Below are 57,671 nucleotides of genomic sequence, written 5' to 3' on the forward strand. Positions count from 1 at the left end.
GTTCACAACATCATCGGCTGATGTCGTTAAGAAGGTCGCTATTTTAACAGCTTATTTTGTGTTGTCAATAACTTTTTTCTTTAATTTTTTATGACCGCTCAACTTCTATCTATATTAATTTAAGTCGTTGTTTTTACTACAGTTTGTGGCTGTAGTCGCTGCCAGTGAGTGCGTATTATACGCTTTTCTTTCCCCCTGTCAATACCACTGCGAAAAGTTTTTTCATTTATTTTGCAGTTGTTGATAACTCCCTTTATTTTGTGGGTATTTAGTGCCATTTGATATATAATTGAATATATTGTTTAAGCAATTTTTCGTTAGGCGATGTTCGGTGGTTTTGCGGTTGTCGTCTTTCATTTTTTTTATATTCATGTCAGAAAATATGTGAGGGCAAACAATGTCTGTACAACCTCCTTCCCCTGCTGGTAATGATTTTAGACTCCCTGTCCACCAAGTAGATGCCACTAAAAAACGCGTACACCCCCGTTTTGTGACGGGTTTTTATCAAAACATCCGCGTTGTAAGTATGTATTTTTTATTGTTGTTGTTTTTGGTGTTGCCATGGATTCGCTATGGCGGACACCAAGCAATATGGTTTGATTTCTCGGGTTCTAAGATTGTGCTATTTGGGCTAACTTTTTTACCCCAAGACGTTTTTATTTTTGCGTTTTTCTTTATGGTTGCTGCCTTTTTATTGTTTATGGTGACCGTTTATGCCGGTCGTGTGTGGTGTGGCTATGCCTGCCCACAGACGATTTGGACGCATATGTACCAATACACTGAGAAGCTTGTCATCGGCGATCGTAATAAACAGTTTAAATTAGATAAAGCGCCTTGGAATGGCGAAAAAATCATGAAACGCGGCTTGGTGTATCTGATTTGGTTTATCATGGCGTTGGTGACTGCATTGACGTTTAGTAGTTATGCCGTTGGGACTGATTATCTTTATCATAGTTGGCAATGGTTTGGCGGTATTCCTGTACCAGATTGGACGCCATTAACTTGGGTTTCGGTACTTATTTTTACCTTTGCGACATTTGCCAATGCAGGCTATATGCGTGAGCACTTTTGTACCCATATTTGTCCCTATGGCCGCTTCCAAAGTGTGATGTTCGATAAAGATACGTTAATTGTAACCTATGACTATAAACGTGGTGAGCCACGTGGCGCGCGTAAAAGAGGCGGTGAAGATGAGAATTTAGGTGACTGTATCAACTGTCTGATGTGTGTGCAAGTGTGTCCGACGGGTATCGATATTCGTGATGGTTTGCAAGTTGAATGTATTCAGTGCGCGGCCTGTGTCGATGCGTGTAATGACATCATGGATAAAGTCAATAAACCACGCGGTTTGATTCGGTATAGTACCGAACGCCAATTGGTAGAGAATGAGCCAAGTAAAATTTTGCGTCCACGGTTTTTTGCTTATTTGGCGGTGATTACGTTGTTGATTGGTACGGGGGTTTATTTTTTAACCAGCCGTGTACCACTGCAGATTGATATTCGCCGTGACCGTAATCAGTTGTCGTCAATCAATGCGCAAGGTTTGGTAGAAAATAACTACATTATCAAAATCACCAATAAAACTCAGCAAGACCATGATTATGCGGTGACATTGACACCACAACCTGGCTTAAAACTTGATAGCCGCTTTAAAACCATTCCATTAGAAGCAGGCGAAAGTTATGACTTCCCTGTCAGTGTACTGGGCGATCCAAAAGTGATTACCCAAAGCAATATCCCCATCCAAATGCAAGTGGTGAGCGTGGATGATGGCGGTAAATACAAAGCGGTAAAAGATAACGTGTTTACCACGGATAAATAAGTTTGATTACCTAAAAAAGCTGATTTTGATAATCGGCTTTTTTTGTGCCAAATTATTGGCGCACGTTATTGGGGCATGGGTTTTTCTGCTATACTAGCTTTTTGATTGTTATCTGCTGAGTGGTCTATGGCAACACCAACAAATTCTCCTGCTTCATCAACTTCTAATCAGTCGATATCCAAACTTTGGTATAAAAATTATATGGTTTGGATTTTTGTTATTGGTTTGCCGCTATTTGTGGTAGTCGCCTGTATCTGGTTCGTGTTTTACTCGGTGAGAATCCAAGACTCCACCGTGCGTGATGACTGGTACATGGATGGTAAGACCTTATATGCGGATGTGTCCAAAGACAAACTGGCGCATGATTTGGGGCTAACCGGTCAAATGCTGATTAGTCATCAGGCAGTCAATTTTAAACTTGAGGCGCCCGCTAGTGACAAGTTTAAAGCACCTGAGCAATTGGCAGTGGAGATTTCCCATGCCACCCAAAAGCAAAAAGACCGTGACATTATTGTCAAACGGTTAAGTGATGGCAGTTATGCGGGCAATGTGCAGCTAGATCCGTCTAAAGGCAAATACTATATTGTGGTGCATGACCCAGCCAATAGCTGGCGGCTGCGTGCGATTGAGGAATTGCCGATGGCGAAGTCGATTGCCTTTAAGCCACTAACTGCGTTTGATAAAAAATCTTAGTTTCAGTCAACTAATTAGAGGTACTGGGTTACAGGTACTAGGTTACAGCTACTTGGCTTCCTTGTACCTTTCATAAATATCCTCATCAGTAAAATGCTAAAAAATCTTGCTGGATATTTAGAAGCCCCTGCTTGTTAGTTAAAAAAATGGTAACTGAGGGTAAATTTTTAACAACTCTCCCAAATCCCCACTTGTCCTTCGTGCAATTTTGGCACACCGCCAAGCACGCGCCACGGCATGGTCGTGCCATGAAAATCACTACCGATAGACACCTTTAACTCATGCTCTTTAATCACTCTATCGACCATATGGCGGGTTGAAGTCGGCTCATTGCTGGCGGGCAATTCCACCGCATCGCCACCGCTACTGGCAAAATCTGCAATCAGTTTACGCACTTTGTTGGCGGTTAAATTATAACGGGTCGCATGAGCCAAAGAGGCTTTGCCACCACACTCATGAATCAAATTGATGCAATCTTTAAGCGATAAGCCATCGAGTGCCACATAGCAAGGTTTATGGTCAGCCAAATAGCCGGTAAAGGCTTTTTGCACATCACTCACCAAGCCTTGATCCGCCATCACTTTGGCGATGTGAGTACGACCGACCGCTTGCGGATTACCTTTGGCTTGCACTAACACCGCCTGCCAAATCTCATCCATCGGGCGTTTAAAGGTACTTGCCACACGCTCGCACATCGCATAGCCGCGCGTTTCTCGATTGGCTTGGATGGCAGCGAGTTTGTCATGCATTGTTTCGATATTACTAAAACCGTACCCCAGCACATGAATCACTTTTTCATTTTGGGCAGGTTTTTTGGAGTAGCCGCCCATGACACGATGACGACAGCTGATTTCAACACCGTGAATCAGCGTCATACCAAGACTTTCAGCGGTTTGGCGCGCCTCAAGAATACCAAGTACCGTATCATGGTCGCTTAAGGATAATACTTTCACCCCTTTTTCATGCGCTTTTTGCACCACTTCGCTTGGGCTAAAAGTGCCGTCTGAGCGGGTACTGTGGCAGTGCATATCAATCGGAAGTTGGGTATAAATAGGACTGCTAGACAAGATATCGAGGTTTAAAGAATTCACAAATACGCCTTAATTACAAAAGCTAGTTGCCAACAATAGGACAAAAAGGGGTTAAGACAAAGAGGGGTTAACTCTGCGCTAGCTCGCTCACAAGGGCACGTGATTAATGAAGCAAGGAAAATCGCAAAGTTACTTTTCGATTTTAGCATATCCGTGTAAACTAGCGGCTAAGATTTTTGTTAGAGATGACTATGAGCGGTTTATTGGATTTGCTACCTTTACTGGCATTTTTTTACTTTTCCAAACAGCAAGGGGTATTGGCAGGTGCGGCGGCGTTATTGATTACGACACTGGTGGTATATGTTGTGCATTTTGCCCGGCAAAAAGGCAAGCTCAATAAACAGCAGTGGGTGACGCTGATTTTAACCGTGGGATTTTGTGGGTTAAGCTTAATTTTCCATGACGAAGCGTTTTTAAAATGGAAATCAACCGTCATCAATAGCGTATTTGCAGTTGCCCTCATTATCAGTGTCGCGATAGGTAAACCGCTATTAGAACTGGCAATGAAAAATGTGTTTCGATTGACCCAATCGGGCTGGAATAAACTCACCCTCGCTTGGGCAGGGTATTTCTTACTGATGGCAGGTTTGCAATATTATTTTGCGTTTTTTACCAACAACGATACCTGGATTAATTTTAAAAGCTGGGGATGGATACCGGTGATGCTGGTATTTTTAATCGGGCAATTTGTGTTCTTAAAAAACCATCTAAACCCAGATATGCAGCAACAAACCAATGATAAAGGAAAAAACTAAAGGAGAATATGGATGGCACTTTATATTATTATCGGTCATGACGTCCCTGATAGCCTTGAGCTACGCAAACAGTTTCGCCCGGCTCATCTTGAGCGTCTTACGCGGTTAGATGAACAGCACCGTCTAATCATCGCAGGCCCTACGCCCATTGCGCATGGAGAGCCTGAAATGAGTGGCAGTGTATTGGTCGTGGATTTTGACAGCGATGAAGCCGTGCAAGCTTGGGCAAGTGAAGAGCCTTACTTATTAAATGGTGTGTATAGTCATGTGGATATCAAACCTTTTATCCAAGTTTTTCCTAAATCAGTGAGTTAATGTTGGGTTTAACAGTTGTTTGCAGTACATAATTGGCAAAGTCTGGGTGGTGATAGGTGGTAAGCATGAAAAAATTGGTGGGCAGGTTGGCAAACGGCGCAGTGTTATTGACGGTATTACAGGTAACGAGCCTGACCCATGCAGCACCGCAAGTTGTCGTCACTGACCCAAAAACAGGACAACCACTCGCCAAACAGCCAGAGATTGCCTCGAGCGTTGCCAGTAGCACCTCACCGATGCAAAACCCCAAACAACCTACCCTTGCCCAGCTCAACCAGCCCACTGACAGCCAGTTGTCCAACGCCAACCAACAACTCTTGGCAAAAAATGCTGAATTACAAAACCAAGTCGATAGTTTAAATACGCAGGTCAAAGTGCTTGTCAATGAGCGCAGTGGACAGATTTTTATCTACGGTGCGGTCACTGCATTACTCAGTGGGATACTTGGTATCGCACTGGGCTGGCTGGTCGCAGGGCGTAAAGGTCGTTGGTAGTCGACTTTACAAGCCTACTATTATAAGCCTAACATTGACTTGCCATGATGCCAAATAACCAAGCCGACCTCCCAAAAAAGCCCACCGTCGCCATCATTGGCGCGGGTCCTGCTGGCCTGATGGCGGCAGATTATCTGCGCCAGTTTGATGTTACAATCCACGTATTTGAACAAAAACCTTCCCCTGCCCGCAAACTGTTGATGGCCGGTAAATCTGGACTCAATATCTCGCACGCTGAGCCCGTTGATACCTTTGTCACACGCTATCAGCCCAACGACTGGCTAACGCCGCATATTGAAGATTTTAATGCGGCGCATATCCGTGATTTTATGACCCGCTTGGGGATTGAATCTTTTGTTGGCTCGACAGGTCGCATCTTTCCTACCATGATGAAAGCCTCGCCACTGCTGCGGGCGTGGTTGCAAGCGCTGCAGCAGGATGGTGTAACGTTTTTTTATCGGCATAGCTGTGACAACATTGAGGGCAAGCAAGCGACTTTTTCGGTAGTGCATGAAAGCGGTAACCTGACTGTTAGCCAAAGCTTTGATGCGATTGTGTTGGCAACGGGCGCGATGTCATGGTCGCGGCTCGGTAGTGATGGCAAATGGCAGGCATGGCTCAGCGATACAGAATTGACGCCGTTCTATGCCAGCAATGTCGGTATCTGTCGCCCACTGTCACAGCCTTGGTCAGCGCATTTGCACCGCGATTTTGGCAAAGCGTTAAAACGCGTGAAAGCTCAGGTGACGTTGCCCGATGGCAAAATTGAGCAGGGTTTTGGTGATATTATTCTCACCCATTATGGTATGGAAAGCGGGCTGATATATCGGCTCAATCGTGCCATGCGCGAGCAATTAAATCATACGGGCAAGGTATCACTACAACTTGATTTGCTGCCTGATGTGTCTGACGAAAAATTATTGAGTAGTTTAAAAAACCCCAAAAAACAATCGCTAGCTAACCTTTGGCGAAAGGCGGGACTTGATCCGGTCAAAATCGCCTTACTCAGAGAAATCGTCGCAAAAACGCACTGGCATGATGCCGATAAAATGACAAAGGCAATCAAGCAGTTAACGGTAGAATTCGATAGTTTTCGACCGATTGAAGAAGCAATTAGCTGTGGCGGCGGGGTAAAACGTACAGCATTAACCGAGGATTTTGCGCTAAAATCCAATCCTTATGTGTTTTGCTGTGGCGAAATGCTTGATTGGGATGCGCCAACGGGTGGCTATCTGCTGACGGCTTGTTTTGCCACAGGTCGAGCCGCCGGACAAGGCGTGGCGCAGTTTTTAGCGTTATCCAAAAAATTGACGCAATGCACTTGACGCAATGCATTGGACGCAATGCACTTGACATAAGGCACTTGACATAAGGCACTTATCGGCTGTGCAGATAGCGACTGTAAAAGTAGGCAAGCAGCAGCACGAGCGCACAAATCGGTAAGCAGACAGGCAAAAACAGCGGATTTTGCATACCGCCGAACACTACCATCAATGAGCCCAATGCCGCCAAAATTGGCGATATCACACCCAATAACATACTTTTGATATGACCTTGTTGCCATAATCGAAACACCGCAAAGTAAAATACCAAATACAGCAAGTAACTTACCACAATCGCGATTTCTGAGATATCCATATCGCCAAGCAGCTGACTTTTCATCACCACATAATGCACAGCCGCCCAAAACATAGATAAGGCAAAACCTAGCAGCGCTGAAGCAACCGATAGCTGATAGTTGGGCGAGACGTGACGCAATTGCGCGCTAAACGGAATCAATGATTTGAGCGCTAAAGAATGGGGCAGACGAATCAGCCCTAATACCAAGCCATTCACCGTACCCATCACCGAAATCACCACAAATACCAAAAAGGCCTTGGCAGCGGTTTCGCCAAATAATTGGGTTGCCACCACATACACGCTTTCATCACCCAATGCCATCACTTGCTCGGCGCCTAGATACGAGGTGAGTCCAACAAAGTACAGCAAATAGCCCAATAAAATCAACATAGGCGCGACGACTAAGGCAATGGGTAAATTACGTTTGGCATGTTTGATTTCCCCTGAAATACTGGTAGAGACCACCCAGCCATCAAACGAAAACGCAATCGGACCGATGGCGCCGAGCCATGCCAAAGACTGGGTCGCTTGACGCGCGGATTCACTTGGATGGGTTAAGGCGCTCACAGGGTCGCCATAGACAAACGCCATCACCCCTAGCACAAATAACGGAATTAATTTAACGATGGTAGCAAAGACTTGAAAACGCCCTGCAAACACCGCTGCCATCACATTAAACAGATAACAAATGACAAACCACGTAAGCCCAATGCCCATTTGTAATTCAAGCGATGCCTCTTTTACTCCAAATAACAGGGCGGTGTAAATACCCACTACCCACGTCACCACCACGCCAAGCGTCGGGTAATACAAAAATAATTGAAACCAGCCAATCATCGTAGAAAAATGTGGACTGACAAATTCATCGGCATAGCCAATCAAGCCGCCGTGCGCATCGGTACGTTTTGCCAGCTCAGCAATCGATAGCGAACCAAAAATAATCGCCACCGCCGCCAATACAAAAACCCCCACGCCCAATGCCACATTGCCATTGGTATATTTTAAAACATTGTCTGCCTTAAAAAATATCCCTGAGCCAATCACAATCCCCACAATCATTGCCAATGCGGTGATTAGGTTATAACGCCCGTTACTTGATTGATTCATGTTGTTACCACACCCAAAAAAAGCTGCATGCCATTTTGCAACGATAAAAAATCAGTTATGCTATACCCCCTAATCGCTGTTTTCAAGCCTTGTATTAGTAATATTTTACTTAGCACTAACTTTTAGTTATTTATTATGGGTCACTGATGTCACAATCTAGCCAACGTCCTGTCACAAACTCAAGCAAAAGCAGCACCCCAGCATCAACCATTCAAACCGCCAAACTGCACTGGCAGCTAGATGATAACGGCGTCACTGTCCCCCTCTCTAGCGACTTTGGCGATGTTTATTTTTCCAAAACGGACGGCTTGGCAGAATCTCGCCATGTTTTTATTGATGGCAACGACTTAGCCTCTCGCTTTGCTAATTTGGGGAAATTTGAACGATTTGTCATCGGTGAAATTGGTTTTGGCACAGGGCTTAATATCTTGGCTATTTGGCAACTGTGGCAACAAATCAGACCTGACAATCACAGCCATTTACATATCATTACCACCGAAAAATTTCCCCTACGCAAAACTGACCTTGCGCAAGCGTTGGGCGTGTGGACAGAGCTTGCTGGGTTATCACAACAGCTCATTGACAACTATCCGCCGCCACTGGCTGGCTGCCATCGTTTGAACTGGTTTGATGAACGATTGACGATTGATTTATGGCTTGGCGATGCGACGAGTAGTTTGTCGCAAGTGACTGGGCAAGGCAAAGTCGATGCGTGGCTACTTGATGGGTTTGCGCCGAGCTGTAACCAAGAACTTTGGTCAGCGGATTTATTGGCTCAAATTGCAAGGTTATCCAAAACTCACACGACTTTGGCAACATTTAGCGTGGCAAGCGCAGTCAAACAGGGGCTAAAACATCAGGGTTTTACCTTAGCCAAACGTAAAGGCTTTGGCAAAAAGCGAGAAATGCTCACCGCAAGCTTTCAACCTAAGTTAACATCCGCCAATTTTTGCGAAATTTATTTTCGCTATAACAAAAAAATTAAGCCATTCTTTGTCACCCTACCCTTTACTGACACGTTTGAATCCCGACGTCGTCAGCGTCGAAAAGCCAATAACGTTAAAGGCTTTGAACTACCCAATTTTTCAGCCATCACAAAACCGCTGTCTGTGGCGGTGATTGGGGCTGGGGTAGCGGGGTTAAGCAGTGCGTATGCCTTAGCCGCCCGTGGACACAAGGTCACCATTTTTGATAAAGCGCAACCATTGGCAGGCGCATCAGGCAACATCCGCGGTTTTCTTGCACCAAAACTTACCAGCCTAAAACGCCTTGAAACTAATCTGCATGCGATTGGTTATTTGGCAAGCTGTCGATTTTACCCTTATTTGACCGCACAAACCGGTATTAAAATCCTACAAACCACCGGCTGTTTGGATTTACTCTCACACAATCGCTTACAACTTGATGAAGTCAAAGATTTTCCCATTGAATTTGCCCGTTTATTGACTGCTGAACAAGCCAAAGCAAAAGTCGGTTATGAGGTTGGGCAAGCGATATTTTTGCCCAATGCCGGGTTAATCACTACCGCAAACTTTGCCAATGCTGTTTTAGGCCACCCCAATATCAGCTTTCAAACTGAGGAATTAACCTATTTTCAGCAAGCCTATTTTCAGCAAGATTGCGACCAGGTGCTATTAACATTCACTGAGCGTCAGCAGTTTTTTGACCATGTGATTTTGTGCATGGCTTTAGACACCTGCGATTTTCTACCCACCATCAAACGCTTTAATCACAGCCGTGGGCAAGTGACGTGGTTTGCTGTCGATGAGCATGATAAAGCACAGTTGCCAAAACTGCCGCTAAAGTATGGCAGTTATTACGCCAGTTTTAACCAAAACAGCCAATGCCATGTCATGCTTGGGGCAAGTTTTGTCAGGGATACCTTGGATACTGCACCAGCAGTTGCTGACCATAAGATGAATGTGGCAGATTTGGCGGATGCGGTGCCCGATTTGGTCAATAACACCGATATATTTACCGTCGAAAAAAACATACCCCATTGGCAGGGTCGCGCCACTATCCGTAGCCAAACCGTGGATTATCTACCCCTAGTTGGGCAGGTTTGGCAAGCGGGTTATGAAAGCAAAAGCCGAGTATGGAGCTTTTCGGCATTGGGGTCAAAGGGCTATGCTTATGCCCCGATTTGTAGTGAGCTGTTGGCGGGACTGATGTGTGGAGAAGTTTTGCCATTGTCTGAAAAGATGGTCAACAGTTTAAGTCCCAATCGCAAGGTCATTCGACGCTAAGTTATTTTCTCAGCAGTTTTTGATAAACCAAACTGCGTAAACTATTTGGCAATAATCGCACCGGTAAGCGAATGGCGAGGTTTTTAAGCAATTGCGCAATAGGCAAAAACCCTTGTTGATAAAAGCTTTGCTGAATAGCCCACTCGTAACGGGCATACGCCAAGCCCCCGCGCCGTTCATACATCGCATCCCCTGCCCGTGCATACACCAGCACCTCGGACAAATTGGCAAACTGATAGTCAGCGACCAACAACCGCACCCACAAATCATAGTCTTCAAACAGCGGCGCATGCCGATAGCTACCGACCGCTTGTACCGCTGATTTTTTGAAGGCAACCGTCATGTGGTTGATGGGATTGCGCGACTTGGCTGAGGCAAAAATTGCCTCGTGTGAGGTTGGCACCGTGCGAGATTTTTTCCCCTGTGATAGCTGCTTTTCAAATTCAATGATTTGCCCGCCCAACACGTCAATTTCGGGATGATTTTGGATAAAGTTGATTTGCTGCTCAAAGCGGTTAGCCACACAGATATCATCCGTATCCATACGCATGACCCAGTCATGTTGACAAGCGTTTAGACCTGCATTCAAAGCCTGTCCAAGCCCGACGTTTTTTATTAAAGCGATAATCGTTAACGGCAGTTGCGGCTTAAACTCTTGTACCACTTTTTGTAATGCCAAATTGATTGGACCATCAAAAACCAAAACAATCTCATCGGCTTGGCGTGTTTGATTGACCAGGCTGGCTAGACATTCGGCTAGAAATTCAGGGTTTTCTTTGTCATACAGCGACATCAGTACAGAAAATTTCATGTTAATTCACCCAGCCAAGTCAATGCCACATCCTTTTTTACTTTACGGGCAAACCAATAGCCATTAAATTTCGCCTGCTCAAGCTTTAATAAATCCAAATAAATCGGGCTATTACCATTATTTACATTTTTGTCAAAAATAATTTGTCGGCGGTTATCATTACTTAGGCGAATTTGATTGGTTAATTTTTCAGTAATTAGGGTTTGAAAAAAGTGTTCATCGGGCACCAGCTTGTGACGGAAAAAATCACTGTATTCATCCGTAAAAGGCATAATTTTTTCCCAGTCTGCACGCGTCACTGAAAACCATTGTGAGCCAAAATAAATGGGTGAGTGATAAGTTTTTATTTTTGCCACGCCTTGTTGCAGTTTGGTGATGATTTTACCCGTCAATTGCCGTTGCCAGTCGCTGTCGGCATGGGGACTGTCCATAATAAAGCGATAGGCATACTGTGGCGCCATCTCGCAGGTCATCATCGCCTGAAAATCAAACCGCTGTTGCCACTGTTTTTCTATCACTTCAAATGGTTGTAACACCACATCTTCACCGCTTACCAGATGAAAATAAGCATTGTCCTCATTGGCAAACGCCGTTTCAAACAATTTTAATGTTGCTTCAATTTGGCTAAACCCGCCCCAACGCACCGTTATTCTATCTTTGAGCAAAAATACATTGGCTAGCTGTGCAGTCTCAGCCTCAGGAAAATAATTAGATTTAGCATCCATATGCACATAAAAATTGACGTTGGGCTGAATTTTCGCCAGATTAATAAAATAACTGATATCTTGGTGGGCTTGTATAAGTAAGGCGTGTTTTTTCATGCAGTTACCCTTTGAACCCATTTAGATTATCTGCGTCATCTAAATTAATGAGGGTAAAACCACGACTGGCAAGAAACTGATACGCATCAGGGAATTTATCCCACAGCGCTTGGGTATACACCATAAATACTTGGGTACGGGGAAATTCTTTGATCGAAAACACAGCAGTGCTGATAAAGGTATAAATTTCAAAGCGTTGATGGGGGTTTTGTTGCAATGCCTCGCTTAGATAATCTTCAATGATTTTATCGCTATCAATCACTGGCAAAAGATGGCTAAAATCCAAATTTTCTCGCGGGTGGGGACAAAATGCGTCAAGGTGAAATGCCTTGACCATTGTTTCTACAATATCAGCATAAGCTTTGTCACCGATAAAATTGTCGAGGGCTTGCCCCAATAACAGCCGTTTTACCGGCAAATTTTTATCAGGCTGATTGTCTACTTTATCAAACAAATAAACAGACTCGGTAGCGTCTATGATATTTTTTTCCTGGGGGAAAATGGTGAAATGCTTTTTGGAGATAGCCAAAATACTAGGGATACTGGGATAAGTAATGCCCACGGCGTGTTTAAACAGTTGTAATGGCAAGGATTTTGGTAACGGTTGAAAATAGCTAGAATTGGGGAAAATATTAGCGGTGCCGTCATCAAAGGTATACAGCTGTTGGAATGTTACTTTAGAAATAACATATTGCAAAAACAACACGTCAATACTGGCAAGATAGACGTTTTCGATAGGTTTTTGCCAAATATCAAGCGTGTTAAGTGTGGTTTTGATGTGGTTTAGGGTGGCAAAACGTTCGCCCCAGGTTTTATTGTTTAGGTCGATAAAGGCGGATTTTTCGCAGACCCGCTCAAGTTGGTCAAAATAATAACGGTGTTTGGGCTCGCTTTTTGAATGGGCGCCATACGGCAAATAAAGCCCTATAAAGGGGGTACTGTGTTGCTTAATAATTTGCTTGGCAATCAACACTTGCAAGGGGGTGATACAAATAATGAGATTCATGGCGTTTTTTTGACCTTTTCCACCTGCAGCGTATAATAATATAACAGCGGCAAAATCACCACGCCACTAATAATAGTCGCATACGGCACCACCGCCAGTGATACGCCACTTAACACCCACAAGGCAACCAAATACACCACCGTTGAGATAAGCGAACACAGTGAGATTTGCGCGCTTTTGGCATGATAAAACAAAAAATTCACCAACAATAAATACGGAATTATCAGCGAAAACGCCAGTACAAACATCACCACATAATACTGGCTTTGGGCAAAATCTGCCCCCAATAACCACGCCATTAATGACGACGGCATCGCCCAAGCCATGGCAGTCAATATAACAGGCACCATCAAACTCAGCCAAAACAGTCGATGCAATTGCATCACTGTCATGCGCTGCGATTTTAGCCGTTCATATAAGTGAGGCACCAGCGCAGAATTGACCGCCATAATCACAATAGTCAAGCTACTGGCGACTTGCACGCCTGCCGAGTATACGCCTAGCTCATGACTGCTAAACCGCTCGTGAATCAACACTCGGTCAAGTTGCCCTTTGATGGTATAGCTTAACCCATGTAACAGCAGCGGCAAGCCTAGGGTTAAAATATAGCCGAGTCCCAGTTTGAGCCGTTTCGGGGTAAAGCGAAATTTGATAGCAAATTGGTATTTTGCCCACGCCAACGCTGCCACAAAAGTAACCCCATGCGCCAAGATAATCGCGATAAGACGTTGGGTAACTTTATCCGTGGTATCGCCAGCAAAAAACTGAAAAATCAGCACCGTCCATAGTAAATTTCCCAAGGCTAAGCCCAATTGGATGGTCAGATAGCTAAACGGGCGTTTTTGGCATTGCCGCAGTGCCAGTTGGTTTTGCACCAAGGTTTGCAAAAAGGCAGTAAAAAAGCAGTAAAATAACAATTCGCTATGTAACAGCCAGCTAATCGCTGTGCCAATCAGCAGCACGCCCACGCTATATAGCCCACCCGCCAGTAAAATATTGCCCAGCCCATGCCTGCCATACACATAAAAATAACGGGTCAAAGCGCCATTTTGCGACAGACTCATGGCGATTACAATAAATGCCGTGAGCGATAAATAATAAGACAAATCACCAAAGCCCGTCGTTCCCAATACCCGTGTCAAATAGGGCAATAGCAAAAACGGCACGGCTTTGGCGGTCATCTCGCCCACCACATAAATCAGGCTGTCTTTGAGCAAAGCAGAGTGTGTTAAACGTTTGATTTTATTTAACATTACCTTTCAAGAACATCCCATGAGGTAGCGGTATTAGCTTGGATATCCGTTAGCACTTTTTTGCCCATTAATTCATCATAAAACTTCGGGGCAAGCCCAAAACCAGGGCGAACGCTACGGATACAGCTTTCATCAATCACATCCCCTGCCGTCATGTCTTTGACAAAATACAGTGAACGGCGAAATTGCGCATTGCCGATTTCGCTTGATTTTCGCCCATAATCGACTTGTCCGAGCGACTGCCAAGCGGTTTTGCTATCACGGCAGAGCGCGGTGAGTTCGTCTTTTTCCAGTGAAAAGCTGTCATCCGCCCCGCCGCCATTGCGATCTAGGGTGACGTGTTTTTCAATGATACACGCCCCCAATGCCACGCTTGTCACGGCGGTGGTGTTGTCAAGCGTATGGTCGGATAAGCCAATCGGCACGCCAAAACGGCGCTGCATATCGGTGATGGTACGCAGGTTATAGTCCTGTGCGGGAGCTGGGTAGCCACTCACGCAGTGCAATAACGCAAGCTGCTTGCAGCCGCCATCACGAGCGGCGGCAATCGCCTCGGCAATTTCGGTTTGGTCCGCCATCCCTGTGGAGATAATCATTGGCTTGCCGGTACTTGCTACATATTTGATAAGCGGTAAATCAATGGCTTCAAACGAAGCGATTTTGTACGCTGGCGCGTTCAAATCCTCGAGCAAATCCACCGCAGTCAAGTCAAACGGTGAGCTAAACATGGTGATACCGACTTTGTGGGCGTGCTCAAACAATGGTTTATGCCAGTCCCACGGCGTGTAAGCTTCTTGGTACAAGTCATATAAGGTACGCCCGTCCCACAGTCCCCCATGAATTTGGAAGTCAGCGGCGCTGCTGTTGAGGGTGATGGTATCTGCGGTGTAAGTTTGCATTTTGACCGCATCAGCACCGCACGCCTTTGCCATGTCAATGATACGGTAAGCGTTATTGATGTCGCCGTTGTGGTTGGCGGACATTTCAGCAATGATATATGGCGCATGGTCAATGCCGATTGGGCGATTGTTAATGCTGAAATTTTGATTCATATTTTGATTCATAGACACCCCGTTTTTTTCATATATACCCCACTCAGACCCACCCCTAAAATAAAAAATCTTGCGATTTTAATTCAAACTCAACCACATCATACACTTTGTCACCCACACCAAAATGCTGTTTTAACACACCTGTTTCGCTAAATCCCAATTTACGATGTAACGCCAATGACGCGGTATTATATGCCAGCACTTGCGCGGTGATTTTGCCAATGTCGGTGGTGTTGAAAATCCGTGCAATCGCCAAAACCCCCAACGCAAAGCCAAGCCCCTGCCCTTTTGCGCTATTAGGGGATAAATAAAACCCCCAACTGGCGGTTTTTTCATTTGGGCTTGATGAATTAGGGTTTGGCGTATGGGTGTTTGCCAACTGCAGCGTTTGGTATTTATCTACCGTCACTTGGGTAACATTGACTAGCCCCATTGGCTCACCAGCGACTTCAAAAATCAGCAAATGCACATTGGCATGGTCAAGCTGTTTGCCATACCACTTTTCATGATCAGCAAGGGCAATTTCATCTTGCCCAAACATCCACCGGCGTACGTCAACGTGATTACGCCATTGCCAAATCATCTGGCTATCGGCTTGGGTCGCTTGTCGCACTTGACAATGTTGAAATTTTTGCGCAAATTCAATCCAGTGCGCAACCCGTTTTGCCCCTTGCCCATCGACCAACTTGGCAGATTGCCGGCTGAATTTTTTATAATTGTCGGCCAGTTCGCTCAACAAGCGGGGCAGTTGCTCATCCAATGTCGCCCTGTCAGTTACTACTTTGACCAGGTTTTTATCTGCCAACGCTTTGGCAATCACCTGCTGGTTATCGGCAAGCACGATCAGCACCATCGGCAAGCCCAAGCAACAGCGCTCCCAGGTGGTGCTGCCTGCAGCCCCAATCGCAAGGTCAGCATTTGCCATCAATTGCGCCATATTAGTCACATTGACAAGTACCGCACACGCAAAACTTGTGTGTTTGGCAAACCTTTGTACACTTTCGATATGCGGTGCGGTTTTGCCCATGACGACAGTCACGTTAAATGATTGCGTAGACTGGTGGATAAAGGTATTGAGACTTTGCAAAATCTTGAGTGTGATATTATCATTATCGACACCGCCAAGATTGACCAATATATTGTTGGGCGGCTGTACGCTTTTACGTCTATTTAGGCTCATCGTTCGCCAGCTGGCAAACTCATCACGTAATAGTGTATAACGTGTACCTAGTAGTCGCTGGCAATCACTTGGCACAAGCGGTTGATAATCTCCGTTTTTTCGCCCAAAATTTTGGTCGAGCAAAATCTCACAGTCGTGCGTTCTGTCGGCTAAATCGTCAATGGCTAAAATTTTAAGGTTTGGCAAAAGTCGTTTAGCTTGTTGCTCCCATTTTTCGCCAATCGCATAATGGTCGATAATCAGCCAATCTGGCTTTAACGCTTGCAAGATGGGTTTACACTCAGCAAAATCATCGCTTTCACTGGCGCCTAGCCACTCGCTATGGGCATGCTGTTTGATAAAATCTGCAATCCCACTTTTGGCTAACAGATGCACAGCAAAACCTTTTTGCCCAATCAAATCCGCCAAATGCCCGTCATGCTGACGACAAATAAACGAGATGTCATGCCCTTGCTGTTTTAACCGGTCAGCGAGCGTGAGACAACGCATGATATGACCGCTACCCATCGTTAAACTTGCGTCTGCTCGGACCACGATCTTCATGCTAGCGCCAATTGCGCTTGGTATAGACGCTCAGCAAATCGCCAATCATTTTCATCATCAATATCAACAACGCTGTATTTTGGCAACACATAGCCTAGGGCATGATTATGGATTTTATCCTCGCTGAGCCATGCTTCACGACTGCCCCAATAAAATTGCCCTGCGTCAAAATAAGCCTGCGTCAAATCTTGGGTTCTAGTAAGTTCATGTTGGCTAAACATGCTCGACACTTCACCGGCATCGCTTAATTTTAGTGAGCGTAATACATTGGATTCAAATTCTAAAACCGGAAAACAATACAAACTGTTGGATGACTGCCAACACTCAAAACTGTCGGTTAAATACTGCGATTTTAATAACGGCGTACAGGGGTATAGACAGCAGATATGGCTAGCTTTTGGCATGCTCTGCAGCACATGCCGAATCACCGCAGCAGTAGTGGCGTAATCATCGGCAAGCTCGGCAGGTCTTTGGCTGACAGTGGCACCATGGTGTTGAGCGATATCGGCAATAGCGCTATCATCAGTGGAGACAATAATCTGCTCAAACAGTTGGCTGTTTTTTGCCGTTTCAATGGCACGAGCCAGCATGGGTTTGCCACAAAAATCTTTGATGTTTTTGCGCGGAATGCGTTTACTCCCCCCACGCGCAGGGATGATACAGACCTTCATTATGCTAATGCCTGATAAATTGCATTGACCACTTGCGCTTGCGAGGCTTCGCTTAAGTCATAATATAATGGCAAACTAATCGCTTGGGCATAGTAGCTTTCGGCATGGGGAAAATCGCCTTGTTTAAAGCCCAGCTTGGCATAATACGGCTGGGTATGCACTGGAATATAATGCACATTCACCCCGATATTTTGCGCCCGCAAACTGTCAAACACTTGCTTACGCGTTTTGCCACTGTCCGCTGTTAGTTGAATAGGATATAAATGAAACCCCGAATAATTAGCAGGATTGCGATAAGGCAAAATAATCGGTAAATCTTTTAATAATTCATCATAACGCTTGCCAAGCTGATGACGGCGAGTGACAAAGTCATCCAAATAGTTCATTTGACTCACCCCCAATGCCCCTTGCAATTCGGTCATGCGATAGTTAAAGCCCAAATCAATTTGCTGATAATACCAACCACCGTCAGGTTCGTGGGTCATTAGATTGGCATCACGGGTGATACCATGACTACGGAGCAACTGCATTTTTTCCGCCAACACGGGGTCATTCGTTGTTGCCAGTCCACCTTCTGCGGTGGTAATGATTTTGACAGGGTGAAAGCTAAACACGGTAATGTCGCTAAACTCACAATTGCCAATTGGTTGATTGTGATATTTGCCACCAATGGCATGAGAGGCATCCTCAATAACCTTAAAGCCATATTGTTGCGATAGCGCATGAATGGCCGCCATATCACAGGGTTCACCGGTGAAATGCACGGGAATGACTATTTTTGGCAAGCGGTTTTCAGCATCGGCAAGCTGTAACTTTTCTGCTAACGCGTTGATAGACATATTGAGCGTTAGCGGATCAATATCCACAAAATCAATGTTAGCACCACAGTACAATCCACAGTTGGCGGATGCGGTAAAGGTAATCGGCGTCGTCCACAGCCAGTCATCTTTACCCTTTTCACCTTGACCAAGCCCCAATGCCAAACAAGCAATATGTAGTGCTGAGGTCGCGCTATTCACCGCCACGCCAAACTTTGCCCCCGTATAGGTAGCGACGCGTTCTTCAAACGCCGGTACTTGACTACCTTGGGTCAAAAAATCAGACTGTAGCACAGCGACCACCGCATCAATATCAGTTTGGGTGATATGCTGACGACCATAAGGGATAAATTGATTTGCCATAATATTTGCCCAAGGGGTTCGTTATTAAGTGGGTTTGTTATCAAGGGTTAGCGATTAAATTTTACCAATTTTTGCTTTGTTGGTTTCAATCCATTCTTGGAGCTGCCCAGTTGTCATCCACTCACTGTTATTATCACTGGCGTACACAAAGCCTTCTGGCACCTTAACACCATCTTTGATACGCTCAGGCGTTTCATCCCAGCCATTAATCGCAGGCAAGATTTTAAAATGCTCGGGATATTCGTAGGTATGAAAAGAATCTTCGGCACTAATCATTTGCTCATGCAATTTCTCGCCAGGACGAATACCAATGATTTTTTGCTCGGCAGTGGCAGAAACGGCAGTTGCCAAATCTGGCATGGTCATAGAAGGAATTTTTTTGACATAAATTTCGCCGCCCACCATGTCGTCAAATGCATGCCAAACCAGCTCCACGCCTTGCTCAAGCGAAATCATAAAACGGGTCATACGCGGGTCTGTGATGGTCAGTACGCCACTGTCTTTAATTGAGAGAAAATACGGAATCACCGAGCCACGACTCCCCATGACATTGCCATAACGTACCACCGAAAAGCGTGTGCCATGCTCCCCTGAATAGGCGTTGCCTGCGACAAACAGTTTGTCCGATGCCAATTTGGTCGCGCCATACAGATTCACGGGACTAGATGCTTTGTCAGTCGATAAGGCAACGACTTTTTTCACCCCTTTATCAATACAGGCATCGATTAAATTCATTGCCCCGTTGATATTGGTTTTGACACATTCAAATGGATTATATTCGGCGGTGGGTACGATTTTGGTTGCTGCGGCATGTACCACATAATCCACCCCATCAAGCGCTCGATATAGACGGTCTTTATCACGCACATCACCGATAAAAAAACGTACCCGCGGGTCGCCTTGGTACAGTTTTGCCATTTCCCACTGTTTCATCTCATCACGCGAGAGGATAATCAATTTCTTGGGATTGTATTTTTCAAGCGTCATCGGCACAAAGGTATGCCCAAATGAGCCTGTCCCGCCTGTCACTAAAATGGTTGAATTGCTTAACATAGTGCACTACCTATTATGGCTAAAGTTATTTGTCGCAGTTTATCTAGCCCCAAAACCTGTCAGCATGGTTTGAATGGTTTTGAGCACAATCAAGATATCTAATGCAAAAGAAATATGTTTAATATAATAAAAATCGTACTGTACCTTAAGCGCTGTCTCATCGGTATCACTGGCATAGCCTTGTGTGACCTGCGCCCATCCAGAAATACCGGGTTTGACGATATGTCGATAATTATAAAAAGGGATGGTTTTTTCAAAGGTTTTGACAAAACTTAGCTGTTCGGGTCTCGGTCCAATCAGGCTCATATCGCCTTTAAGCACATTCAAAAATTGCGGCAATTCATCGATACGGGTTTTACGAATAAACTTACCGACTTTAGTCACTCGAGGGTCATTTTGTTGCGCCAGTTTTGCCCCGTTCTTTTCTGAGTCAAAGCGCATACTGCGAAATTTATAGATTTTAAACAATTTTCCGCCTTGCCCGACCCGCTCTTGGACAAATATGGCTTTACCCGGACTTTCCAACCGTATCGCAATGACTGTTATCAGCGCAATCAGCAATACCAAGGGTGAGACCAATAAAATCGCTATAATATCAATCAGTTGTTTAAACCATAAATAGTTTTGCGATGGCAACAACGAGCCCAATTCGTTTTCATACAAATGATGAATCGGCAGACGACCGGTCAAAGACTCATACACTTGGCGGTTATTATACACCGGTCTGCCCTGTAACGTTTGCTCGGTTAAAAATCGCTGCCAGTCTTCATCGAGTGCAGGCGATGACAGGTCTGCTACGATCGCTTGCACTTTTTTGGATTGTATGGCATCCAAATGCGGTTTTTCAAGACGCAGCCAATGGATCTGAAAAATCGCTTCAAAGTTTTGACAATGTCCCAGTGGAATATACGCCATATAAGGTTGGTGCGCTTTTTGCTCAAGTAAAAACGACAAAAAGAAAAACACTACCCCGATAACACCCGATAAGCCAAAATAATATAGCGAATACGGCAACCGAAAAACGATAATCACCATGCCTAACAGCATCATCACCAACAATAAGGTTGGCAACACAAAGCTGATGGAGCGTTGACCTGGAAACTGGGTGAGTTTGCGCAGACCAAGGGTGACGAGCAAGACACCCAACGTGGCTAACACCATACTATTAAACTCAGTAATGAGCCAGCGCCCCTGCAAAAAGCGCATTCGCCACATCAGCAAGGCGGGCAAAATTACCACTACTCCCCAACCCACAATAAGTCGGAACGCGATATTTTGCCATACTAAAAAAATTACCCGCTGCATTATGGTGTAAGTCCTGTCTTTTCAGGGTTGGCATCACGCCATTGGGTAAACTCACGGTATAAAGCTGCAAATGTCGCAGGATCTTGTTTGGCAAGATTACCCAAGTCAGTATCCACATTGTCACAATCCGACAAGTTTTTTACCATGACACAAGCCGCTTCGATATGTTTTAATGCCGCTTGCTGGTCACCTTTATAGGCTAAGAACTGTGCATAAGCCAATATATTATACTGGGAAGAATCGGTATTTAGCACCTCTTCAAAGATGGCTTCTTTGACGCTTGCCTGATGGCGATTAATCGGCACTTGCATGGCAAGGATGCGGTCATGATAAGCACTAAAGCCAAACACCTCATTTTGGTATTGAATGCCAACATCTTGGTTTAGATGATTGGTGTGCTTGATAAAGCGATTATAATCCAAATAATTGAGCTGAAAATACTGCCAAATATAGTAGCCTGATAGCATCGCCAAACCCAGCATGACCACAGACATGGCTTTTCTTAGTTTGCTTTGCCACACAAGTTGCCATTTGGTCTGTTCAATCAATGCCAAAAACAAGGCAAAAACCGCGAGATAACGAAAATACCATAACGGGTATTCGACACTGGCATACAAGATACTGGCGATGACAAACGCCAGTGCAATCGCGCTTTCGCTACTATGGCGCAGATGAATCGCCCGCACCAGTAGCCAAACAATCGGTACAAAGCATAGCGCGCCTAACACCCCTAGCTCCGCCAAAATCATGGTGGCAAAATTGTGGGAATGGTCGGCAATCTCTGGCCATTTAAAATATTGGGCATAATCAACGCTTGCGCCCATGTAGTTGTTCCAGCCCACCCCTGTGAGCACATGGTCATGAAATATCATCATGGCGCGTTCGCTCATCGCCGCGCGGTTCCCCTGCCCGCCTGCCATACGGCTCACCGCCCCAAGCTGATTGGCACTGCTATAATTACTAATCCAGCTTGCGCCCATATAGTACAGCACAAATACAATAAGACCAAAAACGCTAGCCGATAATTTGCTTTTCCACGCTATCGGCTGGGTCAAAAAGAAAATGGGAATCACCGCCAACATCATCACCAGACCCGCCCGACTTTGGGTCAAGGCAAGCCCGATGGTAAATATCACAAACAATACCATCAAGCCAAACCGCGCATATTGTCGGTATCGACCAATCAGCCATTGCGGCGCGTTCAACCTTTCTTGAAACGACTGCTGCAGTTGATAAATCACCCCACACAGTGCCAACACAAACGCATAGCCTGCGTGATTGGCTTGCCCAAAGTTGCCGTCATAGCGTCCGCCATTGGCGTTACCACGGGCAATCACCCAGCCTTTATAATCAATCTGATAGCCTTGGGTTTGCATCATTTGAATCATAAAGGTGACGATTGCCATGAGATATACCGCAATAAACAGGCGGTTTAATAAATTCGCTTTATTTTCAATATTACTGCCTATCAACGCAGTCAAGGCAACCATCACCAAGCTTATCACCGGAAAGATTAAGGCATCAGGGTAAGCGATATGATTAAATAATGGCTGACATACAATCAATAGGGCTAGCAGCAACCAAGTAAGCACAGATTTGCTAAACTTTGTAATCTGGTTTTGCCAAAAAAAAGCCGCGATTGCCAAACTCACAAACCCAAATGCGGTGGCATTGACGACAAAATCTCGACCTAAGGGCGAATGCCAAGGCATGAGGTACGTCAAAATGGCTAACCCCATAAACAGGGTAAATAAACGGATATCTTGGGTGAGCGTTTGGTTTGATGTCGATAGTAGCATGGTGTTTTTCGTGGGCTTTAAACGCAAAAATGCTAAACGGGGTAGTTTAGCATTTTTTATAAAATAAGTATTCGATTCATCAATGAAATTTATATCTTGATACTACCAAGGGCGCTATTCAACGACTTTAAGAATTTTTTTATTTTTTGTATTTAATAAAATTACCATATCTGTTTGGTAAGCTCTCAAAGGTAGAAACTTACACTATCACTGCACCTAAACAGAAACAAACAATACGTGATGCAAATCACCTAATGACAATATTTGTCCAAAGTATAAAATTTAACCTGACAATAACTGTCACTTTTTAATAAAAATATGCCGATAAAGTTACAGTCTGAATTTTTTATGCACAATTTGCTGTTTTTCTATGTAAATTGACTATAATAAAAGTTGGCACGTTTAGTGCTTACATTAACATAGGCTTCTAAAGCTTATAAATAAACCAACAACATTTATGGAGAATGTTTATGAACGCTCAAAAAGGTTTTACCCTTATTGAATTGATGATTGTTGTAGCAATCATCGGTATTTTGGCTGCGATTGCGATTCCTGCGTACCAAAATTACATCGCTAAAACTCAAGTTACTCGGGTTTTAGGTGAAATTTCATCTATGAAAACAGCTATTGAAACTAATATGCTAAATGGTGAAACAGTAACAACTCCTGCTGATCTTGGTTATACAGCATCATCATTGGTTGTAGCAGCTGGCCCAACAGTTACGAGCGTCCCTGCTGATGGTACTGCTTCTATCACTGCTCCATTAGGCAATAAAGCAGCTGGTGCTGTTTCTGGCGCAGAAGTTATTTTAACTCGTAATAAAGATGCTGTTTGGACTTGTACTATTGATCCAAAAGGTGCCGCAACTAAAGGCTGGAAAGATTCTTACATCCCAACTGGTTGTACTAAAAAAGCTTAATAATGAATTAAAAAAAACGCATCTTCATAGATGCGTTTTTTGTTTTAAGTCAAAATTCTCTAACAGCAGAGAATTCAATTTTTCATAATCTTGTTTCAGCTGATCATATTCACTTTTCCCCGCCTTGGTCACTATTTTATACCACCCAACATCAATGTTGTCCATACTGCCAAAAATTGTTCAATATCTAGCTAGATAAGCTAGTTATTCCATTCCTTACCTGTACCGCATAAGGCACCTCGACATTTCAGCCCTTGAGCGTTCAGCGTGAGCGTACCATCATTTGCCATTTGTTTAGCGGTTCTAGGCACGGCTCTAATCTCCCACTGGCGATTGGTGATATTATTACCAATCATTTTTTCAGCGTTGGTAGTACTAGCATCCCAAATACTGACATCATATAACGAATTGGTCGCAGGATAACTCACCGTACCCGCTGTCACGTTGCCCATCAATACACTCGCTAACGGAATATCGGTATAACGCCCCATCGCCAGTTTTTGCGATTCAATTTGCGAGGCGATATTTTGCATCTCAGTCATCATATCGGTGCGTTTGGTTTTGATGACGTAGCGTTGGTAACTAGGATAAGCAATCGCCGCCAACACACCGATGAGCGCGACCACTATCATCAGTTCGATTAGGGTAAAGCCTTGTTGGCGATATCGATTTTTCATTACCATGTCTCCGAATAAGTACCACAGTTGGTTGATGCGATGGTAACGCTAGTGTCACTATTTTTAGTTTTGCATTGTGTTCCACTACTAGTGAGCAAAATTTTATGCGCATCGTTAAATTTTGTGGGGTTAGGGGTGGCAAACATCACCCATGCTCTACCTGCCGTCAAGCTATTAGAGAGCGTCGAAGATGCGGTTGGCACCAAACTATTGGCAGTATTGTCGCCATCCACCAACAGTATCTTGTATTGATAATTATCTGCTGTGCTGTTAGCGGGCACATAAATCACCGTATTTGCCACATCATCGCTTGCGCCAGTATCATAACTGTAACTGACCGTACCGTCACTAGCCACTTTGGCAGGTTTGAATCCTTTATAAGTCAGCGCGGTTGCGCGCCAGCGATTGAGCTCAATCTCTAGCTGCTTCATTTTGGCTTGCGCTTGCGATTCGGCATTGCGAATGGCATATTGCCGATATGATGGGATAGCGATACTGGCGAGTATCGCAACCATCGCTACTGTTACCATCAATTCGATTAAGGTAAACCCTGACTGCACCTGCCGCATAGTGATTCCTTTATCTGAAAGTCTCATACCAAGTTCTAGGTGTTAGCGTATAGCGTTCTCTATACAGATACTCAGCTGCTGAGCCATCGCCGCCTTGCTGAGTGATTAATGTATTGCCACCAGCCAGTTGATTACTTTTTATCAAACTACTATCTTTGCCGCTATCTGTGTCATAATCAAAGCGATTATTGGCTCTATCTGCCAAGTTGACATTACCAATCAATAATCGGATATTTGTTTTACTACTGCTATAAGGTCCCAAAGTCAACTCTTGAATGCCTTGCCCAGCCCGCAAAAATCCGCCTGTACCTGTTTTAGAATCGGCATCGGTACAGATACCCCATGGCAAGCAGTATAGTTCTCTCTCTGAGCCTCCCACCACTTTAGCAGAGCAAGGATCGGCTGTCCCATAAGACATATCTGGATTGTATACGGTCGTATAGAGCATACTATTCACCACTTCTGATTTGCCCACCCCTTTGTTATACAATACATTACTATAGCCATCAAATCGCGTTAGCGGATAATACCAGCCTTTTTTGCTACCCGAAGTCATATTGCCAATTGCTGTGGTACGAGTAGCACTTGGCACAGGTATGGTAGTACCTAAAGCCGTTGGTATATTGGTAAGGTCACTATCAGTCAGGTCAACAACAGTCTGCTTGTTGGTGTTGGTGGTCGTAAAATCTTTGGCAAAGAATATACTGTTTGCCTTGGTGATATCAGTATCTATAAGACCATACACACGATCAGCATTAGTGCTACTTGTACGTATTTTTGATAGTGGAGAACTGCGATCACCTGAAATGACGTTCACTAGCGCAAACAACGCATTGTTTTTTTGCTCATTCCTATAAAAACTCACCACGGGACGCTCATATAGGCGAAGGTTGAATTTGGCATTGGTATTGGCAGTGATGGCACCCGTGGTATTGGCGACAGGATAAATTGGTTGTAACAAGCGAGTAATACGCTGCCCAGCAAAGCCCGTCTGTTTAGTACCGACATAGTTACCACTCGAATTCTTTTCATAGATACTATCACCTGCGTTGGTAAAATCTGCACGGAACACTTGCCCTGCCAAGTCTGCAAAGTAAATATGATCAACAAAGCCATCATTGTTGCGGTCTAGTGTGGTAATACCACCTACAATGCTACTATTAAGATAAGGATTAGTGCTGTTCGCACCTACACTGTTAGCTGACTTAGTAGCCGACCAAATAAGTGCCCCTGTTTTGGCATTTATCATATAGACGGCATTGCCCGCAGTTTTGGTCGTCGCTTTGGTCTTACAACTGTCTGACCAAACCTTGATATTTTTACGCGAGCCTTCGGCAAGGGCTGCATCGGCTGTTGCTTCGGCAGTAGTTGGCGATGTGGCGCCTACTTGAAAGTCTTGCGCTTCATAACAAGGATCATAGCCACCACCAAAAATCAGCACGTCTGTCCCCGTATCCGTGCTGCTCGTTGTGGTCTTAATTTTTGCTTTGGTAGGTTTTGACCAAATTTGTCCCATATCAGCAAATCCAGCGGTCGTTGGGGTGATATTGAACACAATACTAGGCGTACTATAATTGTTCAGATTAAGTCCATAGAGTCCTGTACCACCCAACCTTAGCCCACCATACGCAAAAACACCTTTTTGGGTACTGCCACTACCTGAGTTATCAATATTGACTTTTTTGTTGGAGAAGTCATATTTGTAGTCGGCTGTGACTAGCCAAGGGGCATCAATCCCTGCCACGGGAGCACCAATGCTACTAGAGGTTGTCGAGTTAATTTTCGTTGAGTCTTTTTCAAGTGCATACGGTTGGTTTTGCAACATAGTACGAGGAATAAAAGCAAATACCTCTTTACCGCCATTGCCATTACCATAATTATCGGCATTCACCAGATGCAGTGCGCCTTCCATCGAACCAAACAACACATAGTCGTCTCGGGTATCAGTAACGCGCCCATCATCATCTAGTGTCGCTGAGTAAGAAACGGCGGTTGGTGCTGAGTGCAGCGTTGCCCCTACTACCTTTGTGGCAGATGTAGCATTATCAGCAGTAGTCAGTGTCAGTCCGCTTAATTTTTGTACATCTGTCCCTGTGGTAGCAAAGGATACATTGCTAAAACCCAAAAAATTAAGGAGCTTTGCGACGTTATCAAGGGAGTAAGTACTGGTGTCATTAAATGTGTTACTGGTAGTGATTAAATTGCCATCTAGGGTCAACTTACCGTTGGTATTGACCGCAAATTTCCGTAACTTAGTAGTGGCTGCGCCTGTGGCTATTAAATCTTCAATATAAAGTGTGCGCACTGAGCTCACTCCTGTATTTGGGGTGTTTAGCTGGGCATAATAACCACCTGACGTGACTGAGTTATTACTATTTTGATAGTCTATATCGCTCCATAAGTCTTGAGTAGTCTTGACTAGGTTGCCTGCCGCATCGGAGAATAATGGCTGTTCATTTTTGCCATACAATGTACCTTGATTTAAGTTATATTTTTTAACATTGCCTGGCCAGATAGCTCTTGCTTCGGCAACTTTTGCTTCGACCATTGGGTAATAGGCGACTGCAAGTTGACTATCAGCACGGTAGGGGTCATCAGGGATGGTTATGGTGCCTGATGGAGTCGCAGGAATGGTTTGATTAAGGTCACTGACAAAGTTAACGATACTATTAATGACATCTTCGGTGGATTGGGCTGAGTAAAAGCCGCCTTCACCATAGCCGCCTACCCCTATTGACAATAAGGGATTGGATTTAGCGCCCCAGTTACAAGTATTTCGGATATCACCACTTGGCAAAAGACTACAATTAAAGTATTTGGCAGTTTTATCTTGATATAAATAGTTGCCTGCAGAATCTTTTACCGGTAGAGCAGTCACTTGATCCAGTACAGGCATTTTTAACGTTTTTAAAATATCGTTATAGGCAGAAACATTATAATCCGAACCAAAACCTACCACTGCTGTTTTAATATTTAATCCCATAGGGTTGCTGGTTTTAGTGCGCAATGCTTTGGCAAAAACACTAATCGCATTCCAGCCTGAATCACTACTACCAGTGAGCGTTCCTGTAGAAGGAATATTGAAATCATTACCTTTGCTGCCTAAGGCTAGTTTCATAAGTCCACTAGGATCACTGTTGTTATTGGGCACACCGTCAGTCAGGAAATAGATGCCTTGTCCATCGCATTGGGAATTTGTGCTACTTAATGGGGTTTTATATTTATCAGAGTTTTTTGCATCGGCATATGAGTTGGGAAAGCCACTATCCGAACGGGTACCCATATAATAGTTACCATTGTATCCAGACAGTGTACCACTACTGCCTTTTACAGTTGTACCTTGGATGAAATTGGAATACCAACCCTTCCAATTATTACAAGTTGCACCTACCCAACTATCACATTTAGCGTAATTATTATTACTTCTCACAAAATATAGTTGGCTATATAAGGCAGTTGTTTCACCCATCATATAGCCACCTGCTTCTGCATAGGCATTGGCTGAAGGTGTGCCATTGTAGGCTGTCAATCCGGCAATCGCGTCTCTTATCTTTTGACGCTGTGTATCATCTAGCAATGCTGCTGGCACTAGGATTTTACCACTGATACCATCTGCGGTGAACGCTTCATTATTACTATCACTTTGTGTTGAAAATTGTCCAATTCCAATTGAGACTTTATTAGAATCTAAGGCAGTGCTGTCCATTAACGTAAAAATAGCATCTTTGAGCCTCGTAATACGGTCATAGAATTGCTTGTTTTTATAAAAGTAATTACTAGTATTAGTCAAACCTGTTGTAGTGGGGGCAGCTTCTAGTGGAATTTTACAATCTGTTTTGGAAGTAGAACCATCACTTGTACTACCACATTGAAACCACTTGCCTGAGGAATCTTTATAATAGTAGTAGTTAGGTATATTATTCGTAACCTTGCAAAAATAGCGTTTATAACTTGGTGTAGTTGTTGAATTTTCATAACTATAAGAGGAATAAGTCACACCACTTGGTAAATCACATGCCTCATAACCCACGTTTGACTGTGTAAGCCCCATACTTCCAGAGGTATCAAGCATCATAGTAATGGTAACTTTACCACCTTCAGCCGCCTTATAAATCTCTAAGTCCCCAACATTTTTTTGAACCACATCTGCCTGTGATAGTGGCATGATACCGATAGATGCCATCGCCACCACTAGATATTTTAGTAATGGTAATAACCGCTGAACAGAAGACGGATGACGCTTAGTAATTTTCATATTATCAATCCTTTCTTTATAATCAAACCTAGGTCAACGAAGGCTTTCATCATGACAGCTGACACGCTGTGTCAAGCGAGCCTCTGCCATAAGTGATACATTTGATACCTTCGGAGTTGTTCTCAACGTCAGCTTGCTCATATAACATCTTGGTTGGTGTACCTGCATCATGCAAACAAGTTAATAGTGGAATCTTACCATCGGCCATTGGCACACTGGACTTGGTAAGACAACTGGTATTACTACTATCTTTGGGTGGATTAAAAGCTGGCAATACGGAGGTGGCACGAATATTAAATTTAAATTTTTTACTAGAGCGGTTTTCTACTTCTTTGCCAATCACCACATTGGAGAATACTTCATCATCATTCGACCCTACTGGTATTGATACGCTCATCTGTGTCATTACCGTATGGCGGGCACTGGTGTATCCTGCTGGGCTGTTATAATCACAGATACCATTATTAAGACCACTCCATGTCCCACCTGTGGAAGTATAAATAGTGGCATTACTGGTCAAGTATTTGCGCGTACGCGGGTTATAACAATAGATGAACTCATTGCCTTGGTTGTCTGGGTTTAGTAAAAAGTGTCCAAACACACCCGATACGCTCATTACATCTTTATACTCTTGCGAACTAGGGCTGCCATTCAGCATATTTTCTAATTTTTGATTGGCACTGTCAGAAGATTGTAATAAAAGTGTGTTGATTTGGTCGGCGGTTGCTGTCTTTAAATCAGTACTACTACGGCGGACTGCCATCACACCTGCCAACATAATTAGCACCAAAAATAATAACACCACAATCAGAGCCGCTCCTTGCTGATTAGGGCGATACAGCACTATAGGTGGTTTAGCGAGTTTGGTATGGCAATGATTGGGCATACTGGTCGGCATACTGTACATCTCAAGTTGCTAAAAAACGGCTGAAAATAGGATAAATAATGGTGAATACTAAGGCGTCACACTAATAACACGGGCATTGCGTAGTAGTGTGGTTGACTCATAAGTAGTACGTACCAACTGTTTGCGTGTGGTGTCTGTTTTTAACTCATGGGTTTGACCTAATAATGTAAAGCTAGTTTTATCACTACTACCTACAATAGGCGTACTACCTCTCACTATCAGCCCAACACGCACCGCCACAATCGATGGATGCGGTGATGTTGTAAGACTGATATAAGTAGAGCTTGGCAAGTACATGATTCTATTGGTTGCGTCTTGAACACCTAATAACACTTTAAATTGATCGACACCCGTAATCAGTTCATTACCACCCGTTTTATAATTTGCACTTAAATCCGTAATCGTTGCACCATCAATTCTACCTGCATCACATACCAAAGCAAGATTTTTAACTGTGCCTGTACTGGTATCGGCAGTCACTTGTCGCACAAAATAGCGCTCAATCACTTTGGTATTTGGAGGGATATCTACGCTTTCACAATCTGACATTGTTTGCCCGGTGGTATTGGTAAACTGTATAGTCAGTTGGTCACTATTGATATTATTAATATTTGAAGTACTAGTAAACCCTTTATCACCTGCGGTATGCGTCAAAAAAGGGAGTATTATTGTATCAGTCACCCCTAGATTTTTTAAGGATAACACGATACCGCCATTTTCGGTGGTATCCGTTATTTTATTTACTGAGTTTCCAAGGTTTGCCAAACGTATGTGAGCTTCTAACTGCTGAAGTCCAAAAATACTAGCATCTTGCAGCTCACTGCCACTTTTTTGTGTTGTAGTCGTTCTGACATTGGTTAGATAAATTTGGATAACGGCAGCCGATATCAGCAATCCTAAGACGATAGAGATCATGAGCTCGACAAGGGTAAAACCTAATTGAGGCGTGTAGTGACGATTAGAAGTCAACATCATCAATAAGCCTCCAGAATAAAGCACTGTGCACCAAAGTTGTAAACACCATCTGTATTGGCACAGTCATTATTGCCCGATCCTAATGTCGCTGTAGTTGTACCCCAGCTAGTTACAAAACATTGACGCGCCTGGCCTGAGACTGTTCTTGTCGTAGTGACAGTGCCAACGGTCGTAGTAGTGGTTGTTGTACCCGTGCCTGGACAAGTCACCATTGAGATAGTTAACTCATTATCATTCGCATATTGCTTTAGCGTTAGCGCATCTTTCGTCGCTGTTTGGTTTATCGTACAAGGCGTTGGGACAGTACTATTGTTTGTCATACAACTATCTTTGGTAATAGATGTGCCATCCACTATAATAGCAGTGGTCACCGCACTTGAATTTAATGCATCACTAAATTTAGCGATGCCAGCAGGATTCGCTCGCATCATTTCTGCGCCACCCCGCATGACAGTTAATGCTCGGGTACGCATCAAGCTCTCATCGGTAGCTTTGACTGCGGTCATCTGCATCGCAGTAAATCCAAGCACCGCGATTGCTAACAACATCAATGCCACCAGCACTTCTATTAAGCCAATGCCTTTTTGTGAGTTCATGAACACGTCCCATTTTTGCTAGTGACAATATTACTGCTTGCATCGACCATGATGGTATATTTATCAGACCCAGCGCCATAACACACTGAAAAATTGGTCGAGCTATCTGTGACAGTGCCCGTTCCGGTGTCCCCTTGGTAAGCTTTTTTATAAGGGGTAAAACTAACTGCAGTTAAGGCACTCGGGCTAGCGGTAATCGTCAAATTTTTGTCTAGCGTATAGTCAGACAGCATTTCATCAGCATCTGTTGCCGACCTTTTTACATACAATACAGTGATTTTTTTGCTTGATGAGCTATTGGTTAGCACTACCCTAGTAGATCGCTGAGCAATCATTGCTTGGGTTCTTGCATCTTTTAGCGCAGCTTCAATGATGTTTGCCCCATCTTTGATTCTGGCTTGCTGAATCTGTCGCTGCATACTAGGTGCTGCCATCGCCGCAATGATAGCTATAATTGCAATGGTGATGACAAGCTCAATCAGCGTAAAACCTTGGTCTCGGTCACGATGATACTGTCTTTTCAAAACTTTCATCACGATACCCACCCATACCCCTTGATAAACGACCTATCATACCATGTTTACTAGCACAAACCATTCTAACATTAAAGCAAAAAACATACCTATTATCGCAGTATTTTTGTTAATTGTCATACCTAAAGCTTACTACCCATAGTTTACCTGAGCCACTTATCATTGCTAAGCGAATTAGGACGAAAGGGCGCTCACGTATTATCAAATCATTTTTAGCTTAGTCTTTTAAAGCATTCTTCCAAAAACCCACTGGTAGCCCGTCTTTATCTGCGAGATTTAACGATATAGCGATGCAACTTTGGTCGCAAAACAGTCACAAGCAGAACCTAATGCAAAACCTTACCATGCAAGATTGAATACGCATGAATATGGGAAGATGGGTGATAATTTGTGAGTAGATTAGCCAATTCAGACAGGGTAGCACCTGTCGTCACCACATCATCAAACAAAATCAAATTTTTGCTAGGAGGCATATCTGTTAGGGAAAACGCATCTTTGATATTATCTAAACGCTCCTCTCGGCTTAGACCCTGCTGGTGAGGTCGCTCGAATCGCTGCACACCCGTATAAACAGGAATTTGCCAATGAAAGCTTAAATAAGCGGTTAACATGGCAAGCGGATCAAAGCCGCGTTGCCTAATGCGCTGTAAACTTGTTGGCACTTTAACGATTAAAGAGTTTTTTGAATGACAACCTTTGGGAATATGCAGTTGTCTGATAGCTTGAACCAAAACGGGCAGATGATGTAACTGCTGCCCATTTTTGTACCCAAGCATGATTTGATTGAGGGGATATTGATAGTAGCCGCTGGCTACGCCACGCAGTGACGTTTGCTTGAGTTGCAAAGTAAAGCATGACGCTGACCATGCAAACCGGTTATGGCATGGCTGACAAAGAAATTGCTGTCGATTGAACCAATGGTCATGGTGACGCGGATCTAAGTTATCAAAGCCTGCTGCAGCGCAATCATTGATGCCACATAATTGGCAACGGTGATGAACTTTTGCTTGATACACCAACGCCATGGCAAAGGGCAATCGCCACCAAGGCAAGGGGGCTACGATTGCCATAAACGCAGTTAAAGCCCTTTAAAATCATTGAACATAAAACCAATACCGATATTGGTGCTCTTATGATTATAGTCTTGGATGTTTTCACCATAGCCATGGAATAGTTGTAAAATCGCTTTCATACCGCCTTTCAATGGATAAGCATAATCCACCTGTATAGCGCCTTTATTGGTACTAGGATTATAACGCATCACACCGCCCACCGTGCTTTGGTCATTGAGCGAATACAACCAACGCACATCGCCATAGCCCATGTAGTCCCCGATATCTGGGTTATCCGAGTCTTTACTGTTTTCATATGCGATGAGCCACAGTCTTGGAATCACGGTAAGTTTGCCCCACTCTGTTCCTGCCATCGCATAGATACGATTCCAAGAACGGGATAACGGGTCTGATTGTCCATTTGATTCATGCACGAGCCCCGCGCCTAACATTCTTAATGAGCCATTCCCAGGCAAATTACCCTTGATAGGCTGGGTCAAAAATATCTCTGGCTGATAATCTGAGCTGCGAAAAGGTCTTGAATACTTACCATTGTACACCTGCCAATAAGACTGCTGGGTATAGCCAAGCCACACATCGGCATTGGTATCAAACACATCTTGGGCAAGCTTGGTTTTCATTGAAATTTGCAGCTTGCTATCTAGATGCTGAAGAGAATCTTTCGATGCGCGAACATGATCTTGGGTGGGTGAATGAATATCATAGTTTGGCGTCGCGTTGTACCAAAGCGGCATGACATACATGGGCAAATGTGGACGTATCGTCAGTATCCCTTTGGGATCATTTTTATCCAAGTCATATAACACACTCAGTGGCGTATATTTTTCCACATCCGTTGCAGTCACCCCCACTTGTTTTAAGATGGTTTTGTCAAGCTTGTTGGGTACCAAATGATCCAGTTTTTTTTGCTCGTTTTTAATGGGGGTCGTGACGGTTGTCGTTTGATCCACGGCTAACACGGGCACTGCTTTACCTTCTTTGATACTCACTTTCAAGGTTTTGGCAATATCAAGGGGCGCCTTGGCTTCAGGTTCGATTTTACCAACGCTTATCTTGTCAAAACAAGCTAAACGCGCGATATTTTCAGTGATTTTTGAACAGGTGAGCAGCGTTTGTTGGTCGACAGGGATAACGGTTGTTTCTATTAAAGTTTTTGTTGAATCTTGTGTTGAAGCTTTTGTTGAAGCTTTTGTTGAAGCTTTTGTTGAAGCTTTTGTTGAAGTTTTTGCGTGCGTAGTTGCTGTAACTGTCAGTGTGGCTAGTATAGCAAGCGATAAAGCGGTACGGTAAAGCGTAAGTTGTAACATAGGTTGACCTTCTTACAAAAATATCGTTCATGATAGCAAAGATTGATGAAAAATAGTTAACAAATGCATAATAATTTTTAACAGTAAACTAAAGTCTCAATCAACTATTGGCTCATCAATTATTGGTATTTCTATGGGTGCTTGTATGGGTAATTCTAATGATACTGCTGGCCTTTATACTCAAGCCAACCGTCTTGATGACGGCTAGCGGGGTCGCGGTGTGTCCAATGTATAACGCCACCTTTGTCGTTATAAATATATTCACCATAAAAACGAATGGGGTTTTTGGCTTGGATACCCTCGATGCGCGGTGCCAAATCAATATTATGGGCAATTAACACCGTGATGTTTGGGTAGTTATCAATTTTGACCAAAAATTTTTGATGGCGGCTACCCTCATTATCATCTTTTAGCACTTTAATCACCGTACCACACCCTAATACCTGTCGTTTAACGCTGGGATTTTTGGCTTGATAAGCTTGATTAATGACGGCGTTGTTGCATTGAATATTTGTTGCCTGACGTTTTTTGTCAGTATAAGGGCTTGAGTTTTTAGCCGTCTGTTGATTGGACTTTGAGTCCACTAACGGTGAATTTGGGCTTGCTAACTGGCTATTTCCGCTTTGATTTTGGCTTTTATTTTGGCTGGGCTGTTGGTCGGCATTGCCTTCATGGGAACACCCAGTGACAAAAATTAGCACCCCCAAAGTTAACGAGATGGCTATAGACTTTGCTAAGTGATAGTTCAATTTTTATTTAACCTTTATGGTTGAATGGGTCAATGAATCATTTGACTGAGTTTTCTTGAACTGAGTTTTCTTGAACTGAATTTTCTTTAACTAAGTTTAATTGGACTTAATTTAATTGGGACAAGACTTGCTCAAAATCAGGGCGTTTGACTTCACCGTTTTGTCTTGCTACCAGTTGACCGTTTTGGTAATACAACAGTACAGGCGGACCGAACACGGCTAATTTTTTATAGATTGCTTGGCTATCTGGCGTATTGTCAGTCACATCGAGTTTGACAACCTGCCAGCTGGCTAAACTTTGCGGCGGGTTGGCAAAAAGTGTTTTATCCATGATACGGCATTCAATGCACCATTCTGCGGTGACATCGACGACTAGCTTTGGATATTGCGAAAGCAAAGGCTCAAGCTGTGATAGTTTGGTGATTGTAATCGTTTGGGTGGTCTTTGTTGCAGTGAATGCCGATTGCGCTGAGGTATTCAACAGCTTGTTAAGCGGCTGCCAACTATCTTGACTACCTGAGGCAGTGCCTATCACCAGACACGCTGACCAAATGCATGCTAGCAATGCTAGTGCTTGAGTGAGTAGTTGACCTTTTTTGCCTTGCCAGCGCCACAGCCATAAGCCAATCACAGCAAACCACAGCGCCCATAGCATCAGCATCCAGCTTGATAGCCATATACGCTCTATCATCAATAAAGCGACGCCAAATAACAGCAAACCAAAGCTGGTTTTGACCCAGTTCATCCACTCGCCTGCTTTTGGCATAAAATTACCTTGGGTAGCGCCCAGTAAAATGAGCGGTGTGGATAGCCCAAGCCCCAACAAAAACAATGCGGCAAACCCCATTACAGGATCACCCAGTGCTGCCACGCCTGCCAACGCGCCTGCAAGGGGTGCCGACACACAAGGAGAGACAACCAGTGCAGAAAACAAGCCCGTCAAATAGCTACCACTTAAGCTACCAAGTCGATTTTCCCCAATTTGGCTGATTTTTTGGAACCTAACACGCAGCGCATGCGGCAATTGCCAGCGAATGACATCCAACATGTACAGTCCAAGCAGGATAAATAACCCTGCAAAAACTAATAAAATGACAGGATTTTGTAGCCAGTTTAGTATACCCAAAGATTGCCCGAATAACGCAACCACTGCGCCCAAAATGCCATAACTGGTAGCAACACCCAAGCCATAACTGCCCGTGAGTAATAACCCTTTTTTGGCAGATGGGCGATGTTGACGGGCAACGATATTGGCTACAATCGGCAGCATGGGTAATACACACGGGGTAAAAGCTAACCCCAATCCCGCTAAAAACAACAGCAACAATGCAACACCGCTATGTTTGGTCAATCCAAAAATATCTTGATTGCTAGCGCTAGCCGTCAAACTCGTTGCCACCGCCGCCGACGAAGCCGCGGGTTCAGTCATGCCAGTTGTTTGGACAGGTTGAGACGATGTAACGGAGGCTATAGGGGCGGATGCCGTTAACTGCGCTGTAGTTAAGACATCGGTGGCTGAAGCATCGGTCACTGTGGTCGATGCGACTTGCTGCCCCGCTGCGGCTGTACTGCCACTAGACAGCGCTTGTTTGGTAGACGGTGTGCTAGTTGTCTCATCGACGGTTTTAGCAGGGGGCAAGCTAGCAGATTGCTGAGTCGTTGTCGGGGCGGCGTCATTGGTCATCGCCACGGTATTATTGACTTTGCCTTGCACCGTTTTTGACGTCATTGCGTCTGATTTTTTTGCGCCATTTTTGCTGGAAGCGGCCAATTGGGTGATGACAAATTTGGTCTTTTCAGGGGGATAGCAAAGCCCTACTTTGGCACAGCCCTGCCATTTGACTGTAGCAGGTTGTGAGGTGATTGCTTGATCCGCGCTCAAGGTGGTTGTGGCAGTAAAGGGTTGTTCAAACACAGGCACCCGACCAAAATCCGGGTCATCCACGTAGGTCGGTGCTGCACTAAATTGTAGCGGCGTCGCTGTTACCCCATCAGGCAATTGTAAGGTTAATTTATCCCGATATGCATAATAGCCTGCTTTGACATCCACATGAATGGTCACTACTTGCCCTTTTTGCTCAGTATAGACTTTAAAAGCCTCATGTACCGGTAGCGGCTTGTCTTTGACGGTCAAGCTGGGAGTGTAATTACCGCCAAACACCTCACTCAAACTAATCGCTTGCGCGCTTGGCATAGTGAGGCTAGTGACAGCCAGTAGCGTGCCAAGTAAAGAGGCATGACGACTCACGGTTCGAAAACAAGATAAGGGCGTGGGCATAGGGGGTAGATTTTTCAAAGATAACTTCTCATACGTTTCAAATTCATAGGTTTTAAATTTATACGTTTCAGATTTATACGTTTCAGATTTATACGTTTTCAGCCACGTAATTATACTATGACGGCTAATTTTAGCTAATCCCTGTCCAAAAACCTAGCAAAAAAAATCAGAGTGCGTGACTCTGATTTCGTTAACCCAGTAACAGCACTAAACTATAGCTTAGCAAAAATGTCTGCGTCTTGTCCTTCGCCGCCTTCTTTGCCATCAGCCCCCAATGAGAATAAATCATAGGTTCTGCCTTCGGTACCTGGGATAACGTATTGTAGGTCATTATCCCAGCCATCTTTCGGAAAACCGCCTTTAATATACCCGCCCTCTGGCCAGTTTTTGGCGCCTTGTGGTGGTTTATTTAAGGCTTCCAAGCCTTCTTGGGTGGTGGGATAGCGACCATTGTCCACTTTAAACATATCAATGGCATTTGAGGTGGTGGATAAAGCCGTTTCGGTGGTTTTGATGCGGGCTTTGTCACTTTGACCCACCACTTTGGGTACCACAAGACCTGCCAAAATTGCCAAAATGACAATCACCACCATGACTTCAATTAAGGTAAAACCCGCTTGACGATTTTTTGATACATGAGCACAACACATACGAATTTCCATTTTTTAGATTTTTAGCGCTTTTGATAAGGTGTTAGGATTTTACACGGCTTTTTTGACAATTTGCATACCGATTTGGTTAATTTTGTCGGATTATTTAGCCATTAATTATTTGGCGATTAATTATTTGGCTGTTTGAGTGTTTACCCTGCCAAATCATTCATATTGATAATCGGTAGCATCACTGCCATCACAATGGTCATGACAATCACCCCCATCAGCACCAACATCAGCGGCTCAAGTAGTGACAATAGCGTGCTAATCATATTGGTGGCTTCATTTTGCTGCATCGCTGCTGCACGCGTCAGCATGTCATCAAGCTCGCCTGAATTCTCACCGCTTTTAATCATTTGTACCATCATCGGCGGAAAATAATTACTGCGCTCAAGCTGGCTTGATAGGCTCGCGCCTTCGGTGACTTTTTCTGTGGCGCGCGCGATGGTATGTTTGATATGGGTATTGGTGGTGACTGCCGCGCCGATGGCTAGGGCTTCCACCAACGGTACCCCTGAGCGTACCAAAATCGCTAACGTACTGGCAAAGCGTGATGCATTCAGATTTCGCGATAATTTACCAAAAACCGGTAACCGCAAGATAAATTGGTCAAAAGTGGCTTTACCTGCCGCCGTTTTAATAAACTTCACAAATAAAAAAACCGCACCGATTAGCCCGCCTAATATCAGCCACCACCATTGGGTTAAGATATTAGACAATGCTAACACCACTTGGGTAATCCATGGCAGCGCTTGCTCAGATTGTTCAAACACTTTGACAATTTTTGGCACGACAAAGCTCATCAAGCCCACCACCACTGCCACTGCCATCATCAGCAAAATTATCGGATACACCATCGCGCCTTGTACCTTTTTTTGCATGGCAAAGCGATTTTCGGTGTAATCGGCTAACTGGTTTAAAATCAAATCCAAATGCCCTGAGCGCTCACCTGCGGCAATGGTGGCGATATAAATCGCTGGAAAATTACCAGAGTCTTGTAGCGCGCTCGCTAGGCTATAGCCTTCCAATACTTTGGCACGCACCCCATGCATCAACGCTTTGACATGCGGTTTCTCGCTTTGTTTGGCAATCGCTTGCAACGCTTGTTCAATCGGTATCGACGCTGCCAGCAACACCGACAATTGGCGGGTAATTAATGCCAAATCATACGCACCCACCCCTTTTTGCCACAATCGGTTGCGATTGACATCGGTTTTTTGTACAGGTGAGACTTCGACAGGCAGTAAATTTTTATCACGCAATTGTTGGCGGATTAGCCTAGCAGAATCGGCTTCAAGAATACCTTGGTGTGACTTGCCTTGGGTATCCATGGCTTTGTACTGAAATGCGGGCATGTGAGTTCCCAACGGGTAAGATTAGCGTTATTTTAAAGGCTTAATAGGCTGAAATAAAGACTCGTTTTCATTGCAATCATATTGTACCAACACCGATAGCTCATCGCGCAAGTCTTGTTTGTTAAAGCTATTGACCTCAGTAATCAGCATTTTCTCGATTCGTTTGTCAACGGCGTATTCACTGATTTGCGCACAATAGATGGCTAATTGATACACTTGCGCTTTGAGCGACTCATCGAGTGATTGCAATAGTCTCACCAATTCTGCCACATTGATGACTTGGTAAGGGTAATTGGGAATCGCCGCCTCTTTTAATGGGGTGACTGAATAGTTGACACCGAGATGGGCAAAATAATAACAACTAAATAGATAACCTAGAATATGCCCCACAAAATAACCCCGGTCATTGTGATAGCATGCCACGCCCAAAAACTGAATCACGGTCGCCGCCAAACTATGCTCAAGACCACGAAATTCAGCTGCCGATGGCATCAAGCCTACGGTTGGCAGGTTCATTAAATTTTTGTTTTGGCTGACAATCTGCCAACCAATCGGTCGCTGCGGCGGTAAATGATGGCTAATGGACATCACCAAATCATCGACGATATGTAAATTATTGAACAAATGCTGCAGTTGCATCAGCCCAACATTATCGCGCATATTTAAATATTTGGCGACTTGCAGTTTTTTAGTTTCAATAAACTGGGATTTTTTACTGGAGATATAAAATAACAGTTGGTTGGGATGGGAGTGCTCAAAATACTGGGTCACTGCGTTTTCTTGGGCATGAAACACGGCGGTGTAGTGACTGGTAACATCCATTGGGTTAACACCACGATGGTCCATCGCAGGGTGTTCTGGATTGGGCTTGATGTGCAAGCCATGTGCTTCGACAGGTTGACCTTTGGTAGTTGAAGTTTCCATGTTGGCAATCGCAGCTGATAAAATATGGGACAGTGCTTGTCACTATATCATACCCCTGTCGACATAACCTAACAGATATTGCTATGAAAATAGACTGGGCATTCTTAGTTGCCATAAAACTCGCTCTAAGACATAAAGCTTACTATAAAAGTGGCGATAACCACAAAACCGCAGCAAACCTGCTTTTTTGTGGTTACTCAGGGTTGTCCACTACCGACTTATTGCTCGCCCAAGCTGTCAGCAAAATGCACACCATCGGTTCGAAACGATTGGCGGTATTTTCGTGGTGACATTTTATAGACGCGTTTGAATGCTTGGCTAAAGGTACTATCGGAGGCATAACCCACTAACTCACTGATACGGCTGATGCTATTTTCTTGTAGCCGTAAATACCGCGCGGCAAGACGAAGTCGATAGTCGGTTAAATAAGTTAACGGCGGCACCCCCACTACCTCACGAAAATGCTCGGCAAAACTACTGCGTGACATCCCGGCGACTTCAGCTAACTTATGAATGGTCCAATTGGTCTCGGGTCGATCATGCATGACTGCCAACGCCTTGGCAAGGTAAGGATCTTTCACCGCTTTTAGCCAATTATCCGTCGCTTCGGGCAAGTCTTCAATATAGCTGCGTACACACTCAATCATCAAAATACTGGCGATACGATTGATAATGGTCATTTTGCCAAGTCGGTTCTGCTCAGACTCTAATGCCAAAAATTTGACACCCAAATCAAGCATAATCATTTTTTGCTCATCGTTTGATTCGCTTTCTGGCAAAATTTTTGGTAAAGCGCTGAGTAACGGGCGCGTAATTTCTCGATCGTAATGGCACACAATTGCGACCATTTCGGTTGTTTGCGCTGGCTCATCACCTTGGCTATGAATGACCGGGTTACCCAAGTGGATAGTTTCAACAGTCTGGTTGCTTAATAACGGGGCAATGTCAATTGATGGGATATCCGATTGCCCCACACCACAAATAAGGTGTTTCTTGCCGCCTGGCACCATGACCACATCGCGCGCGTGTGCGTTGCGATATACATCATCGACCTTAATACTAATCCCACCTTTAGTAATCAAATAAAACACGATACAATCTTTTTTATCTAACTCAAACGACCACTCCCCAGTGGCGTGTATATAGTGATACTGAGTTTGATACAAATGTATATCTTCAAGCAACATACTGAGTGCATCCATGAATCTTTCCTAAGTTATTAACACAGCAATTAAAAAAAATGCAACATAAACCACAAACTAGCTAACTTACAAGTCAAACTTTGGTAATTGGACTTGAGATAAAAATTTAAAGACGTATACATAAACCGTCATCCTTATTGTCAGCCATCATATCATCTTTTACAGGCGCTGCTGGTTAAGTTTGAGTCTGTAGGGCTATTAAAATCCAGTATTGCCAGTCGCAAAAATGCTTTATTTTTCAACGATTTCAAAGGCAATGGCTTAACATATAATAACAGGTAGTGAACACTTGTTATGGGTTATACACTAGCGATATGATATTTGGGTGTCTAAACAAATAAATAAGTGAATAAATAGCTAAGCAACTAAACCTAATCAGCCAAATCAGCTATTTGGCTTTTTTTTGATTTTGATTTATTATCAATGGCTTAAATGTAGTATATAACCAATCCATTATCGCTATGAATCTATGAATGCTCATCACTTGCGTAAACAGTTACGTCAACAACGATTACGCTTATCCAAGCGCCACCGTAATCGTGCGGCTTATCAAGCACGACGAAGTTTAAACCGACTACAGCATCCTGCTTTAACTGGCAAAAACGTCAAGGTCGGGATTTTTGCAGATGCCTTTGGGGAAATGCCTACCCAACCGCTGATGGATTGGGCGAGACAGCGCGGTTATCGTATTTATTTACCTGTCGTCACTGGCAAACATCAGCCGCTGGTATTTATCCAATTTAGCCAAAAAACTTGGCGACAATCTCGCCTACCCAAACACCCGCTAGGTATGCGCCAACCTGAGAAAGGAAAAATGCTTAACGTAGCGGCGCTTGATGTATTGTTTATGCCGCTAGTGGCAGCAGATAAAATTGGCAATCGTATGGGTATGGGTGGCGGTTACTACGACCGCACCTTAGCCAAAGCTAAAAGCAAACCGCTTAAAATTGGCTGGGCTTATGATTTTCAATTGGTTGAAAAACTTGACAGCAATCCTTGGGATATCAAGCTTGATGCCTTAATCACGCCGAGTAAACTATGGTTATTTAGACGCTATTTGGTGGAACAATCCCATGCAAAAAAATGACAACTCCCTGTTTCAACATGTGGTGATGACCTCACCTGCCATAACCGACAATGATGCTGATATTGAGATTAATATTGATAGCGATACCCATACCGACACTAGCCAAGTCCATCAACCCTTATACCCATCAAGCGGTGAATTAAGCAATTCAGAAATTGCCAGTGTCATGAATCCCGCTAGGTTAACGCAACTTTTAACCCAAGCTGATGCCTTTACCCGAGTGAATTCTGAAGACTTGGACGACTTTTAGATATATATAAATTAGACACGCATAAATTAGAGACATATAAACTAGCCTAAAAAATTAGCTAAGGATACATCAATATCACAGCGGCATTAGGCTAAGTCTAGGATTGCAGTGGTTATTTTTAGCACTTTGTTATCATTTTATCGCACTCGGTTCGTTGTTTTTTCCCCCTTTGAATCACTAGCCTTGCAATTTTTTGCATTGACGCCATTTATATTTTTAAGTCTATCAGCAAGCCATCATTTGCTCACAAATGGTCAGTTGCTTGTTGTGTTATTTAAGGGGACATAGTATATGCAAGATGATGTTTTAATGACAAATCCAGAATCATCTGAGTCGCAAGAATTCACGACGCTACCATTGTTAGCTTTACGTGACGTTGTGGTATATCCACAAATGCAAATTGCTTTATTTGTGGGTCGCGCACCTTCAGTCAAAGCAGTCGAGCTTGCGCAAAACGAATTTGACAATAAAGTATTAGTGGTGGCACAAAAAGACTCACTATCTGAAGACATTGATGCCAGTAATCTATTTGAATATGGTACGGTGTGCCGTGTCGTCAATACCATGCCACATGAAAATGACGAAAATTGCATCAAAGTGCTGATTGAAGGTCTGTACCGTGCCAAATTGGTCGACATTCAAGACACTGATGAGGAAGAAGCGGTATTACTTGCCGATTTTGAAAAAGCGCCCATCACCGTGAATATGACCGCTAAAACGCAAAAATCGCACAAAGAAGCGTTAGTTGCTTTGTTTAGCAAATATGCGGAGAATCGCCTACGTAACTCACGCGAGTTGATTCGTGTGGCAGAGCGCATCACCCAACTTGAAGAGCTAGTCTATTTCATTGCGACGCGTGTCTCACTCAATTTATCGATTAAACAAAACTTTTTGGAAGTCGATGATTTGACTGCGCATATCAAAGCGTTGTCAGACTATTTGATTCAGCAAAGTGCCGAGCACAATATCGAGCAAGAATTACAAGAAGCGGTTCGTCGCCAGATGGAAAACAACCAGCGCGAGTATTTCTTAAATGAAAAAATGAAAGCGATAAAATCTGAGCTTTCTGACCTTCATGAAGAACGCGGTGAAAATTATGAAGATGACGACATTGCTGAGCTAGAGAAACGTTTAGCGGAAGCCGATTTGCCAGAAGCGGTGCGTAAAAAAGCAGAAAATGAGTTTCGTAAACTCAAAACCATGCCCGCTGCCTCTTCTGAATCATCAGTCGTACGTAACTATGTCGAGTGGATTTTAGATACGCCTTGGAACAAAACCAGTGATGTTTCAATCGACCTTAACAAAGCCCACGACGTGCTTGACACTGACCATTATGGTTTACAAGACGTGAAAGACCGCATCTTGGAGTTCTTGGCAGTGCAATCTCGCGTGGATACCTTAAAAGGTCCGATTCTCTGCTTGGTAGGTCCGCCTGGGGTGGGTAAAACTTCCTTGGGTGAATCCATTGCCCGTGCCACAGGTCGTGAGTTTATCCGTATGGCATTGGGCGGCGTGCGAGATGAAGCTGAAATCCGTGGACATCGACGTACCTATATCGGTGCTATGCCAGGTAAAATCGTACAATCACTCTCAAAAGTGGGCGTGAAAAATCCGCTATTCTTACTCGATGAAATCGATAAAATGGCGCAAGATTTTCGTGGTGACCCTGCTTCAGCATTGCTTGAAGTGTTAGACCCCTCGCAAAATCATAGCTTTAACGATCACTACTTGGATATGGATTTAGACTTATCACAAGTGATGTTTATCTGTACCGCTAATAGTATGGATATCCCACCTGCGCTACTTGACCGTATGGAGGTGATTCGTCTGCCCGGCTATACCGAAGATGAAAAAATCAGCATCGCGGATAAATACTTAGTACCAAAAGCCATCAAGCAAAATGGCTTAAGTGATACTGAAATTGATATCACCGATGAGGCACTCAAAGCGATTGTACAACGCTATACCCGTGAAGCAGGTGTGCGTAACCTTGAACGTGAAATCAACAAAATCGCCCGCAAAGTGGTAAAACAAAATGTTGAATCATCGGGCAAAGACAAAGCGGAAGATAAAACCGCGGCACACAAATTAACGGTCGATAGTTCAAATGTCGCTGATTACTTGGGTGTGTACCAATTCGATTATGGCTTGGCGGAGCAAGAACCTGAAGTCGGTCGCGTCACAGGTTTGGCTTGGACACAAGTCGGTGGTGAGCTGTTGACCATTGAAGCGGTTGCGGTGCAAGGTAAAGGTGAACTGAGTTTTACAGGTTCACTAGGCGATGTGATGAAAGAGTCAATTCGTGCGGCGATGACGGTGGTTCGTGCCCGTGCTGATAGCTTAGGCGTCAGCTATGATAAGCTCAAAGGCACAGATATACACGTGCATATGCCAGAAGGTGCGACTCCCAAAGACGGTCCATCTGCCGGTATTGCGTTAACGCTTGCGTTAGCCTCTGCGATGACAGGTATTGCCATTCGCCCCGATATTGCCATGACAGGCGAAGTGACTTTGCGTGGCAAAGTGCTGCGTATCGGTGGCTTGAAAGAAAAACTGCTTGCAGCGCATCGTGGCGGTATCAAACACGTGTTGATTCCAAAATCCAATGAGCGTGACTTGGTTGATATTCCTGACAATGTCAAACAAGGCTTAAGCATCCAGCCAGTAGAAACGATTGATGAAGTATTTAAAGCCGCATTGGTATCACAGCCAGTGGCGTTAAAACCCAATCAATTGCCGGTCGATGCCAGTGACATTAGTTTAAAAAGCTAGTCTAAAAAGCTATTTTAAAGAGCTAGTTTAAAAAGCTAAGCTGCCACTGAAGTAAAAACTGAAATAAATAATAATGAAGTACAAAAAAAGCTGAGATTGATTCTCAGCTTTTTTTATGATGGCAAAAATTATTCCACCGATTTTTCCCGTGGCAAATCACCTTCTTGAGAAGCTGATGCCATGTCTTTATCCAACTCATAGAAGCTTTGGTTATCCGCCTTATCTTTTGATGCCAAGGCAAATTTATCACGTAGGTTATTGATTAATGCTTCTTCTTCGATTTGTTCTTTGACAAACCATTGTAAGAAATTAAACGTTGCCCAATCGCGCTCTGCCATGGCTTGGTCCACAAGTGCATAGATTTTTTTTGAGTTTTCTAACTCATGTTGCCAGACATCTTCGATACAGGTTTCAAGACTGACAGGGTTGTCACGCGGTGCGGGAATCGCTTCAATTTTAGCTTCGCCACCACGCTCGTTGATATAAGCTAAAAACTTGAACATATGATTACGTTCTTCAGCCGAATGCTTGTAGAAAAAATCTGCAATACCTGGATAATTGTTCACTTCCGCCCAACTGCCTAGCGCAATATATGCCTGCGCTTGTGTGGCTTCTTCCATCATTTGCTTGTTTAACGCTTGTTCCATTGCGTCTGAAATACGTTTATCGTTTGACATATTATTTTCCTCGGATGATTTTTTTTGTGGCTAATTTTATAAGATGGCTAATCTTGACTAGACAACGTTATCACATGAGTTATCTCATGATTGGCTACCAAGATTGGCTATATAATTGTTAAGGATAAAACAGAGCATTACCAACACTATTGCCGTTGTTTGCCGTTGTTTGCCGTTAATTGCATTGGTAATGACGCTCACAGTATAGATAAAAAGCTGGCAATAAACAGGATTTTTTACTCAATTTAGCTGAAAGATACACAAGCCTTTAACATAAAAATGCCGGGTAAAATGCGCAAGGTTACCCCAAATTTTTCCTCGCTATTCAATCGCTTTGTTTTGCGTTGCTAACCAACTAAACACACAATTAAGCCCCATTAAAATGGTTAAAAATCCCATCGATAGTGTCCAAGTATGACTCAAGTCTTTAAGCCACCCTGTCACAATCGGACCGGTTATGGCGATGCTATAACCCACGGTTTGTGCCATCCCTGACAGTTCAGCGGCTTGTTGACTATCCTTTGATTTTAAGGTAAAAATCATCATGCATAAGGTAAAAATCACCCCACATCCAAAGCCTGATGCAATACTCCAAACCCATACCCAGCCTTGTAAGGGCAAAAACCCAAAGCCAAATATACCCACCAAGTTTCCCACTGCGGCAAGTAACGCTAACGTGCGTAAATTCCACTGACTAGAGACCCATTTGGTCAACAGTAAAATCGAAGGAAAAGCGACCAATTGAAACACCATGCCCACGTTGCCTGCTTGCGCTTTGCTCAGCCCTTTATCAATGAGTAACGACGGTAAAAAACTGGCGAGCGTATAATAAAGTAGTGATTGCAAACCCATAAACGCACTAATCCACCACGCCATCGGGATTTTCCAGACTGATTTTCGGCTTGGTCGTCCTGCTTCGGCAACCGCTTGATTAATGACTTGAGCATCATGGGTGCTAATTTTTTGCCGTAACCGCAAATGGGCGACTATTAGCCAAGCTGCTACCGCTGCCACAGATACCCAGCCCCATACCCCCAGTGCAAATTGCCAGCTGGACAAGCTGACAAGCCACATTGCAATGCCTGAAGCAAAGCCAGCAAACACCGACAAAAACATCGAATAGCTTCCCATCACAAGCCCAATGTGATTGGGGGTGTATTTTTTGATGACGGCAGGGATTAACACATTGCCGAGTGAAATCGCCAACGATAGCAGCACCGTGCCCGCTAGCAAAAACCCTAATTGCGGATGCGCCACTCGCACAAAGATACCGATAGCAAGCAAACTGGTTGCCAAAATCATGGTGTTTTCTAAGCCAATACGCCGTGACAGCATAGGCGCAACAAACGAACTCGATGCAAATGCCATGACAGGAATCGTACCAATCAAACCAATGGTTTTGGTCGTTAACCCCAAATCCTGCTGAACCAGTTTTGCTACCGCACCAAATCCAATAATCGGCGCGCGCATATTGATAGCGAGCAGTAAAATGGCAATGACTACCGTGACAATCAATGCCTTGCTCGGGGCAGTCGCCACCGGCATCTGAGACGCATTAGCAGCAGGGTGAATATTGGACTCGCTCGATTGCGACGCTGAGAATTTCATACATCTTCCAAAGTTTTAACTAGGTAACTTATTATCAAGAATGATTTAATAAGCTTGAGCTAAGGTGCTTGGTTTAACAGGCTTGATTTAAAAGGTTATCTTTTAACACATTCGTCAAGCCAGCGCACGGTTTATTCACATAACGGCTAAAAATTCACTGTCTATCCGTCTTGCTCAACCGTTAGCCCAAATTTTATGAGATCAGTGGGCTGCGGTAGATAAATTTTTAGCCAATTTATGCTACTATGTATTGTTTGTGCCAGCCTTTGGCGCATTGGTTTGGTAACTTGATTTGGTAAATTGACTTAGCAAATTGACTGGCCACATTGATTTAACACATTGATTATCTTGTAAGGATTTGTCATGGTGGATACGCTTACTTCAAACGCAGATGCAACGCCCGAAATTAACACTCGACTGTGGAGCACCTTGATTCGCAACCTAACGCCCTACACACCGGGTGAACAGCCCAAGCATGACAATCTGTGTAAGCTTAATACCAATGAAAACCCTTTTCCACCCTCTCCCAAAGTCGCTGAAGCCATCGCACAAGTTTTGCTCAATCAAGCCGATCATTTAAAGCGTTACCCTGCCCCAGAATCGGATGAACTACGTGCGGTAATGGCACAAGTTTATCAGGTAGCCCCCAATCAAATTTTTGTCGGTAATGGCTCTGATGAAGTTTTGGCGCATATTTTTGCTTGTTTTTTTGTCAAAGACCGTTCGGTATTAACCCCTGATATTGGTTACAGTTTTTATCCTGTGTATGCCGATACTTTCCATGTGGATTTGGTGACCATTGCGCTCAAAGCCGATTTTAGCATTGATGTTGATGACTATCGCCGCCCTTGCAGTGGTATTATTATTGCCAATCCCAATGCGCCAACTGGCGTGCTTTTGCCGCTGGCGGATATCGAAAAACTCCTTCAAGAACATCGCAATGCGGTCATTGTGATTGATGAAGCGTATATTGATTTTGCAGACACACCCAATGCCTCTGCCGTCAGTTTGATTGATAAATATGATAACCTAGTGGTGACCCAAACCTTTTCAAAGTCTCGCTCGTTAGCAGGGCTGCGTGTCGGCATGGCGTTTGCCAATCACTCACTCATTGAAGCATTAAATCGCTATAAAAATAGTTTTAACAGCTATCCCCTAGATCGCCTTGCCCAAGCAGGTGCAGTTGCCAGCTTACAAGATAACGATTATTTTGTTGCCTGCAACCAAAAAGTCATCGCACTACGCCATGATGTCACGCAAGCTTTGACCCAATTAGGCTTTACTGTCTTGCCTTCACAAGCCAACTTTGTGTTTGCCAAACCACCTGCTTTAATGGGGGAAACCATACAGGTATTTGAGAAACTGCGGGCGCAAGGGGTGATTGTTCGTCATTTTAACAAACCAAAAATTAGCGATTATTTGCGTATCACCATCGGTACGGCAGAACAAAATCAGCGCTTACTAGATACCTTAACAAATTTGGTTTGACCGCTGTGAGTGACCCTAGCATGCAGTTTTTTATCAAATGCCAAAATATCGAGACAGGCGAGGTGGTGACTTATCGCTTTGCTCATCAAGCACAGTTATTGGCATTTAGCCAAAAACTGGGTCGCAAAAAATTGGCGATTGTGGATACCCATATCGCCTTTTATGATATTGAGCTAGTGTTTAATCCATTTGAGGACGAAAGCGTGCCCATCAGTGCAGCTGAACTCAATACCGCACTTGATGGCAAATTTTGTTAACCGTCATTTTGCAAAATTTTTAGTAAATTTCCTACTTTATCAAAACATTCTTGGTATTCTGCATCACAGTCTGACGCAATCGTGATGCCGCCGCCTGCCCACAGACTGACATTACTATCTGAAGCTTGTAGCGTACGAATCAGCACATTCCATTGCCCTGTGCCATCAAAATTGAGATACCCCATGGTACCACAGTAAGCCCCGCGCGGTTTGGCTTCCAATTCATTGATGATTTCTACCGCGCGCTTTTTGGGTGTACCAGTGATTGAGCCCGCGGGCAGACTTTCAAGCAATACCGTCCAAGGGCTGATGTTATCTTTGAGGGTGGCGGTGATAGTGCTCACCATATGGTGCACATTGCTAAAACTTTCGATATCAAACAGTTTTGGAACTTTTACCGTTCCAGTCTTGGCATATTTTCCCAAATCATTGCGCAGCAAATCGACAATCATGACATTTTCGGCGATGTCTTTTTCGCTACGGGCAAGTTCATTTTTATTGGCTTGGTCAGCGGCTACATTTTGTCCACGTGGGCGTGTACCTTTTATCGGTTTGGTAATGATGCAATTTTCGCCTTGGGCATTGTTGGCAAAAGTAAAAAATAACTCGGGCGAGCAGCTTAGTAGTTCAAAATTGTTTAACCCAAGATAGCCTGCAAACGGGGCGTTAGTCGAGTAATGCAAGCTTGGTAGATAATCCACCAACTGCTGATTGGACAACTGACCTTGCCAGCACTGAGTAAGATTAATTTGGTAGCAATCGCCTGCTGTTAGGTAGTCTTGGACTTTGTAAAAGGCTTGCTTATACGCAGATTTTTGCCATAAAGGTAACAAGCTAAGCGGCTTTGGTGTAGGAAGCTGGGCGTCACTGACTAAATCATTTAGCCAGTTTTCGATATTGACGGCTTGCGCCATGGCTTCCTCAGTGGTGGTATGTAAATGCCACTTCCCGTATTGATAGGTCAAATAAATATCATAATGTCCCAAAAATAGCTGCGGCTGATTGGGCGTTAAGTAACTGGCTTCCCCGTGAGTTGCACTTGCTACATGGTTTGTATTTGCTAAATGATGCGCTGATAAATCGTAGCTAATAAACCCCATCAACCCATCTTGGTAGCCTACATTAGCCGTATGTTGGCTAGCAGACTGTTTAAGTGATAGCTGCTGATAAGCCTCAAGCACAGCCGTTAATTCACCAATATCAACACCCTTAGCTGCTCTATTGGTGGCAGTATCAGCCCCAGTATTAATCACGCTATCACAGTAACCAACATCATCGAATGAGCAATTTTGACGTTGCTTTTGGCTAAGCTGATACAGCTGATTTTGAGAATGTATTTCAAAAATTGTTTTTGGCAATAAACCGATAACATTTTGACCCTCGTTATTGAGCCAAATCGGATAGATTGCATGATTATTTGTCGTATTAAACTGCTGTAACAGGGTGATGAGTTGAGAGGGCACAAGATGTTGTAAACTTGGCATTGGGTACATGCTTTACCTTTATGATTATATTTAGCGTCAAAAAAGCGATGACAATCGGGTAACTGTCATCGCCTATTTTTATCAATTATGACGGTCCATCAATATTTATTCAACAAACTTTTTGATGATTAAACTTGCATTGGTACCACCAAAGCCAAAGCTATTGGTCATAATCGTATTAAGATTTGCATCCCGTTTCTCACGCACAATATCAAAATCTTTAGCTTTTTCATCCAAGTTTTCGATATTGATATTGGGCGCAATAAAGCCTTGATTGAGCATCAATAAACAATAAATCAATTCTTGCACGCCCACCGCACCCAAACTATGACCTGTCATTGATTTGGTTGAGCTAATGGGAGGCAAATCACCAGCAAACACTTGGCGAATTGCTTCAAGCTCAGTAATATCCCCTATTGGGGTGCTAGTACCATGAGTGTTAATATAGTCAACGGAATTTAAGCCCGCTTGTTTAAGCGCCTGTTTCATACAGTTGACCGCACCTACCCCACTGGGTGCCACCATATCTGCCCCATCAGAGCTTGCACCATAGCCAACAATCTCTGCCAAAATAGTCGCACCGCGTTGTTTAGCAGAGTCTAGGCTCTCAACCACGACCATACCGCCACCGCCTGCAATCACAAAGCCGTCTCGATCTGCATCGTAAGGGCGACTGGCGAGTTGCGGCTTGTCATTATACTGTGTACTCATCGCGCCCATACCATCAAACATACAAGATTGTGTCCAGTCTTCTTGCTCGCCGCCGCCTGCAATCACGATGTCTTGCTTACCCAATTGAATCAGCTCCATGGCATGACCCACACAATGCGTTGAGGTCGCGCAAGCTGAGGCAATAGAGTAGCTAACCCCGCCAATCTTTAACCCCGTTGCAACGCTGGCTGATACCGTACTTGCCATGGTTTTTGGCACTGCCATCGCGCCGACACCGCGCAAGCCTTTTTCGCGCATTGCATCGACCGCTGCCGCCACATCGGCACTCGATGCCCCACCTGAGCCTGCTACCACCCCGATATTGGTATTGTGAGCAATATCTGTTAATGACAATCCTGCTTGCTTGATTGCTTGTAGCGCACTTAGATAGGCGTATAAACTGGCTTTTGACAAGAACCGTTTAAGTTTGCGATCGATATGCGAGGTATCTAGGCTATCGTCATCAATACTACCTGAGACACAGGCTTTAAAGCCTTTTTCTTGATAAATTGGATTAAATACCAAGCCCGATTTGCCTTGCTGTAGCGATTCGCTGACTGTGGCTAAGTTATTACCAATACACGAGATAAGTCCTGCCCCTGTGATTACAACGCGCTGCATATACCATTCCTTTTGGTTTAATCAATTGATGATAAATATCACGCTATTGTACCCCTCTGGATTTCACCTGCCTAGTTTTTCCCCAAAAATGTTACAAAATATTTCTTACGGCACAGCTATTTATCACGTTTACAGTTAATTATCTTGTCTTTACCAAAACTCGATATATGCGAAACACTCAAACAAATCGGCAAACGATATCATTGTGTAACGTCTCTTTACGCATTAAAGTTGAAAAGTGCGGTCACTTTCTTTACGCTGTTCAACTAAAGCATTATTTTCCAATAAAAAGCATAATATTAAGGATAACTCTCATGTCAGCCTCTACTTCTATTAGCCGCCGTGTCTTTGAAGCGCTGGGTAACAAATTAGCACAACTGAGCGCAAAAGATACGATACAAACCAAACCCCTAGCAGATATTGATTTTGATAGCCTTCAACAAGCCTTATCAAACGATAAAAACGCGTTTCATGAGCATATTCCCAAACTATCAAAAAAACTACTTGGTAAAACCCCATTTGGCAGCTATACCAAAATGGCGACCTCAATAATCCCCAAGACAAGTTTTGATAAAGCAACGGATGCGGTTTTTTCCCAAGTCGGTAAACTGGCGCAAAATTGGGCGAATTTTGATTTGGCGCGTGATGCGCGTTTTAAAGACACTTTGGTTGCTAGTGAGCGACAAGCCCTAGCCCGCAGTATTGGCGATCAAAACCGTGTTTTAGCCACGCTAGGTGGACTTAGTAACTTGGCGGGTTTACCCGGTATTTTGGTAGATACAATGTGGTTGTTGGCGGTGTGTTTGCGGACGATTTTCCAAATCAGTGCAATCTATGACCGTCCGTTGACGGGACAACAAGGTATCGCCATCGCTTATGAAATTTTAGCTAAAGTGGATCTCAATAAATTGCAAGAAAAGCAAACTTTGCTGGCAGGCTTGGGTATATTTGAAGCGATGACCGACCAGTCGATTGAAGAGTATAGAACGGCAGTACTTGCCGAAGAAGACAGCCAATCAGCGATGGGCATATTAACCAAACTAGAAGAACTATCGACGCAGTTTAATATTAACATTGAGCAGTTTAATTTCGGTTTTTTACATAAAGTCATTCCACTCACTGCGGTTGGTTTGGGTACGGCTTACAACAATATTATTATCAATGAAGTGATTGAAATTGCGATGTCGGTATTTGCCCCCGCGCCAAAGTTGACCCATATGACTGAAGAATAATTTTGCGCTCATATAACAAGGTAAAAGCTAGCTGTCTGGCTTTTGCCTTTTTTATTAGTTTTAGCTAGTGCTTATTAATTTAAGGCTAGTTACGATAAAGTTCGTTACTTTAAGTCATGTTACACAAACTTTTACACAACCCGTCAGCAACGTCACATTTTTAGTTATCAATATCAACGTTATTCACCAAATCTAAAAAGACCAATCCGCTTAAATTTGGCAAAATAGATTTAACAACGGATGACAAGCTTAATAACTAATAACGATAATAACCCCAATAAATAAAAGTAAAATGTCAGTACATCACGTTGTTAGTTTAAAAAAAATTATAAAAAAAATAAGAAATTTAAAAGTACAATTATTTAAAATTATCGTCATTAAATTGAATTTTTTGCAATCATTGAATAATAACAATAAGTAATAAATGAGCTAGAACCAATGCGTTGACTTTTAACCGATAATTTATTTAAGGTTTTCAAAGTTAACGCATTGGTTCTTTTAGTTTTAGTCTTTTTTATTTTAGTCTATTGTGATGTATATTCACAGTGTGTTAGATACTCTGTGCTCGATAAGCACGATGTTTGATAGTTTACCTTCCCCTACTTTTCTGAAATTTTTCTAAAAATCCCCATTTACATTATCCATCTGTATTTTCTAGGTGATTTTTTAGTTGATAAAACCAACAAAAATCTCTATAATACGCTGTCCTAAAAATAGCTTATCAGCGGTTTTTAGAGATTTTTTGACAACAAACGGGAGAGAGTGCCTTATGGCAACTACAAATCAATTAATTCGTAAAGGTCGCAATACCATTACTGAAAAATCAAAAGTGCCAGCTTTAAAAGCTTGCCCACAACGCCGTGGCGTGTGTACCCGTGTATACACTACCACACCAAAAAAACCAAACTCAGCGATGCGTAAAGTATGCCGTGTACGTTTGACGTCAGGTTTTGAAGTGTCAAGCTACATCGGTGGTGAAGGTCACAACCTACAAGAGCACAGTGTTGTACTTATCCGTGGTGGTCGTGTAAAAGATTTACCAGGTGTTCGTTACCATACAGTTCGTGGCGCACTTGACTGTGCCGGCGTAAAAGATCGTAAACAAGGCCGCTCAAAATACGGCGCAAAACGTCCTAAAGCATAATTTTAGCCGTTTTTTACCCCATTTTTTAACATTGTTTGCATAGTTGATTATAGTTTTACAATACTATGCAGTAAGGCTGGTGAAAAGCAACCGCTTAGCTACCAGACTACCCTGAATACACAAGGAAATTATCATGCCTAGACGTCGTGTCATCGCTGCCCGTGAAATCCTACCAGATCCTAAATTTGGTAGCAAAACACTTGCTAAATTCATCAATCATGTAATGGTTGACGGTAAAAAATCAGTTGCAGAATCAATCGTATACGGTGCGTTAGACCGTGTTTTAGAAAAAAACTCGGGCATTGACCCTGTACAGTTTTTTGAAGATACGTTAGAAAGAGTTCGCCCAATGGTGGAAGTAAAAGCTCGCCGTGTGGGTGGTGCTACCTACCAAGTTCCTATGGAAGTACGTCCCTCCCGTCGTACTGCATTAGCAATGCGTTGGTTAGTTGATGCGGCTGCAAAACGTTCTGAAAAATCTATGGCTTTACGTTTAGCAGGTGAATTGCTAGACGCAGCTGATGGCAAAGGTAATGCACTGAAAAAACGTGACGAAGTTCACCGTATGGCTGACGCAAACAAAGCGTTCTCACACTATCGTTTCTAATTGATACTGATTGCTATCACCTAGGTAGCAATTAGCTTATAATAAAATAGATAATATTGGGTGACTTGAAATTTGCAAATTCAGCCCAATATTGCATATTGAAAAAGAAGCTTGTCATGCATTTGTCATGGCAAGCTCTTATCATACAGCACTTATGTCAAGAGTAAGGCTTTCTTTTATCTAGTTGGTTGTCGATCTTTCAATCAAACGTTAAAACTAATTATTATTCATTTTAAGACATAACTGTTTATTGATAATGGAATAATTTTAATCTTTAGTCCTTAGGAATTAACTATGGCACGTACAACACCCTTGAATCGCTACCGTAATATCGGTATCTCTGCACATATTGATGCGGGTAAAACGACAACAACTGAACGTATTTTGTTTTATACAGGTAAAAACCATAAGCTAGGTGAAGTGCATGAAGGTGCTGCAACCATGGACTGGATGGAACAAGAGCAAGAGCGTGGTATTACTATTACCTCAGCGGCAACGACTTGTTTCTGGTCTGGTATGGGTCATCAATTCCCAGAGCATCGCATTAACATCATTGACACCCCCGGTCACGTTGACTTCACCATTGAAGTAGAACGTTCAATGCGTGTACTTGACGGTGCATGTATGGTTTACTGTGCGGTTGGTGGTGTACAGCCTCAGTCAGAAACAGTATGGCGTCAAGCAAACAAATATAAAGTACCGCGTCTTGCGTTCGTGAACAAAATGGACCGTACAGGGGCAAATTTCTTCCGCGTTGTTGACCAAGTAAAACAACGTCTTGGTGGTAACCCTGTACCTGTGGTTGTGCCAATCGGTGCAGAAGATACCTTTGAAGGGGTTGTTGACCTTCTAGAGATGAAAGCCATCATTTGGGATGTCGCTTCTCAAGGTATGAAATTTGAATACGCCGAAATTCCTGCCGACTTAGTTGATACCGTCGATGAATGGCGCAGCAACATGGTTGAGGCAGCGGCTGAATCTTCAGAAGAGTTGATGGATAAATACCTAGAAGAAGGTGATTTATCACGTGAAGATATCGTAGCAGGTTTACGTGCACGTACCCTAGCGGGCGAAATTCAACCAATGCTTTGTGGTACTGCGTTTAAAAACAAAGGCGTACAACGTATGCTTGACGCGGTTATCGAATTCTTACCAGCACCAAATGACGTTGATGCGATCAAAGGTGTGTTAGATGACAAAGCCGAAACTGAAGCGACTCGTGAATCATCGGATGATGCACCATTTGCTGGTCTTGCGTTCAAAATTATGAATGACAAATACGTGGGTAACTTAACCTTCGTACGTGTTTATTCAGGTGTTGCTAAACAAGGTGACTCTGTTTATAACCCAGTGAAAATGAAACGTGAGCGTATTGGCCGTATCGTTGAGATGCACGCTAACTCACAAAAAGAAGTGGATGAAGTTCGTGCAGGTGACATCGTTGCATTTGTAGGTCTAAAAGATGTAACCACAGGTGATACGCTATGTGACGAAAACAATATCATTACGCTTGAGCGCATGGAATTCCCAGATCCTGTTATTTCATTGGCAGTGGAACCAAAAACCAAAGCTGACCAAGAAAAAATGTCAATCGCGCTTAACCGTTTGGCAAAAGAAGACCCGTCATTTCGTGTTCACACCGATGAGGAATCTGGTCAGACTATCATCAGCGGTATGGGTGAGCTGCACTTAGAAATTCTTGTTGACCGTATGAAACGTGAGTTTAGCGTTGAAGCCAACGTAGGTGCACCACAAGTAGCTTACCGTGAAACGATTCGTAACACCGTTGAGCAAGAAGGTAAATTCGTACGCCAAACTGGTGGTCGTGGTAAATTCGGTCACGTATGGTTACGTCTTGAGCCACTTGACACGGCTGATGGCAAAGAATATGAATTTGCTGAAGAAGTGGTTGGTGGTGTGGTACCAAAAGAGTACTTTGGTG

49 protein-coding genes (1 of these 49 running past the window's edge) are annotated in these 57,671 nt (G+C 43.7%); 17 read left to right on the forward strand and 32 right to left on the reverse strand.

Features of this window, described 5'->3' with window-relative positions; all coding sequences use genetic code 11:
- Positions 1-397 precede the first annotated feature (397 nt).
- Entirely contained in the window at positions 398-1,822 is a 1,425-nt protein-coding gene (gene ccoG, locus RTS10_RS10400; protein WP_007115184.1) for a cytochrome c oxidase accessory protein CcoG, read from the forward strand.
- 126 nt (positions 1,823-1,948) lie between these two features.
- Positions 1,949-2,515 carry a FixH family protein gene (locus RTS10_RS10405; protein ID WP_040403153.1) on the forward strand — a complete coding sequence of 189 codons (567 nt, stop codon included), beginning with the start codon at positions 1,949-1,951 and terminating at the stop codon, positions 2,513-2,515.
- A 167-nt stretch (positions 2,516-2,682) separates the two neighbouring features.
- Here RTS10_RS10405 and RTS10_RS10410 read toward each other — a convergent pair whose 3' ends face one another.
- Positions 2,683-3,606: a PHP domain-containing protein gene (locus RTS10_RS10410; protein WP_312540231.1), complete on the reverse strand. Its 924-nt coding sequence runs from the start codon at positions 3,604-3,606 to the stop codon at positions 2,683-2,685.
- A 191-nt stretch (positions 3,607-3,797) separates the two neighbouring features.
- On the opposite strand from RTS10_RS10410, the gene RTS10_RS10415 reads away from it, so the two are divergent.
- The 4 genes from RTS10_RS10415 (at position 3,798) to RTS10_RS10430 (ending at position 6,495) form a co-directional block, all read left to right on the forward strand.
- On the forward strand, positions 3,798-4,361 hold the full coding sequence (locus RTS10_RS10415) for an inner membrane-spanning protein YciB (protein WP_203172147.1): 564 nt from the start codon (positions 3,798-3,800) through the stop codon (positions 4,359-4,361).
- A 12-nt stretch (positions 4,362-4,373) separates the two neighbouring features.
- Positions 4,374-4,676, forward strand: a complete 303-nt coding sequence (locus tag RTS10_RS10420) for a YciI family protein (protein WP_160001377.1) — start codon at positions 4,374-4,376, stop codon at positions 4,674-4,676.
- Positions 4,677-4,741: 65 nt separating this feature from the next.
- A complete protein-coding gene (locus RTS10_RS10425; protein ID WP_312540232.1) occupies positions 4,742-5,170 on the forward strand; it encodes an SH3 domain-containing protein in 429 nt (142 codons plus the stop codon).
- 44 nt (positions 5,171-5,214) lie between these two features.
- Positions 5,215-6,495 carry a TIGR03862 family flavoprotein gene (locus RTS10_RS10430; protein WP_312540233.1) on the forward strand — a complete coding sequence of 427 codons (1,281 nt, stop codon included), beginning with the start codon at positions 5,215-5,217 and terminating at the stop codon, positions 6,493-6,495.
- Positions 6,496-6,547: 52 nt separating this feature from the next.
- Here RTS10_RS10430 and RTS10_RS10435 read toward each other — a convergent pair whose 3' ends face one another.
- Positions 6,548-7,897 (reverse strand): APC family permease, encoded by a 1,350-nt coding sequence (locus RTS10_RS10435; protein ID WP_312540234.1) that lies wholly within the window; start codon positions 7,895-7,897, stop codon positions 6,548-6,550.
- A gap of 146 nt (positions 7,898-8,043) precedes the next feature.
- Between RTS10_RS10435 and mnmC1 the strand changes: the two genes are divergently transcribed.
- Positions 8,044-10,143, forward strand: a complete 2,100-nt coding sequence (mnmC1, locus tag RTS10_RS10440) for an FAD-dependent 5-carboxymethylaminomethyl-2-thiouridine(34) oxidoreductase MnmC1 (RefSeq protein ID WP_312540235.1) — start codon at positions 8,044-8,046, stop codon at positions 10,141-10,143.
- Between the two features lies 1 nt (position 10,144).
- Here mnmC1 and RTS10_RS10445 read toward each other — a convergent pair whose 3' ends face one another.
- Genes RTS10_RS10445 through RTS10_RS10495 form a run of 11 tightly spaced genes read right to left on the reverse strand, consistent with a single transcriptional unit; the run spans position 10,145 to position 22,818 of the window.
- A complete protein-coding gene (locus tag RTS10_RS10445; protein WP_282841267.1) occupies positions 10,145-10,954 on the reverse strand; it encodes a glycosyltransferase in 810 nt (269 codons plus the stop codon).
- Entirely contained in the window at positions 10,951-11,775 is an 825-nt protein-coding gene (locus RTS10_RS10450; protein ID WP_312540238.1) for a beta-1,6-N-acetylglucosaminyltransferase, read from the reverse strand. Before RTS10_RS10450 ends, RTS10_RS10445 begins: the two co-directional genes overlap by 4 nt.
- A gap of 4 nt (positions 11,776-11,779) precedes the next feature.
- A complete protein-coding gene (locus tag RTS10_RS10455; RefSeq protein WP_312540240.1) occupies positions 11,780-12,781 on the reverse strand; it encodes a glycosyltransferase family 52 in 1,002 nt (333 codons plus the stop codon).
- On the reverse strand, positions 12,778-14,034 hold the full coding sequence (locus RTS10_RS10460) for an oligosaccharide flippase family protein (RefSeq protein ID WP_312540242.1): 1,257 nt from the start codon (positions 14,032-14,034) through the stop codon (positions 12,778-12,780). Before RTS10_RS10460 ends, RTS10_RS10455 begins: the two co-directional genes overlap by 4 nt.
- Positions 14,034-15,086: a pseudaminic acid synthase gene (gene pseI, locus RTS10_RS10465; protein ID WP_312540244.1), complete on the reverse strand. Its 1,053-nt coding sequence runs from the start codon at positions 15,084-15,086 to the stop codon at positions 14,034-14,036. The genes RTS10_RS10460 and pseI overlap by 1 nt, the downstream gene beginning before the upstream one ends.
- Positions 15,087-15,141: 55 nt before the next feature.
- Entirely contained in the window at positions 15,142-16,809 is a 1,668-nt protein-coding gene (pseG, locus tag RTS10_RS10470) for a UDP-2,4-diacetamido-2,4,6-trideoxy-beta-L-altropyranose hydrolase (protein ID WP_312540245.1), read from the reverse strand.
- A complete protein-coding gene (gene pseF / locus RTS10_RS10475) occupies positions 16,806-17,480 on the reverse strand; it encodes a pseudaminic acid cytidylyltransferase (protein WP_060994599.1) in 675 nt (224 codons plus the stop codon). Before pseF ends, pseG begins: the two co-directional genes overlap by 4 nt.
- Entirely contained in the window at positions 17,480-18,661 is a 1,182-nt protein-coding gene (gene pseC / locus RTS10_RS10480; RefSeq protein WP_312540246.1) for a UDP-4-amino-4,6-dideoxy-N-acetyl-beta-L-altrosamine transaminase, read from the reverse strand. Before pseC ends, pseF begins: the two co-directional genes overlap by 1 nt.
- Before the next feature lie 54 nt (positions 18,662-18,715).
- A complete protein-coding gene (gene pseB, locus RTS10_RS10485) occupies positions 18,716-19,714 on the reverse strand; it encodes a UDP-N-acetylglucosamine 4,6-dehydratase (inverting) (protein WP_065253657.1) in 999 nt (332 codons plus the stop codon).
- A gap of 39 nt (positions 19,715-19,753) precedes the next feature.
- Positions 19,754-21,019: an exopolysaccharide biosynthesis polyprenyl glycosylphosphotransferase gene (locus RTS10_RS10490; protein WP_312540249.1), complete on the reverse strand. Its 1,266-nt coding sequence runs from the start codon at positions 21,017-21,019 to the stop codon at positions 19,754-19,756.
- Complete coding sequence (locus RTS10_RS10495) at positions 21,019-22,818, reverse strand: PglL family O-oligosaccharyltransferase (RefSeq protein WP_312540251.1); 1,800 nt, start codon at positions 22,816-22,818, stop codon at positions 21,019-21,021. Before RTS10_RS10495 ends, RTS10_RS10490 begins: the two co-directional genes overlap by 1 nt.
- A gap of 470 nt (positions 22,819-23,288) precedes the next feature.
- Between RTS10_RS10495 and RTS10_RS10500 the strand changes: the two genes are divergently transcribed.
- Positions 23,289-23,738: a pilin gene (locus RTS10_RS10500; protein ID WP_312540253.1), complete on the forward strand. Its 450-nt coding sequence runs from the start codon at positions 23,289-23,291 to the stop codon at positions 23,736-23,738.
- A 200-nt stretch (positions 23,739-23,938) separates the two neighbouring features.
- Here RTS10_RS10500 and RTS10_RS10505 read toward each other — a convergent pair whose 3' ends face one another.
- The 15 genes from RTS10_RS10505 to RTS10_RS10575 form a co-directional block, all read right to left on the reverse strand.
- Positions 23,939-24,415 (reverse strand): type IV pilin protein, encoded by a 477-nt coding sequence (locus RTS10_RS10505; protein WP_312540254.1) that lies wholly within the window; start codon positions 24,413-24,415, stop codon positions 23,939-23,941.
- Positions 24,415-24,984, reverse strand: a complete 570-nt coding sequence (locus RTS10_RS10510) for a type IV pilin protein (protein WP_312540255.1) — start codon at positions 24,982-24,984, stop codon at positions 24,415-24,417. Before RTS10_RS10510 ends, RTS10_RS10505 begins: the two co-directional genes overlap by 1 nt.
- A 10-nt stretch (positions 24,985-24,994) precedes the next feature.
- Positions 24,995-29,239 carry a pilus assembly protein gene (locus RTS10_RS10515; RefSeq protein WP_312540256.1) on the reverse strand — a complete coding sequence of 1,415 codons (4,245 nt, stop codon included), beginning with the start codon at positions 29,237-29,239 and terminating at the stop codon, positions 24,995-24,997.
- Between the two features lie 49 nt (positions 29,240-29,288).
- On the reverse strand, positions 29,289-30,137 hold the full coding sequence (locus tag RTS10_RS10520) for a pilus assembly protein PilX (RefSeq protein ID WP_312540257.1): 849 nt from the start codon (positions 30,135-30,137) through the stop codon (positions 29,289-29,291).
- Positions 30,138-30,194: 57 nt separating this feature from the next.
- Positions 30,195-31,121 carry a PilW family protein gene (locus tag RTS10_RS10525; RefSeq protein WP_312540258.1) on the reverse strand — a complete coding sequence of 309 codons (927 nt, stop codon included), beginning with the start codon at positions 31,119-31,121 and terminating at the stop codon, positions 30,195-30,197.
- Positions 31,121-31,717 carry a type IV pilus modification protein PilV gene (gene pilV, locus RTS10_RS10530; protein WP_312540260.1) on the reverse strand — a complete coding sequence of 199 codons (597 nt, stop codon included), beginning with the start codon at positions 31,715-31,717 and terminating at the stop codon, positions 31,121-31,123. Before pilV ends, RTS10_RS10525 begins: the two co-directional genes overlap by 1 nt.
- Positions 31,714-32,250, reverse strand: coding sequence for a GspH/FimT family pseudopilin (locus RTS10_RS10535; RefSeq protein WP_144918136.1), 537 nt, complete (start codon positions 32,248-32,250; stop codon positions 31,714-31,716). The genes pilV and RTS10_RS10535 overlap by 4 nt, the downstream gene beginning before the upstream one ends.
- A 326-nt stretch (positions 32,251-32,576) precedes the next feature.
- A complete protein-coding gene (locus RTS10_RS10540; RefSeq protein WP_312540262.1) occupies positions 32,577-33,320 on the reverse strand; it encodes a ComF family protein in 744 nt (247 codons plus the stop codon).
- Positions 33,321-33,328: 8 nt separating this feature from the next.
- Positions 33,329-34,630 (reverse strand): phospholipase A, encoded by a 1,302-nt coding sequence (locus tag RTS10_RS10545; RefSeq protein WP_312540263.1) that lies wholly within the window; start codon positions 34,628-34,630, stop codon positions 33,329-33,331.
- A gap of 155 nt (positions 34,631-34,785) precedes the next feature.
- On the reverse strand, positions 34,786-35,379 hold the full coding sequence (locus RTS10_RS10550; RefSeq protein WP_312540265.1) for a DUF3465 domain-containing protein: 594 nt from the start codon (positions 35,377-35,379) through the stop codon (positions 34,786-34,788).
- A 106-nt stretch (positions 35,380-35,485) separates the two neighbouring features.
- The gene (locus RTS10_RS10555; RefSeq protein WP_409455604.1) at positions 35,486-37,657 is read right to left on the reverse strand and encodes a cytochrome c biogenesis protein CcdA; all 2,172 of its coding nucleotides are present in this window, start codon (positions 37,655-37,657) and stop codon (positions 35,486-35,488) included.
- Positions 37,658-37,869: 212 nt separating this feature from the next.
- Positions 37,870-38,319: a type II secretion system major pseudopilin GspG gene (gspG, locus tag RTS10_RS10560; RefSeq protein WP_099834288.1), complete on the reverse strand. Its 450-nt coding sequence runs from the start codon at positions 38,317-38,319 to the stop codon at positions 37,870-37,872.
- A gap of 140 nt (positions 38,320-38,459) precedes the next feature.
- Positions 38,460-39,665, reverse strand: a complete 1,206-nt coding sequence (gene gspF, locus RTS10_RS10565; protein WP_312540269.1) for a type II secretion system inner membrane protein GspF — start codon at positions 39,663-39,665, stop codon at positions 38,460-38,462.
- 27 nt (positions 39,666-39,692) lie between these two features.
- Positions 39,693-40,589 (reverse strand): hypothetical protein, encoded by an 897-nt coding sequence (locus RTS10_RS10570; RefSeq protein WP_312540271.1) that lies wholly within the window; start codon positions 40,587-40,589, stop codon positions 39,693-39,695.
- 218 nt (positions 40,590-40,807) lie between these two features.
- Entirely contained in the window at positions 40,808-41,791 is a 984-nt protein-coding gene (locus RTS10_RS10575; RefSeq protein WP_312540273.1) for an AraC family transcriptional regulator, read from the reverse strand.
- A gap of 469 nt (positions 41,792-42,260) precedes the next feature.
- Here RTS10_RS10575 and RTS10_RS10580 point away from each other — a divergent pair, with 469 nt between their 5' ends.
- From RTS10_RS10580 to lon, 3 genes are all read left to right on the forward strand, one after another.
- Positions 42,261-42,878, forward strand: coding sequence for a 5-formyltetrahydrofolate cyclo-ligase (locus RTS10_RS10580; protein WP_076774007.1), 618 nt, complete (start codon positions 42,261-42,263; stop codon positions 42,876-42,878).
- Positions 42,865-43,128 carry a hypothetical protein gene (locus RTS10_RS10585; RefSeq protein ID WP_076774006.1) on the forward strand — a complete coding sequence of 88 codons (264 nt, stop codon included), beginning with the start codon at positions 42,865-42,867 and terminating at the stop codon, positions 43,126-43,128. The genes RTS10_RS10580 and RTS10_RS10585 overlap by 14 nt, the downstream gene beginning before the upstream one ends.
- Positions 43,129-43,419: 291 nt before the next feature.
- Positions 43,420-45,900, forward strand: coding sequence for an endopeptidase La (lon, locus tag RTS10_RS10590; protein WP_312540274.1), 2,481 nt, complete (start codon positions 43,420-43,422; stop codon positions 45,898-45,900).
- A gap of 128 nt (positions 45,901-46,028) precedes the next feature.
- On the opposite strand, the gene RTS10_RS10595 is transcribed toward lon, so the two are convergent.
- Positions 46,029-46,577, reverse strand: a complete 549-nt coding sequence (locus RTS10_RS10595) for a ferritin (protein ID WP_060994576.1) — start codon at positions 46,575-46,577, stop codon at positions 46,029-46,031.
- A gap of 321 nt (positions 46,578-46,898) precedes the next feature.
- Complete coding sequence (locus RTS10_RS10600) at positions 46,899-48,185, reverse strand: MFS transporter (RefSeq protein ID WP_312540275.1); 1,287 nt, start codon at positions 48,183-48,185, stop codon at positions 46,899-46,901.
- Positions 48,186-48,548: 363 nt separating this feature from the next.
- Between RTS10_RS10600 and hisC the strand changes: the two genes are divergently transcribed.
- Both hisC and RTS10_RS10610 read left to right on the forward strand, forming a co-directional pair.
- On the forward strand, positions 48,549-49,673 hold the full coding sequence (gene hisC / locus RTS10_RS10605) for a histidinol-phosphate transaminase (protein WP_219331568.1): 1,125 nt from the start codon (positions 48,549-48,551) through the stop codon (positions 49,671-49,673).
- 20 nt (positions 49,674-49,693) lie between these two features.
- Positions 49,694-49,930 carry a hypothetical protein gene (locus RTS10_RS10610; protein ID WP_227716800.1) on the forward strand — a complete coding sequence of 79 codons (237 nt, stop codon included), beginning with the start codon at positions 49,694-49,696 and terminating at the stop codon, positions 49,928-49,930.
- On the opposite strand, the gene RTS10_RS10615 is transcribed toward RTS10_RS10610, so the two are convergent.
- Complete coding sequence (locus tag RTS10_RS10615; RefSeq protein ID WP_312540277.1) at positions 49,927-51,414, reverse strand: anthranilate synthase component I family protein; 1,488 nt, start codon at positions 51,412-51,414, stop codon at positions 49,927-49,929. The two genes, RTS10_RS10610 and RTS10_RS10615, sit on opposite strands and share 4 nt — an antisense overlap.
- Positions 51,415-51,519: 105 nt before the next feature.
- Entirely contained in the window at positions 51,520-52,746 is a 1,227-nt protein-coding gene (locus RTS10_RS10620; RefSeq protein ID WP_312540278.1) for a beta-ketoacyl synthase N-terminal-like domain-containing protein, read from the reverse strand.
- 314 nt (positions 52,747-53,060) lie between these two features.
- Here RTS10_RS10620 and RTS10_RS10625 point away from each other — a divergent pair, with 314 nt between their 5' ends.
- The 4 genes from RTS10_RS10625 to fusA form a co-directional block, all read left to right on the forward strand.
- On the forward strand, positions 53,061-53,978 hold the full coding sequence (locus tag RTS10_RS10625; protein ID WP_312540279.1) for an EcsC family protein: 918 nt from the start codon (positions 53,061-53,063) through the stop codon (positions 53,976-53,978).
- Positions 53,979-54,747: 769 nt separating this feature from the next.
- Positions 54,748-55,122 carry a 30S ribosomal protein S12 gene (gene rpsL, locus RTS10_RS10630; RefSeq protein ID WP_007116468.1) on the forward strand — a complete coding sequence of 125 codons (375 nt, stop codon included), beginning with the start codon at positions 54,748-54,750 and terminating at the stop codon, positions 55,120-55,122.
- Positions 55,123-55,255: 133 nt separating this feature from the next.
- The gene (rpsG, locus tag RTS10_RS10635) at positions 55,256-55,729 is read left to right on the forward strand and encodes a 30S ribosomal protein S7 (protein ID WP_050325821.1); all 474 of its coding nucleotides are present in this window, start codon (positions 55,256-55,258) and stop codon (positions 55,727-55,729) included.
- Positions 55,730-56,023: 294 nt separating this feature from the next.
- On the forward strand, positions 56,024-57,671 hold the 5' portion of the coding sequence (gene fusA, locus RTS10_RS10640; protein WP_036590979.1) for an elongation factor G. 479 nt of this gene lie beyond the right edge of the window; 1,648 of the gene's 2,127 nt are visible here — the first part of the coding sequence; it begins with the start codon at positions 56,024-56,026; its stop codon lies off the right edge, out of view.

This window comes from Moraxella sp. CTOTU47616, from assembly GCF_032017465.1.
GTDB classification, from domain to species: domain Bacteria; phylum Pseudomonadota; class Gammaproteobacteria; order Pseudomonadales; family Moraxellaceae; genus Faucicola; species Faucicola tetraodonis.

What these genes read in the sequence shown, in the direction of transcription:
- RTS10_RS10405 (WP_040403153.1), top strand. Translation starts at nt 1,949, where the DNA reads ATGGCAACACCAACAAATTCTCCTGCTTCATCAACTTCTAATCAGTCG.
- lon (WP_312540274.1), top strand. Translation starts at nt 43,420, where the DNA reads ATGCAAGATGATGTTTTAATGACAAATCCAGAATCATCTGAGTCGCAA.
- RTS10_RS10455 (WP_312540240.1), bottom strand. Translation starts at nt 12,781, where the DNA reads ATGAATCTCATTATTTGTATCACCCCCTTGCAAGTGTTGATTGCCAAG.
- RTS10_RS10575 (WP_312540273.1), bottom strand. Translation starts at nt 41,791, where the DNA reads ATGGATGCACTCAGTATGTTGCTTGAAGATATACATTTGTATCAAACT.
- RTS10_RS10535 (WP_144918136.1), bottom strand. Translation starts at nt 32,250, where the DNA reads ATGAAAGTTTTGAAAAGACAGTATCATCGTGACCGAGACCAAGGTTTT.
- RTS10_RS10490 (WP_312540249.1), bottom strand. Translation starts at nt 21,019, where the DNA reads ATGCAGCGGGTAATTTTTTTAGTATGGCAAAATATCGCGTTCCGACTT.
- RTS10_RS10430 (WP_312540233.1), top strand. Translation starts at nt 5,215, where the DNA reads ATGATGCCAAATAACCAAGCCGACCTCCCAAAAAAGCCCACCGTCGCC.
- RTS10_RS10595 (WP_060994576.1), bottom strand. Translation starts at nt 46,577, where the DNA reads ATGTCAAACGATAAACGTATTTCAGACGCAATGGAACAAGCGTTAAAC.
- RTS10_RS10580 (WP_076774007.1), top strand. Translation starts at nt 42,261, where the DNA reads ATGAATGCTCATCACTTGCGTAAACAGTTACGTCAACAACGATTACGC.
- mnmC1 (WP_312540235.1), top strand. Translation starts at nt 8,044, where the DNA reads ATGTCACAATCTAGCCAACGTCCTGTCACAAACTCAAGCAAAAGCAGC.
- RTS10_RS10570 (WP_312540271.1), bottom strand. Translation starts at nt 40,589, where the DNA reads ATGGAAACTTCAACTACCAAAGGTCAACCTGTCGAAGCACATGGCTTG.
- RTS10_RS10510 (WP_312540255.1), bottom strand. Translation starts at nt 24,984, where the DNA reads ATGCGGCAGGTGCAGTCAGGGTTTACCTTAATCGAATTGATGGTAACA.
- RTS10_RS10585 (WP_076774006.1), top strand. Translation starts at nt 42,865, where the DNA reads ATGCAAAAAAATGACAACTCCCTGTTTCAACATGTGGTGATGACCTCA.
- RTS10_RS10450 (WP_312540238.1), bottom strand. Translation starts at nt 11,775, where the DNA reads ATGAAAAAACACGCCTTACTTATACAAGCCCACCAAGATATCAGTTAT.
- pseF (WP_060994599.1), bottom strand. Translation starts at nt 17,480, where the DNA reads ATGAAGGTCTGTATCATCCCTGCGCGTGGGGGGAGTAAACGCATTCCG.
- RTS10_RS10620 (WP_312540278.1), bottom strand. Translation starts at nt 52,746, where the DNA reads ATGCAGCGCGTTGTAATCACAGGGGCAGGACTTATCTCGTGTATTGGT.
- RTS10_RS10545 (WP_312540263.1), bottom strand. Translation starts at nt 34,630, where the DNA reads ATGTTACAACTTACGCTTTACCGTACCGCTTTATCGCTTGCTATACTA.
- pseB (WP_065253657.1), bottom strand. Translation starts at nt 19,714, where the DNA reads ATGTTAAGCAATTCAACCATTTTAGTGACAGGCGGGACAGGCTCATTT.
- pseG (WP_312540245.1), bottom strand. Translation starts at nt 16,809, where the DNA reads ATGAAGATCGTGGTCCGAGCAGACGCAAGTTTAACGATGGGTAGCGGT.
- RTS10_RS10555 (WP_409455604.1), bottom strand. Translation starts at nt 37,657, where the DNA reads ATGCCCACGCCCTTATCTTGTTTTCGAACCGTGAGTCGTCATGCCTCT.
- ccoG (WP_007115184.1), top strand. Translation starts at nt 398, where the DNA reads ATGTCTGTACAACCTCCTTCCCCTGCTGGTAATGATTTTAGACTCCCT.
- RTS10_RS10625 (WP_312540279.1), top strand. Translation starts at nt 53,061, where the DNA reads ATGTCAGCCTCTACTTCTATTAGCCGCCGTGTCTTTGAAGCGCTGGGT.
- RTS10_RS10540 (WP_312540262.1), bottom strand. Translation starts at nt 33,320, where the DNA reads ATGGCAATCGTAGCCCCCTTGCCTTGGTGGCGATTGCCCTTTGCCATG.
- pseI (WP_312540244.1), bottom strand. Translation starts at nt 15,086, where the DNA reads ATGAATCAAAATTTCAGCATTAACAATCGCCCAATCGGCATTGACCAT.
- RTS10_RS10600 (WP_312540275.1), bottom strand. Translation starts at nt 48,185, where the DNA reads ATGAAATTCTCAGCGTCGCAATCGAGCGAGTCCAATATTCACCCTGCT.
- RTS10_RS10420 (WP_160001377.1), top strand. Translation starts at nt 4,374, where the DNA reads ATGGCACTTTATATTATTATCGGTCATGACGTCCCTGATAGCCTTGAG.
- RTS10_RS10435 (WP_312540234.1), bottom strand. Translation starts at nt 7,897, where the DNA reads ATGAATCAATCAAGTAACGGGCGTTATAACCTAATCACCGCATTGGCA.
- RTS10_RS10615 (WP_312540277.1), bottom strand. Translation starts at nt 51,414, where the DNA reads ATGCCAAGTTTACAACATCTTGTGCCCTCTCAACTCATCACCCTGTTA.
- pseC (WP_312540246.1), bottom strand. Translation starts at nt 18,661, where the DNA reads ATGGCAAATCAATTTATCCCTTATGGTCGTCAGCATATCACCCAAACT.
- rpsL (WP_007116468.1), top strand. Translation starts at nt 54,748, where the DNA reads ATGGCAACTACAAATCAATTAATTCGTAAAGGTCGCAATACCATTACT.
- RTS10_RS10610 (WP_227716800.1), top strand. Translation starts at nt 49,694, where the DNA reads ATGCAGTTTTTTATCAAATGCCAAAATATCGAGACAGGCGAGGTGGTG.
- RTS10_RS10500 (WP_312540253.1), top strand. Translation starts at nt 23,289, where the DNA reads ATGAACGCTCAAAAAGGTTTTACCCTTATTGAATTGATGATTGTTGTA.
- RTS10_RS10460 (WP_312540242.1), bottom strand. Translation starts at nt 14,034, where the DNA reads ATGTTAAATAAAATCAAACGTTTAACACACTCTGCTTTGCTCAAAGAC.
- RTS10_RS10445 (WP_282841267.1), bottom strand. Translation starts at nt 10,954, where the DNA reads ATGAAATTTTCTGTACTGATGTCGCTGTATGACAAAGAAAACCCTGAA.
- RTS10_RS10425 (WP_312540232.1), top strand. Translation starts at nt 4,742, where the DNA reads ATGAAAAAATTGGTGGGCAGGTTGGCAAACGGCGCAGTGTTATTGACG.
- RTS10_RS10495 (WP_312540251.1), bottom strand. Translation starts at nt 22,818, where the DNA reads ATGCTACTATCGACATCAAACCAAACGCTCACCCAAGATATCCGTTTA.
- RTS10_RS10415 (WP_203172147.1), top strand. Translation starts at nt 3,798, where the DNA reads ATGAGCGGTTTATTGGATTTGCTACCTTTACTGGCATTTTTTTACTTT.
- RTS10_RS10520 (WP_312540257.1), bottom strand. Translation starts at nt 30,137, where the DNA reads ATGCCGACCAGTATGCCCAATCATTGCCATACCAAACTCGCTAAACCA.
- pilV (WP_312540260.1), bottom strand. Translation starts at nt 31,717, where the DNA reads ATGAACTCACAAAAAGGCATTGGCTTAATAGAAGTGCTGGTGGCATTG.
- RTS10_RS10525 (WP_312540258.1), bottom strand. Translation starts at nt 31,121, where the DNA reads ATGATGTTGACTTCTAATCGTCACTACACGCCTCAATTAGGTTTTACC.
- gspF (WP_312540269.1), bottom strand. Translation starts at nt 39,665, where the DNA reads ATGCCCGCATTTCAGTACAAAGCCATGGATACCCAAGGCAAGTCACAC.
- rpsG (WP_050325821.1), top strand. Translation starts at nt 55,256, where the DNA reads ATGCCTAGACGTCGTGTCATCGCTGCCCGTGAAATCCTACCAGATCCT.
- RTS10_RS10505 (WP_312540254.1), bottom strand. Translation starts at nt 24,415, where the DNA reads ATGAAAAATCGATATCGCCAACAAGGCTTTACCCTAATCGAACTGATG.
- RTS10_RS10515 (WP_312540256.1), bottom strand. Translation starts at nt 29,239, where the DNA reads ATGAAAATTACTAAGCGTCATCCGTCTTCTGTTCAGCGGTTATTACCA.
- gspG (WP_099834288.1), bottom strand. Translation starts at nt 38,319, where the DNA reads ATGGAAATTCGTATGTGTTGTGCTCATGTATCAAAAAATCGTCAAGCG.
- hisC (WP_219331568.1), top strand. Translation starts at nt 48,549, where the DNA reads ATGGTGGATACGCTTACTTCAAACGCAGATGCAACGCCCGAAATTAAC.